Raw genomic sequence first — 57,671 nt, 5'->3', positions numbered from 1 at the left:
CACTAAATCCTTCCGAACGCAAATGTGTAAGCAGCTCCCTGGCACCTGGCAGGTAGTCCTCTTGGGTCATGCCATCCAGACTGTTGACATAGATGTCATTCTTTTTGGTGGCAAGTTCAACTATGGTGTTTTCATCCAAGGATACGCCATTATGGTCCATGATGGCCTTTATGGAATCCATTCTGGAAATACCCCTCAGTTTTTCGTTTACATCGCGGTCAAACTCCCAGCCCATTTCATCCGCTAACTTTTTCCAAGCATCATAATGTAGTTCAGCGGTATCTGTAATCACACCATCCAAATCAAAAATGAATCCCTTAATCATGGTCGGTTCAATTTAGACCACAAAGAAATAATGAAATCAATTAAGAAAAAAACTATATAAGAGAGAACGCTTATTAAAAATAGAATGAGGAGCAGTCCAAACAAATGAAGTTGTTAATAACCCGTTGGAATTACTTTTTGGAAAAACTTGGCATAAATATCCTTTAAAAGATACTTTTGCAACTAAAGCAAATTGCTATTTTTGCCCATGCATAACAACGTACTCATCCTAGACTTTGGTTCCCAGTATACTCAGCTGATCGCAAGACGCGTTAGGGAGCTCAACATTTATTCAGAAATTAAGCCATACAATAAATTGCCCGAGGATTTATCGGAGTATAAGGCCGTTATCCTTTCGGGGTCGCCATCTTCGGTACGTTCCGAACAGGCACCGCACCCTGATCTTTCAAAAATAAAGGGGAAGATGCCTTTATTGGGCATTTGCTACGGTGCGCAATACTTGTCCCACTTTCATGGTGGAAACGTGGCACCTTCGGCAACCCGTGAATATGGCCGAGCTAACCTTTCTTATGTAAAGGAAGGAGAGGATTTTTTGAATGGTATAGGAGAGGGAAGCCAAGTATGGATGAGCCACAGCGATACCATAAAAGAACTGCCCGAGGGAGCGGTTCGTTTGGCGAGTACCCATGATGTGGAGAATGCCGCCTATAAAATAGCAGGGGAAACTACCTATGGAATACAGTTCCACCCAGAAGTATACCACACCACCGACGGAAAAAAACTGTTGGAAAACTTTTTGGTGAATATTGCTGGATTGCAACAGGATTGGACCCCTGATGCTTTTGTGGAAACAACCGTTGAGGAGCTTAAGAAAGAAATCGGAGATGAAAAAGTAATACTCGGTCTCTCAGGTGGGGTGGATTCCAGTGTCGCGGCCATGTTGCTGCACAAGGCCATTGGCGATCACCTATACTGCATCTTTGTGAACAACGGGCTTTTACGGAAGAACGAGTTTGAAGATGTTCTGGATCAATATAAACACATGGGGCTCAATGTAAAGGGTGTTGATGCTTCGGCACGCTTTTTGGATGCCTTGAAAGGTGAATCGGACCCTGAAGGAAAAAGAAAGATTATCGGAAGGGTCTTTATCGAGGTTTTCGATGATGAGTCTCACAAAGTTGAAAATGCAAAATGGTTGGCACAAGGAACCATCTATCCAGATCGGATTGAATCCGTTTCAGCAAGTGGAGGTCCATCAGCAGTTATAAAAAGTCACCACAACGTTGGAGGATTACCCGACTACATGAAGTTGAAAATCGTAGAGCCCTTGAAGATGTTGTTCAAAGATGAGGTAAGGCGAGTTGGAGCAAGTATGGACATGTCCCCTGAAATTTTGGGAAGGCACCCCTTTCCAGGACCTGGTTTGGGAATCCGTATCTTGGGAGATATTACAGCGGAAAAAGTGGCTATTTTACAAGAAGTGGATGCCATTTTTATTGAAGGATTGAAAAAATGGGGACTTTATGACAAGGTCTGGCAGGCTGGAGCCATGCTTTTGCCCGTAGATAGTGTAGGGGTAATGGGAGATGAGCGTACCTACGAAAAATGTGTCGCGCTTAGAGCGGTCGAAAGTACCGATGGTATGACCGCCGATTGGGTGAATTTGCCCTACGAGTTCCTGCAAAAAACCTCTAATGATATAATAAATAAGGTTAAAGGCGTTAATAGAGTGGTGTATGACATTAGTTCAAAACCACCGGCAACTATAGAATGGGAATGAAAAAATATATGTTACAACTGGTTTTTACCATGGTGCTTTTTTTTGCCATGGTACCGGTTTCTGCGCAAAACTATGCAACACACGCTGTAAAGGAAGGGGAAACACTTAAGAGCATTTCCCAAAAATACAGGGTTACGCCCTACAGCATATTACAGGCAAATAAAGAGATCAAGAGTGCTTCCGATGTCAAGGAGAATACAATTCTTATAATTCCTTTGAATGGCAAGCCCGTAGAAACTAAAACCAAGACCAGGGTAGAGGAGGAGCAAGAGGAAGAAGTAAAGCCAATCCGTTTTATGCGCCACAGGGTAAAACGCAAGGAGACCATATTCGGCATCACAAAAAAATACAATATCACCCAAGATCAGTTAAAAAGGTACAATACCAATTTGTATTCAGAGACACTTGATCGTAAAATGATTCTTCAAATCCCGGTTTTCCCGGAAGTTGACCCCGATGAAGAAAAGGAACTGGATTTTGAAGTCTATACCGTGCAGCCGAAGGAAACACGTTGGAGTGTAGCGCACAAATATGGTATTAGCGTGGATAGCCTTTTGATTTTGAACCCCGAACTGGACAAGACCACCAATTATTTGGCAGCAGGTCAAGAATTGAAACTGCCCAGACCAAAGGGAGACAGCTTAAAAGAACAAAAAACAGATTTGTTTACTTCATACACCGTACCGCCCAAAATGACACTTTACAGCTTGGGAAGGGAATATGGTATTGCGACAGATTCCATAGTGAGGCTCAATCCTGAGATTATGAAACAGGGAGGTCTAAAGGAAGGTATGGTGGTAAGGCTCCCCAAAAAGAGAGATACCAAAGGAGAAGTAAATACGGAGAACTTTATTTTTTATGAAGTTAAACCCAAACAAAATATTTTCAGGATTACCCAAAACCTGAAAATCACGCGAGAAGAGCTATTCCGTTTGAACCCAGCGCTTGAAAATGGATTGAAGGCGGGAATGGTGCTAAAATTGCCCAAAGAAAAAGCCAAAGAGCTCGAAGTGAAGAATGCCTTGGTCCTGGATAAAATCAATTTGGTGGACAGTATCAATGTGGAGAATAGGCCCAAACTGGTCTTTATGCTTCCCTTTAGATTGGACAAAGTAAATGTGGCCGATACCGAAAAAGCAGAGGAGCTCATCAAAAACCGTAGGGATTTGGCACTAAGTCTTGGATTTTATACCGGTGCCATGGTGGCTTTGGATTCCATTAAAAAGCTAGGGGTGTCCGTAGATGTGAAAACTTACGACACACAATTGGACCAAGCTAAAGTGAAGGAAATTCTTTTCAGGGAAAATTTGAATGGAGTTGATGCTATTATCGGACCATTGGCCGCCGGGCCGTTGGACGAAGTTGCTGTGCAGGCCGCTGCAAAAAAAATTCCGGTGATTGCGCCAATCTCATCGGATAGTAAGTTGAGCCATAACAATGTGTTCTTCTCTGTGCCAAGAGATGCCGTGCTCAGGGATAAGCTACTGTCTTACATGGAAAAAATCCATAAGAACGAGAACGTGATCATTATTGCCGATTCTACCCATCAGGTGGCGCACGATTCTATTTTGAGCAAGTTTCCGGCAGCGCAAATTGCCAAGATCATTGACAATAAATCATTGCATTTGGATCGTTTTCTAATTCAACTTTCCAATGAGAAGGAAAACTGGGTTTTCCTGGAAACCGACCAGCCCAATATGGTGGCAAGCGTCACTTCTATATTGAACTCGGCCAACACTCGAACAGGAGAAACCGAAGAAGGAAAGCAAATAAAGGTGCGTATGTTTACTACCAGCTATAATGGGGCATTCGATGACGATGCCGTATCAAGAACGCATTTGTCAAACCTTAGGTTTACATATCCTTCATTTTATAAGGAAAATGGAAACGATGCCTTTGTAAGTGCATATACAAAGAAGTACGATGGACTCGTGCCGGACAGATATGCGGTAAGAGGGTTTGACGTAACAATGGATGTTCTCCTTAAGCTTGCCTACAAGAAGAATCTTTTTGAAACTTCCAAATATATCGGACTTACCGAATATGCAGGTAATGGTTTTGATTACTTGAATGATTGGACCTCTGGGTATTTTAACAGGGCATGCTATATAATGGAGTACGATAACTTAACCATAAAGGAAGTAGAGCAAAAAAATGACATCAAAAGTAACCTATAACGGAAACCTTCGCACCACATGCGTGCATCTGCGTTCGGGTAACGAATATATTACTGATGCCCCTGTGGATAACAACGGTAAAGGAGAAGCATTTTCGCCCACCGATACGGTCGCTACAGGTCTAGCCAATTGTATGATGACCATGATGGGAATCAAGGCCCGTGATATGGAGGTAGACTTGACCGGCTCAACAGCTGAGGTGACCAAGCACATGGCCGCCGACCCCAGACGGATTTCCAAGATTGAGGTTACATTTGAAATGCCTGCGGCCTTGTCCGAAAAACAAAGAAAAATATTGGTGCATACCGCCAACACATGCCCGGTGCATTATAGCCTGCATCCCGATATTGAAAAGGTAATCGAATTTAATTGGACAAAATAATTTCCATAGGATGTATTCTTCTACTTGGTTTTTTTGGATTGGCGCAAGAAATCGAGCAGGGAGTTCCATGGAGCGAAGATATAAGGCTTGCTTGGGCCGATTTTAAGGGGAAAGTGCCTCCTGCCGAAGAATCTGCGGCAACTACGGCAAGCGGTATCAGCTATTCCTATTCAGCAAATTTATTGCATCACGAGGTTCATTTGGATTTTGAGGTGAATGCCTATTTCTATCCGAACGAATCATGGTACAAGCCCGAACTGTGCAATACAAATACGTTGGCGCACGAGCAACTACATTTTGACATTACCGAAATTTTTGCCCGTAAAATGCGCGACAAGCTCCGAAGGACTTCTTTTTCCGATGATGTAAAGGCTGAGGTAAGGAAGATTTATAAAGATATTCTCAAAGAACTTCAAGAGTGCCAAGAGCGTTATGATTGGGAAACCAACTTTTCCCGAAACCGTGAAAAGCAGGCAGAGTGGAACCGAAAGATTGCTGAGACCTTAAAAGAATCGGAATAATTTCTACACCCATAGCTTGAATTTATTTTTTGTACGATAAATAGGGCTAGCTATCTGCAATCAAATGATGAACTTTGATTCTAGTGAATCTTAAATCATCAAAGGTTTGATTTCTTTAGAACAGAAGATTGAGTTGTTACAATTAATTTTTGATACTTATGGCACTCCTGAGGCTTTAGCGGAGCACTTGGATTTAGCCGTGGAAATGTTGTTCTATGTGGAAGAAGACACTTTTTCCAGAGACGAGTTACAGGAAGTGGCCACGGCAATCAGGGGAGTGGTCAGGGTTTTGAGAGCAGGGTAATTTTACACCACAAGAAATCTAGAACAGCTATCTTTTTAGCCCTATCCCTGCTGCGATCTACACGGCCAAATCTTCACTTTTCAATTTTAAATCTTGCTTTTTCATTCGCATCAACAAAGCAAAACCAAAAGTAAGTACCCCAACACGCCCCAAAAACATCAATAAGATGATAAGCGATTTTCCAACCTCTGAAAGGTCGGCGGTTATTCCTGTGCTTAAACCTACGGTTCCAAGTGCAGAGGCCACTTCAAAAAGGATTTTGTCAAAACTTGATTCCTCGGTAAAGGAAAGCAAAAAGCTGAATAGAAAAATCATCGAGGTATAGAGTATAAAGGTGGACGTCGCCACAAAAAGGCGTTCAAGAGGTATTGTCCTTTTCAAAAAAGTTATTTTTTTCTGACCGAGCAACCGACTTTTTAAAATGGCGACCATAGCGGTCAATGTGGTTATCTTCATCCCACCGGCGGTACCGGATGGCGACGCCCCGATGTACATCAAAAAAATGGTCAAAAGGAGGAGTGGCAATGAGAGCGAACCAATCGGCACGGTATTGAACCCAACGGTGGTCATGGAGGTCATCGACTGGAAAAAGGCTTCCATCAACCTGTGTTCGGATGCTTTTACAAGGGGTTCTGTAAAATAAAATAGCAACGAGCCAATCCCCAGTAGAATTATAAATCCATAAATTATAATTTTAGAGGTAAAGGTAATCGCCTTTGACTTTCCCCTAATCCTGTACCAAACATCGGTTATCACTATAAAACCAAGGGATCCCGCAATTGCTAAGATAGAAATGGTCCAATTGATGAGGGTGTTTTCAGAAAAGCTCTCAAAACTATCATTGAATAAGCTAGAACCGGCCGTGCAGAAGGAAGAAACGCTATGGAATAGGGAAAACCACATACCTTTTAGGCCCGTAATCCCTTCTTGATGAAAAGCTATGTAAAAGGAAATGGTCCCCAAAAACTCCATCACCAATGTAAAATAAACAACACTTTTTATAAAATCCTTGATTTGAATGGTAGCGGGCATGGTGAATTCCGCACCAATAATTTTTTGGTGCCATCTGGTAATGCGTTTGGTCGTGAAGAGCAGGTAATACGTGGTCAGGGTCATATAACCAATCCCGCCCAACTGAATAAGTATCATAATGATGAACTGCCCAAAAAAATTGTAAGAATCAAATATGCTTATCGTTACAAGTCCGGTGGTTGAGATGGCCGAAGTTGAAATAAATAGGTTGTCCAAAAAGGCGACATCGGTTCTGTGAAAAAGTGGAATCGATAGCAATAGAAACCCCATCAGGGTGTACAAAAAAAAGCCCCAGACTAAATTTAGTTGGGGCGACTTACTTATTTGGAATCTTTTGTATCTGGATTGAATTGCGCTGAACATTTCAATTTAGGTTTCAAATTTTCATGCAAAGCTAAGTCCGAATTTTGAAAAATGCACTACCTATTTATGGAATTCAATAAGAGTTTGAGTGTAATGTCCTATCAATGGATGGGTTGATTAAACATCACACCTTGTAAAAGCATCTTTTAACGCCCCGATTTTATCTTCCCAGGTAACGATAAACTCTTGTGCTACATACCCGGTAAAACCGGTTGCATGTATCGCTTTTATGATTGCCGGATAGTAAAGTTCTTGTGTCTCATCGATTTCATGTCTTCCTGGAACACCTGCTGTATGGTAGTGTCCAAAATAAGGGTGGTAGTTTTGAATACTTCGGATAATGTCGCCTTCTTGGATCTGCATGTGGTAGATATCGAACAATAGTTTAAAGTTGTCGCTCCCCAAGTGCTTACAAAGTTCCACGCCCCAAAGCGAGTTGTCGCACATATAATCCGGGTGGTTCACCTGGTTGAACAGTTCCATTTGGATGACCACACCATGTTTTTCCGCCAAGGGCATAATCTGCGAGAGTCCATCAACGCAATTTTGCAGCCCCACGTAGTCGTTCATACCATTACGGTTGCCGCTAAAACAGATAAGGTTGGTGTAACCGGCCTCGGCCACTTTAGGAATCATTTCAGTATAATTTTTTATAAGTTGCTCGTGGTATTTTGGATTGTTCCAGCCCTCGGTCAAACTAATTTCCGCACCATTGCACATGGAACAATGGATATCGTATTTCTTCAATATGGGCCATCTATCCGGCCCGACCAAATCAATGGCCTTTACTCCCAATTCGTTTAAGGTCTTTAAGAAATCCTCAAGGGGAATATCGTTAAAACACCATTCGCATACACTATGGTTAATATTGTTCTTGAGTTTGAATTCTTTGTTTTGGCCTTGGCCGTAAGCCATGGCAGAGGTTGAGGCCAGACCTGCAGACCCGACGGCGGCCGTGGCTATAAAATTTCTACGTTTCATTGTGTGGATTTGTTCTCGGAAAGATAGTATTTTAGACCTAGATATGGAAATACGCCCCGATTCAAAACAATTGTTGGAACTGGCACATTATAAGATGCCGTTCGGTAAATTCAAGGGCAGATACCTTGTGGACCTGCCATTGCCCTATTTGGTCTGGTTTCGCCAAAAAGGGTTTCCCGAAGGCAAATTGGGCGGTTACTTAAATACCATGTTGACAATCAAGGACAACAACCTGGAACCCATCATTAGAAAGTTGCAAAAAGATTTTCCTCGCGAATCTACCTGATTTTTGCCCAGCAATTAGTAATTTTACGCCCCGTAATAGAATGATCAATATGTCAGATACCAAGTACATTTTCGTTACGGGAGGCGTTACCTCTTCATTGGGTAAAGGAATTATCGCCGCATCCTTGGCTAAACTACTGCAGGCCAGGGGGTACCGAACCACCATCCAAAAGCTGGATCCATACATTAATGTTGACCCGGGAACACTTAATCCGTATGAGCATGGCGAATGTTATGTGACCGATGACGGTGCCGAAACCGACTTGGATCTTGGCCACTACGAACGTTTTTTGAACGTACGTACTTCACAGGCCAACAACGTAACCACAGGTAGAATTTATCAAAGTGTTATTGAAAAGGAACGCCGCGGTGAGTTTTTGGGCAAGACTGTACAGGTGGTTCCACATATCACCAACGAAATTAAGGAACGTATCCAAATTTTGGGAAAAAGTGGCGATTATGATATCGTTATTACCGAAATTGGTGGAACCGTAGGGGATATTGAATCACTACCTTATATAGAATCGGTTCGTCAATTGCTATGGGAATTGGGTGAGCATAACGGAATTGTGGTGCACCTTACCTTGGTGCCATTCCTTTCCGCTGCCGGTGAATTAAAGACCAAGCCGACCCAGCACTCCGTTAAGACTTTGATGGAAAGTGGAATCAAGGCCGATATATTGGTATGTAGGACCGAACACCATATCTCTGAGGATATAAAAGAAAAATTGGCACTTTTCTGCAATGTTAGGAAAGAGGCCGTAATTCAATCCATAGATGCATCTACCATTTATGATGTCCCTTTATTGATGCAAGAGGAGGGATTGGATACCGTGACCTTGGAAAAATTGGCGCTTCCGAATACCACCGAACCCAATTTGGACCAATGGAAAGAGTTTTTACAGCGTCATAAAAACCCTAAGGACAAGGTAGTCATTGGGTTGATAGGTAAGTATGTTGAACTGCCAGATTCATATAAGTCAATACAAGAGGCATTTATCCATGCCGGTGCGACGAACGAAGTTGAGGTTGAGGTAAAATCTATCCACTCCGAGCATTTGTCAGCTAAAAATATTGAAAAGAAATTGCAGGGACTGGACGGTATTTTGGTAGCTCCAGGTTTTGGTGAACGAGGTATTGAAGGCAAGGTAAATGCCGTCACCTACGCCCGTGAGAACAATATTCCATTCTTGGGCATCTGCTTGGGCATGCAAATGGCGGTAATCGAGTTTGCACGTACCGTTCTTGGCCTATCGCAAGCCAACTCTACCGAAATGAACAAGGATACCCCGGACCCGGTAATCAGCTTAATGGAGGAACAAAAAAATGTTACCGATAAGGGAGGCACCATGCGTTTGGGAAGTTGGGACTGCCACCTTAAAGAGGGAAGTTTGGTTCATGGCGTGTACGGTACTTCCGATATCGAGGAACGCCACAGGCACAGGTATGAGTTCAACAATAAATACAAGGATAAATTGGAGGAAGCCGGTTTGGTGGCTTCGGGGCTTAATCCAAAAACAGGTCTTGTAGAAGTTGTGGAAATTCCATCCCATCCTTGGTTTGTTGGGGTACAGTACCATCCCGAATATAAAAGTACGGTAGCAAATCCGCATCCTTTGTTCGTGGGCTTTGTAAAGGCGGTTTTGGACCATAAACAGAAACAAAACAATGCCAGTTTGGCATAAAACAGGCTTTTGGACATATATTTGTCAACTGAAATACCAAATACATATTTCTACTAAATAATATTCATGGAAGAAAAGAAGCTGGATATTAAATCCATTATTGGATTTGTACTGATTTTTGGGATACTCATTTTTATGTTTTTCCAAAATCAGCCAACGCCAGAAGAGCTTGAAGCTCAAAAAGCAGAGCAAGCACGAATAGAAGCTGAGGCCGCCAAGAAGGAGCAGGAGGTTAAAACCGCCCCTGTCAAGGAGACCAAGACCATAGATCTTAACGACTCCACGGCCGTGGCCAATTACAAGAGTACCGTTGGTGCATTTGGGTTCACCCAAACTACGGACGGAACCACGCTACTTGAAAATGAAGTGCTGAAACTGGAAATTTCCAATAAAGGAGGACAGATTGTAGAGGCAAAAATGAAGGAGTTCGTAACCTTCGATTCTATTCCCGTGTATTTGGTGAAGGACGGAAATGCCAACTTTGCATTGAACTTTACCACATCGGATAACCGAGTATTGAGCACTGCAGATTTATATTTTGAGCCATCCCTTACCCAAAGCGGTGATAATAAGGTGCTGTCCATGAAGGCAAAAGTTGCCAATGGCAAATTTTTGGAGTACCGCTACGAGATGAAACCTAATGAGTATTTGGTGGATTTTACCATTCGTTCCCAAGGGTTGAACGGAGTTTTTAACACCAGCAAACCTGTTACTTTGGAGTGGGATTTGAAAGGAATCCGGCACAACAAGAGTGTACAGTACGAAAATAGATATACCCGTTTAACGTACAACAACGATGATGGTGATATCAGTAAACTTTCGGAGAGCAGTGATTTTGACGAAGAGACCGAAGAGGATGTAAAATGGTTGTCTTACCGTCAACACTTCTTCAGCTCCATTCTGGCAACCGACGATCATTTCAAAACTGCTGATTTGACTTCTACCAATTTGGTTGAGGAAGAAAGCAAGGAACTTCGTTTTACCAAAGAATACAGTACAAAGGCTCCATTGGAATATCAGGGCGGGGAAATATCTCAAAATATGTACTGGTATTATGGGCCTACCGATGTTAAGGTCTTGGATAACTATACGGAATTGGGATTGGCGGATTCCATTCCATTTGGGTGGGGTATTTTCGGTTGGATCAACCGATATGTGTTCACACCGTTCTATACATTCTTAAGTTCGTTCTTGCCATACGGTATCGCCATTGTAATCATGACCATTTTGGTGCGATTGGCATTGTCGCCGGTGACCTATAAATCCTATTTGTCGCAGGCCAAGATGAAGGTGTTGAAACCTGAGATTTCGGAAATCAATGAAAAGTACAAGGACAACGCCATGAAAAAGCAGCAGGAGACCATGAAGGTCTACAATAAAGCTGGTGTAAGCCCTATGAGTGGATGTGTTCCCGCTTTATTGCAGTTGCCTATTTTCTATTCCCTGTTCATGTTTTTCCCAACGTCTTTTGCGTTGCGCCAGAAGCCTTTCTTATGGGCCGAGGATCTATCATCTTATGATACCATTTTTGAACTGCCGTTCACCATACCATTTTATGGAGACCACGTTTCACTGTTCCCGATTTTGGCTTCGATTGCCATTTTCTTCTACATGCAGATGACCACTGGTCAGAGCATGCAGATGCAGCAGCAGCCCGGTATGCCGAACATGAAGTTCATTATGTACCTATCCCCCATTATGATGTTGTTCTTCTTCAACAACTATGCGAGTGGGTTGAGTTTGTACTACTTTATCTCCAACTTGATTACCATCTTTATTATGTTGGCCATCAAGAATTATATCTTGGACGAGGATAAGATACATGCCCAGATTCAGGAGAACAAGAAAAAGCCTAAAAAGGAGAACAAGTTCCAGCGTAAGATGCGCGAAATGATGGAACAGGCCGAAGAGCAAAAGAAGTCAGGAAGAAGATAACCTGGAAGAAAATTACTTTTTGGACAAAATAAAAAAACTCCCTCAAGATTGCCTTGGGGGAGTTTCCATTTACAGGTATAGTTTGGAAAGATTTGGGACTCCAAAGATGCGGTATTACCTAGACTGAAAAAATTAATAGTTGTAAAACAGCCGCTTTTTGTGGGTAAATATTCCGATGTTGATGTGTCATCGATAAACGGTAACCTGTACACGATAAAAAGCCCCCTCAAAATTAATTGAGGGGGCTTTTTCACACTATCTATCAATCAAAAATCAGTTAGTTTGATGTATCCGGTATAAGAACGGTATCCACAACGTGAATCACACCGTTGATGGCCTGTACATCCACTGCATCTATACCAATACCTGTGTTTCCTGCACCATCAGTAATGTCTGCTATATTGTCTCCAGTGCCTGGCAGGTTTATGGTAATCATATCACCTTCCAAAGTTGTTGCCGTAGCGCCGTCGCTGAGATCGCCTGAGCGAACATTGGCTCCTGCCACTACATGATGCTGAAGTATCGGGGTCAAGTCAGCTTCACCAGGAATACTTGCAAGAGCAGCAAACGCATCATTTGTGGGGGCGAACACGGTAAATGGATCGCTACCTGCCCCATCTTGAGCGGACAATACACTTACAAAATCCGTACTTGGTGTCAACTCGGTCAATGCTTGTACCAAAGTAGAGAAGGTAGGGTCGGCTGTAGCAAAAGTCACTACGGTCGGCAAGTCGATTACGGCATCCACTGTATGGATTACTCCGTTGCTGGCTACGATATCCGCCATTACCACACTACTGGTTCCGTTCAATGTAACACCATCATCGATATTTACGTAGAGGCTTAAGTTTTCATCTGTTGCGAATTCTGCCTCAGTTGTGTAATAGGTACTGGTCAAATCCGAGCGGAAAGCAGCGGCGCCCATCACCACATGATTGGCCAAAATGGCATTGATATCATTTGAATTTGGATTTGTGAATGCGCTAAAGGCGTCGTTTCCTGGAGCAAATACGGTGAAAAGTTCTTCTTCGTTGGATAACAAATCGGTGAAAGTAGTGTTTCCGCCATCTGTCAAAGCAGCAACTAAAGACGAAAGCCCTGGGTTGGCAACTGCATGGTCCACAATGTTAGGGATATCTATTACGGCATCCACCACATGAACAATACCGTTCAAAGCTTTAACATCCGGAGTAATCACAGAAGACACACCGTTAAAAGTAACACCATCCGAAGTATCAAAGAACAAACTAACATTTTGTTCCCCAGCTCCGGTTGCTAGAGTGCGAGTATAACCCGAACCAAGTCCTGTTAAATCCTCTGAGGTGACTTCCCCGCTAATAACGTGATTGAGCAATACGTTTGTCAATACATCTGTTGGAATATCTGCTAAGGCAGCACCGTCCAAGAAGTTTTCAAAAGCTTCATCTGTAGGTGCCAATACGGTAAATGGTCCATCACCGCGCAACACGGTTGGTAAATCTCCGTCCGCTGCGGTTAGTGCAGCCACCAAGTTTTGTAGATTTTCATTTCCAATGGCCAAATCTGTAATGGGAACAAGGATAATGTCGGCCAATTCGTCCAAAATGGCTTGAGGTAATAACACTTTATCTATTATGTGAACCACTCCGTTGGAAACCTCGATGTCTGCATCAACCACTTGTGCCGGAACATCGGTAGCATCTTGTATAAAGACATCACCATCGATATCTACCTGGAGAGAAGAGCCTTGTAATGTGGTTAGGCTCATTCCATCACTTAAATCTGTGGAAAATGCAGCATCCGCCACTACGTGATAAGTAAGAATTACAGCAAGTAAATCTTGCAATTGTTGTGAACTAAAGTCATCGAGCGAATCAAAACCATCCAATTGGGCAAGCAAATCGTTGAATGCTTCGTTGGTCGGGGCAAATACGGTAAATGGTCCTTCACCGCTAAGAGCTGTGATCAAATCGTTGTTGGCACTTTCATCTGCCTTTTGAAGCGCAGCGACCAAAGTACTTAATTCAGAAGTTGCTTGGGCTGCCTCTACAATATTGGCATCCTCTTCCATAGGTGGTGTTGGGCCGTTGTCATCATTGGAGCAAGAGGTCAGCCCAATACATAAGAGCAATAATGTCAGTCGGCTTAAGTGTTTTAAAGTTTTCATGTTGTTTAAAGATGTTTGTTTAACTATTTAAAACTAACATTAAACAAAATAAAAACAATAATGTTTAACATTTTTACCGAAAACTTTAACAAAAATTATAGTTCTGACATTGTGTGGATTATAATTACCGTTTATACGCTTTAAGACAGATTTACAATTTTTAATAGATGTCAATTTGTATTTTTGTAGCCTTAATCAAATGCAATGAAAAAGGTTGTTGTTGGACTTTCGGGAGGAGTGGATTCCAGCGTCGCTGCTTATCTACTTAAAGAACAGGGATATGATGTGATTGGTCTTTTCATGAAGAATTGGCATGACGATTCCGTTACCATATCCGAAGAATGTCCTTGGCTGGAAGACAGCAACGATGCTTTGATTGTCGCGGAAAAATTGGGCATTCCTTTTCAGACTGTGGATTTGAGCGTAGAGTACAAAGAGCGTATCGTGGATTATATGTTCAATGAATATGAAAGAGGAAGAACACCTAATCCCGACGTACTGTGCAATCGCGAGATAAAATTTGATGTTTTCATGAAAATCGCACTGCAATTGGGTGCGGATTATGTGGCAACCGGTCATTACTGTAGAAAGGGAACCATCCAAAATGAAGATGAAACCTACCAGTTGTTATCTGGTAAGGACCCCAATAAGGACCAGAGCTATTTCCTTTGTCAATTATCGCAAGAGCAATTGTCCAAGACCTTATTTCCTGTTGGGGAATTATTAAAGCCGGAAGTACGAAAGATTGCAGCCGAAAATAATTTGATCACTGCCGATAAAAAAGATTCGCAGGGTTTGTGTTTTATAGGAAAAGTACATTTGCCAGAGTTTCTTCAACAAAAATTAAAGCCCAAAAAAGGGATTATTGTGGAAGTTCCAAGTAATGCAATACAATTTTCCGCAGTGGTTCCCGATTTTCAAAATGAAAGGGAGAAACTTACCTTCCGTGCGGAGAAACCTGTTTATAACGAATCGGATGGAAAGGTTGTTGGAGAGCATCAAGGCGCCCACTATTTTACCATTGGCCAGCGAAAAGGCCTAAATGTTGGCGGAACCAAGGAACCATTGTTCGTAATCGATACCGATGTGGATAAGAACATTATCTATACCGGTCAGGGAAAAGCACACCCCGGTCTGCTTAGAAATACATTGTTCATTAAAGAGGACGAACTCCATTGGGTACGCCCTGATCTAGCCTTGAAGGTAGATGAAACCATTGAGGTAATGGCACGTATCCGGTACCGGCAGCCCTTGCAACCAGCGACCCTTTATAAAGTAGAAAATGGTCTGTTCGTTGATTTCAAGGACAAGCAATCCGCTATAACCGAAGGTCAGTTTGCGGCTTGGTACCTTGATGACGAACTGGTAGGCTCTGGGGTAATCTCCTAAAGCGATTCCTTATTTATTTTCATTATTTTGGTGGAAACTAGAATCAAATTTCCATGCAGAATAAAATCACACAACTTTTCGGAATCGAATACCCCATAATTCAAGCAGGAATGGTCTGGGCCAGTGGTTGGCGTTTGGCCTCAGCGGTTTCAAATGCAGGTGGATTAGGGTTGTTGGGTGCGGGCAGCATGTATCCCGAGGTGCTGGAGGAGCATATCATCAAATGTAAAAAAGCTACGAATAAGCCTTTTGGGGTGAATGTTCCGATGTTATATCCCGATATTGAAAAGTTGATGGATATTATCGTGAAGCACGAGGTAAAGATAATGTTCACTTCAGCGGGAAACCCTAAAACCTGGACTTCATTTCTTCAAGAAAAAGGAATCACCGTTGTACATGTGGTGAGTAGTGTAAAGTTTGCCTTGAAAGCCCAAGAAGCAGGAGTGGATGCCGTTGTGGCAGAAGGTTTTGAAGCAGGTGGACATAACGGCCGTGATGAAACCACCACCATGGTATTGATTCCATCCGTAAAGGAAAAAATTGATATTCCATTGATTGCCGCGGGAGGTATCGCTACAGGAAGGGCTATGTTGGCCGCCATGGTTTTGGGTGCGGATGGTGTTCAGGTAGGGAGTAGGTTTGTAGCCTCACCAGAAGCATCTTCCCACGAATTGTTCAAAAAATGGGTGGTAGATGCCAAAGAGGGCGATACCCAATTGACTTTAAAGGAGCTTGCACCGGTTCGATTGCTTAAAAATAAATTCTTCAACGACATTCAAAAGGCTTATGCTAGCGGAGCAACAAAAGAAGAACTGATGAAACTATTGGGAAGGGCCAGGGCCAAAAAGGGCATGTTCGAAGGTGATATGGAGGAAGGCGAACTGGAAATCGGACAAGTTTCCGGTTTGATCCATAACATAACTCCAGCAGCAGAAATTGTTCGTGAACTTATGGATGAGTTTCATGAAGCAAAAGCTCAGATGCAAGAGTATTAGTGTATTGGCGGGAGTTTGGGAAACTTTTAATATATTTAGAGGACAATGAGAACACTCATCCCCATACTGTTCCTTTTTGTGCTCGCCACTAATTGTTATGGGCAAATAGGGGGGGACAAGGTCCTCCATTTTGTTGGTGGGAGTCTTTTTGGGCTTGCAGGGGCCGGAGTTGCCAAGCATGCAACCAACGGAAATCGGGTCTGGACTTTTGTAGGGGCCGTAACGGGCAGTGCTTTGGCCGGTGTGGCAAAAGAAGCGATTGATGCCGGACAGCGGGACAATGGATGGGACAATGAAGACTTGGCAGCTACCATTCTAGGCGGTATTACTGTAGGTATCGCCATAGATTTATTTTCCAAGAAGGATAGCAACGGACGTTTGCGTGGTCGATATTCGACATTTAATTTCAACAAGAAACACTATCCAGCCCTACAAACATCAAAATTGGTGGTTTTCGATGGCGTGCCTCCATCCTTAAATACTTTGGGACTTTCCAACTACGAGCTTACCGCTAAATAATTCCCCTAGCTTTTATCTCCAAATATTTATTGATCGTATTTACCGTTAGTTCCTCAGGTTTGGTCAAGATGGTCTGTATGCCATATTTTTGGAGTTCTTTTTGCATGAGTCTTTTCTCCAATGAAAACTTTTCGGCAATCGTCTTATGGTAAATGGATTGTAAATCCTCGGCATCCGTTGCAATCAAGGATTCCAATTCTGTGTTCTCAAAGAAAATAACGACCAACACATGTTTTTTTGCCATTGCCAAAATAAAGGGCAATTGTCGTTTAAGGCCCGATATATGCTCAAAATTGGTGTAGAGCAATAAAAGACTGCGCTGGTTTACTTTTCGTTTCACGTGGGCGTACAACAGTCCAAAGTCCGAATCGGAATAATCCGTGGAAATGTTGTACAGACTCTCCATTATGGTGTTGAGGTGCGTAATTTTTTGCACGGCGGGAACAAAAGTCTCAATCTTTTTGGAGAAGGTCAATAATCCCGTTTTGTCGTTTCTTTTTAGGGCAACATTGGAAAACGCCAAGGCGGAGTTGATAGCGTAGTCCAATAAGCTCAATCCGTCAAAAGGCATTTTCATCACCCTGCCCGTATCAATAATCGAGTAAATAGGTTGGGATTTTTCGTCCTGATATTGGTTTACCATTAATTGGCTCCTTTTTGCGGTAGCTTTCCAGTTGATGGTGCGCACATCATCCCCCTTAATATATTCCTTGATCTGTTCAAATTCTTGGGTATGCCCGATACGTCGTATTTTCTTCAATCCAAATTCTGTTAAACGATTGCTTGTGGCCAAAAAATCATATTGCTGCATTTGTATGATGGATGGGTAAACGGGTACCATTTGGTCCTTCTGGAACACATACTTCCTTTTAATGATGCAAAGTGGCGAAGAGGCAAAAACGATCAAATTGCCGAAAACATACTCCCCACGTTCTACGGGACGCACGGAGTACTCGAAAAAATGGGGCTCTCCTTTTTGTAATTGGGTCTTGTGTTGAAAATCCCTTTTTTGAAATTGCACGGGCAATTCATCGATAACCATGACCCCTGTTTTAAAAGGATATTTCGAATTGAGATGTACCGATAAGATATTTTCGTCGCTGTTGGACAGTTTTTGCGGTGGATTTCGGTGGGCTTGAATACCATTTTTCGTGGCGTACATCAAGTAGAGGTCCAGAAAGAAAAAGGCCAATAGCAGGTAGACCAATAACCACGCGATGGGATACAGCATCGGCACCCAATAGGAAATCACAAAGCATGCGGACAGTGCGGCAATGTACCGAAAGAAGATGTTGTGTATGTACAGTGACCGAAGAAATTTCATGCCTATCTGGGGATTTCAACGGATTCCATGATCATGGTGACCACATTTTCGGTGGTCATGCCTTCCATTTCACGCTCTGGTGTCAAGATTACGCGGTGGTTGAGTACCGGGACCAATGCTTTCTTTACATCTTCGGGAATTACAAAATCCCTTCCGGAAATAGCGGCAAATGCCTTGGAGGCCGTTAAAGTGGCGATGGATGCCCTAGGTGATGCCCCCAAGTATAAATGTGGATGATTTCGGGTCTGTGTGATGATATTGGCGATGTAATCCAATATTTTTTGTTCCACCACCACTTCATGAATGTTCTTTTTGAACTCCGCTAGTTTTTTCGGGGTCAGTACCGCTTTTATTTTGTCCTGTGGTTTTTCACCTTTTCGTTCGTGATGGTTCTGAAGAATGATCACCTCTTCTTCGACAGAGGGGTAATCCACCTTAATTTTAAAAAGGAAACGATCCAACTGAGCTTCGGGAAGGGCGTAAGTCCCTTCTTGCTCAATGGGATTTTGGGTGGCCAAGACCATAAATGGCTCTCCCATTTTGTAAGTGGTGCCGTCCACGGTGGCTTGTCTTTCTTCCATGGTCTCAAAAAGAGCGGACTGTGTTTTGGCAGGGGCACGGTTGATTTCGTCTATCAAAATAATGTTGGAAAATATCGGCCCTTTTTTAAACTCAAACTCGGTCGTTTTGGAATTGAAGACCGAGGTTCCCAAAATATCGCTCGGCATAAGGTCCGGCGTAAATTGGATACGATTGAACTCCGTTTTGAGGGTTTTGGCAAAAAGTTTGGCGGTCACTGTTTTTGCTATTCCAGGGACCCCCTCGATCAAGGCATGCCCATCGGCCAAAATGGAAATGATCAAAAGTTCTATAAAATCCTTTTGCCCCACGATTATGGTGGACAGTTCTTTTTTTACCTGTTCCACGGTGTCCCTTAATTCTTCCAAAGGAACCCTGCTATCAAAGTTCAAGTCATTATTTTCCATCAACGTTTGCTTTAAATGCTTCTATTTTTTTATTGAGATGCTTCAGTTCTTCTTCTGTAATATGTTGTTTTACCTTTAGTTTGGATATCGTTCCCATCAAATTTTTTACCTCTTCCAATGTTGAGTTGCTGCGCATGGATAGGTTTCTCAAAAATGTTTCGTCGTCCAAATCTTGCGTTGTGATATGCAATTTGGATCTGAGATATTCCAAAAAGTAGTCAATTTTATGTTTGGTAATGAGATGCAGTTCCCTTTTTTCAAAGTACATGTCCGCTATGGTACGGGTAAAGGCCAAGGTCTGGTTTTTGACAGGGGGCACTACGGGGATGGCGCGTTGTTTTCGCTTTCCTTCAAAAATAATGTAAACAATGGCTCCGATGAGAATAAGGTAGTAGGCCCACTTAAACTCTTCGGTATTCAGGAACAAGTACATGGGCGAAGTGTAAAACGATTTTCCGGATTTATGGAAATTGTCCATATAGATGGTTTCGCTTCGGTCCAAATAGGACAAAAGCCCTGCTGTGTACTCGCTGTTATTCTCTTTGAGTATAAAGTAGTTGGTGAAAGCTTTTGGGAAGCTGGACAATATAATTTCCCCATCGCCAAAGGGTTGCTTTATGATATTCGCATGTTTTGTCAAGGTTCCCGTGCTATCCGCACTGGTATAAACTTGACCGAGAACGGTTGTCCGAAGGGTATCCAACCGGTCGAAGCTCGGGGTATAATAATCCTTGGTGAACTTGACCTTTTTATTTTTGAATGCCGGATTGACCAATTCAAAATAGAAAATGGGTTCCAATTGGCCGTCATTGTAAACAAATCGCTGTCCTAAGTTTAGGGTGTCCAATAATTTTGTTTCAAAGGAACTTGATGCTACAAATAGTTGGTTCCCTTGGTTTACCCATTCCAAGATTGTATTGAGCTCAGCTTCTTCAAAAGAAACGGTTTCGTTTACAAAAAAATAGGTGCCCTCGATAGAATCCGTTCGACTGAGGAACTCAAAAGGAGGTTTTTGAATCTGTTGGATGGCATCTGGAAAATGTTTCTCCATTACATCGTTGAGCACATAAGTTCCGTAAGGTATTTTATGATGGGAAACATAGGATGGGAACCAGTTGATTTTTTTTGGCTTGTTGTATTCCAAGGCGAACATGGCCGCCAAGGTCAAAATACCTATTGCTATGTAAATCCATCCTTTTCTAGACATCTGCTATCGATTTTTTTAAGGATGCAAATACAAGTTCGGCCTTTTGGTAGCGCTCGTGATTCAGCTCAAATTCTCCATACCAAACATAATCGTACAGGAGAGTGGCTTTTCCGAAATCATTTTTAAAGGAACTATCGGATAGTTCGACCATGTAGTCATCGTTCGTCTTCTGTTGTTGCCAATCTATCAATTCCCGTTCCGATAGCAATTGAAGGATGTAGAGGTAGTAATATCGAATGGCCAGTCTATAGTTTTCATTGGCCAGTGCCTTTTTTATCAGTTCCTGAATGTCCTCGTTTTTGATGATATGTTCATCTTCGGATAAGGTAACCACATTGGGATTTTTCTTTTGATTTCCCATCCCCAAAATGTTGGACTTTACAAAAAACCGTATCACCAGATAAAGGAACAGGGCAAGCAGCAGGTAGGGCAATATTTTTAAAAAAGCCGCCAAATAGCCTTCTGCGTTTCCGACTCCAAAGATCCATTCAAAAAATCGACGGAGAATGTTGTAGAACCAATTAACGATATCCGTCCACCAGCTGCTTTCGGTTTTTACCTCTTCGTAGTTGAAGTCACGGTCATTTCTATAGGTATCAAGGTCTTCAGAACTCAGTTCAATAGGTTGCAGTTCAGATTCATCATACTTGACCACGGAATCGTTCTGGGCAAAAAGGATTGTCCACGAAAGCAGCAGGTATAGCGAAATGAGTTTTTTGAGCATCTATTCCTCTGTGGATTTTCCGAGACTTTCAATACGCTCAAAAGTTCCGGTGAAATTTTTCTTCTCATTCAGATTGAAGAAAATCAACGATGTGGCCACCAAAAAGATAATGTTCATCAGAAATTGCACCAGTGTGCTCAATATATTTAGAAGCAAATAGATGGGGTCATTGAACACGTTGAAGTTCTCGGCGTCCATTTCACCCGAAAACACTCCCATTTTTATCCAACTGTAAATAATGGTAGGTAAGCTAAAGGCATAAGATGCGATGGCTACAATTATATAGATAACAAATAAAGTGGCGAAGGTAATCCACCAATTTTCTTTGATCAAGGTGAAACTGTATTGGTAAGATTCCATGGTATCCTTTTTAAGAAAAACCAGAATGGCAAAGGAAACCGATAAGGGAACCGCCAAATAAATGCCTGGTATCAAACAGAACATTGCCCCGATAAATACCGACAACCCCACAATAATGCCCAGACCTATCAAGGACCAAAAGGAGCCGTAAACACCACTTCGGATTTCATCATAATTTGTAGTGCCCCTGTTGTCGATGTATGATTTTATATAATGTAACACCGTTCCTTGCGCCAACACGTATGCGGCTATCGAGCTCAAGAGCAGAGTAACCACGGCCAAAACCATGATCAATGGGGAATATGTGGAAATAGAGGTGTTTCCAATGGCCGTAAGGTTAAAAATATCGCCAATGGTGTACATATAGAACCCCATGGAAATCAGCATCACCAAGATATATGGGCCAACGATTTTTAGAATGGTGCCCAAAAAGGGTTTGAATTCGTTTCGGATAAATACAAAGGAATCGGAGAGGATCTCTCCCAGTTCACGCTGTTTTTTAAACTCGATATAGTTATTGGATGTTTGCATGAGTGGTTTTTCTATGGATTTGGTATGGATAAATGATGTAATAAAAAACAATTAAGGACAACGAGGCCAAAATGATGAAAATGGCCAGCCAGTCGGGCATTTCGGTATGTCTTGTAACAAAACCTTCCAAAAAACCGGCAATAATAAAAAAGGGAACCGTGCTCACCATTATTTTAAGCCCGTTTTTTACACCCTGTTTAAAAGATTCCAAACGGGTGTATGTGCCAGGGAATAGAATACCATTGGCCAATACCAGCCCCGCACAACCCGCAATGATGATTACGGAAATCTCTATAGTGCCATGGATCCAGATGGTTCTGGCGGATTCCCATAACAACCCTTTTTCATAAAAGAAGTACTGGAAGCTTCCCAACATAATACCATTCTGCAACATGATATAAAGTGTTCCCACACCCAAAAAAATACCAAAAGCAAAGGCATAAATGGCCACTTTGATATTGTTTATGGTAATGCCCAGAAACATATTGAAGGCACCTTGCTCTTTATATACGGCCATAGGGTCTCCCTTTTCGATGTTTTCCAAGGTCATGTTAACATAACCGTTGCCCAAAATGGAACGGACAAAGTCACCTTCGTTGGCCGAGGAGAACGCTCCCACGATAACAAAAAAGGAGAACACCAGAAAGGAAATCAACAATTCACGGTGATGGCCTTTGAACATGGTAGGGAACTCTGTTTTCCAAAAATGAACAATACGGTTTCTTGATTCCCGTTTGGTCTTATATATTTTTTGGTGCGCTTGGGAGGCGAGTGTGTTCAGGTAAACATGGGTATTGCTGCCCGGGTAAAAGGTCTTTGCGTAACTTAGGTGATCGGTAATCTCAATATAAAGATCCGAAAGCTCATCGGGATGAAGTTGGCCCTTATTGGTCAGGGCATTTTCAAAAGCGGCCCATTTATCCTTATTTTGCCTTACAAAAGCGGCCTCGCGCATTCAATTAATGGTTTGTAGTAAAGAAACTAAAATATGGAACAATTTCAAATAGAAACGGCCCAAAATATAACCATAAACCAAAATACGTCCCATCTTGGTGAACGTATGTTGGCTTACATCATTGATACCTTTATCATTGTGGTCTACACCATTTTGATGTTTGTTTTTTTGGCGTCCCTTGATATTGATATGGGGGATCAATGGGCGTTCTACCTGATTCTTTCCCTACCGGCATTTTTATATTATCTGCTTTTTGAAACCTTGATGGATGGAAAAACCATAGGTAAGGGGGCTATGAACCTTCGTGTGGTGAAATTGGACGGTTCCAAACCCAATTTTGGCAATTATTTTGTTCGGTGGGCGCTTAGGATCATTGATGTGGGAATTACCTCGGGGGGAGCTGCCGTCCTAACCATTTTGGTCCGAGGCAAAGGACAACGTATCGGTGATATTGCAGCAGGTACCACGGTCATCAGTGAAAAAAAACGGGTATCCTTAAAAGATACCTTGCTCAGGGAGCTGCCCGATGATTACAAACCTACCTTTCCGCAGGTTACGGTCTTTAAAGATCAGGAAATGCGCACCATCAAAGAGTTGTACGACAAGGCCAGGCTTAATGGAAACCATAACGTAATTGTTTCGTTGGATAAGCGTATCAAGGAGGTATTGGGCGTGCAGACCACATTAAAACCCATGGAGTTTGTGGACGTGATCATCAACGATTACAACTATTACACCCAAAAAATGTAGGTATGCTTTACCAGACCATAGATATTTTAGGTACTATTGCCTTTGCCATTTCAGGGGTTTTGGTTGCCATGGAAAAGCGTTTGGATTTGTTCGGTGTGCTCATTATTGCATTCGTAACAGCCATCGGCGGGGGTACCCTGCGCGATCTATTGATAGGGAATACGCCAGTGGGTTGGATGCACGACCTGACCTATGTGATCACCATTTTTATTTCTGTAGTTTTTGCCATCCTTTTTGTGAACAAACTCAAATACCTTAGAAAATCTTTGTTCCTGTTCGATACGATAGGAATAGGACTTTATACCATGGTAGGTGTGGAGAAGGGGCTAGAAGCTGAACTTTTACCTGTTATCTGTATCTTTTTGGGTACCATGACGGCCTGTTTTGGAGGTGTCATACGCGATATTCTATGTAATGAGATTCCCGTCATCTTCCATAAAGAAATCTATGCAACGGCATGTATATTGGGTGCCCTGAGCTACTTTTTGATCATACAGTTCCCCGTTAAGGATGAGTATGCCTATATCGCTGCTATTTTGGTGGTGATCTTGTTGAGGTTATTGGCCGTTCGCTTTAAGATAACCCTTCCCAGTATCTACGGTAAACAAATGCCGTAACCTATTTCCTAAGCTTTTTACAACTGTGGTTAGTTGTTGTTTAGTACCATTAACCTATCGTTAATATATTTTACTTTTTCGTTAACCGAAACCCCTCTGCTATGCGGCTACATTGCTCGTTAATCATAAAATTAACTTTTCAGGGAGTTGGTTATCATCATCAATTTCCCCAAACCAATCATTCAATCAGGTATGAGAACATCACGATCATTAATTTTTACATTTTTGGGATTGATTTCCTTTTTCGGAATCGATCGGGCAAATGCACAAGGATGCGTGGCCATCAGACATTTTTCCTCTTGTGTAGGGAACACTTTGGAAAACAATCTCCTGGGGCCGGGAGATATCCAAATAGGTAGTAATTACAGATACTTTAAATCTTTCCGTCATTTTAGGGGTACCCATGAGGAACCCGACCGTGTTTCCAATGAAACCGAGGTAATCAATCATTCACATTCATGGGATTTCTTTTTGACCTACGGAATTTCGGAAAGGTGGTACGCAAGTATCACTATCCCGACCGTCATCAACACACGTTCATCACTTTACGAGCATGGGCGTGATGAGCGGAACACGACCTTTTCCCGTGGCCTGGCAGATATAAGGGCAGGAGTCGGTTATTGGCTCTTCGACCTTGAAAAACACCAGAACGGAAATGTGGCATTGGGATTAGGGGTAAAACTTCCAACGGGTAGTTATAATGCTTCTGATATATTTTACAATGTGGGTCCTGAGGGCGGACCGGAGGTCAGGCCGGTGGACCAGAGCATACAGCCGGGTGACGGTGGCTTCGGAATCACGTTGGATTTTCAGTTTTATCAAAAGATTGCAGAGCGGTTTTTTGCGTATGGAGGAGGTTTCTATTTGATCAATCCAAGGGAGGTCAATGGAACGCGGACCTTTAGGGAAACTTTGAGTCCAATTCTTCAGAACGAGGCAATTATGGCCGTTCCCGACCAGTTTTCGGTGAGAGCGGGAGTAAGCCATAGTTTGGGCAATACCATTTCTGCTTCTTTGGGAGCTCGGTACGAAGGAGTGCCCGTCAAAGACCTAATCGGAGGCAATGATGGTTTTAGAAGACCGGGCAATGTACTTTCCATAGATCCCGGAATCGCTTTTATGAAAGGTAATTTTTCTTTGAACCTCAATGTGCCTTTTGCGGTAAGAAGGGAGCGTCCGCAGAGTGTTACAGATTTGCAGACCGAACAAGCGACAGGAGAGCCTAGAATGGGGGATGCCGCTTTTGCCGATTACTTGATCAATGTGGGAGTGTCCTACCGGTTTACCAACAACAAGGTCAAGGTGAATCCGGAACTCATGAACGAATTCAATAATTAAGCCGTCAACATAAATGAACTTTACGATTGCCCAACAAATAAAAAAGCTATCATCCATATGTGTTTTACTTCTTGGACTTCACGCAACGAGTCAGGAAAATATCAAAGGAAAAGTGGTCGATGCCTCAAATGGACAGCCCTTGGTTGGGGCACAAATAGTGCTCAACCCAAGTCAAAAGGGAACCTTGACCGATGAGTTTGGATACTTCCAAATAGATGCGGGTAGTGATGATAATTCTCTTATTGTAAGGTATTTGGGGTATGAAGAACAGGAGGTTTCCATATCAAATACCAATGACTTGGGTACTCTGGCATTAAAAAGGTCCAACACCACATTGAGCGAGGTAATCGTAAGTGCATCCCCAAAAAGTTTTAAAAGTGAATTTAAAGGGAGCAATTTTAGGATTAATCCTGTTTCATTAAAAAATAGTAATCCGTTGAGTACCGAAGAGGTATTGCGCACCATTCCAGGGGTCAATATTGTTGGGGATATGGGATTGTCCAACCGACCTAACATCAGTATTCGGGGTTCGTGGGGCAGGCGCTCCAAAAAGGTGCTTTTGATGGAAGACGGGACACCAGCAGCACCGGCACCCTACATAGCTCCAGGGGCTTACTATAATCCGGTGAGCGATCGTATCACCTCTGTCGAAGTATATAAAGGGGCAGATTTGCTGCGATACGGCCCCAACAATATGTATGGTGCTGTCAACTACATTACAGCGCTACCTCCCCAAAAACCCACTTTAAGGCTTAAATTGACAGGAGGTCAGCGAAACTATACCTCCGGCCTGTTTTCCTATGGCGGAACCTGGAACGATATCGGTGGTTTGGTAGAAGGTGTTTACAAGAAGTTTGATGGATTTACCGATAACTCTTCGGTGGAGATCTTGAACCTGAACGCAAAGATATTTGCCAAACTCTCCGATAATCAATCACTTTATTTTAAGGTGAGCGGGCAATTTGAGGATAATCAGGCCTCTTTAAGCTCGCAGACACCGTTCACATTTGAAGCTGACCCGACCCAAAATCCCTTGGATGCGGACCAATTTACCATGAGGCGCTATGGTGTCGATATTATCCACAAATGGTTGCCCAATGATGATTTGAGCTTCACTACAAAAGTATATGCTTCGGATTTTGAACGGGATTGGTGGCGTCAGGTAACTGCAAAGGTCAGGGCATCGGAAGTCCAGGATTATGTGGGCGATAAAATTTTTAATGATAGATATGGTTATTTGGCTGGAAGAACATTTGATGACGAAGACTATGTGATTGTTGGGCGTGTGGAGAATGGACTGGAGAGCACTACAGACAGTCGGTGGATCTATCGAGTTTCCGGAATCAAGGAAACGGTCAACGCGGCATGGGACGCCTTTGGGGCTCCAAGTGCTTTCGAAGGTAGTATCAATCTGCACCGTGAAACATTTAAAGATGTTTTCTTGGAAGCCGACAACTCCAGATGGGCCAGATATGGAACCGCTACCAAAGATTTGTGGTACGGGTTGTGGTCTGCCAATGGTTATGTTCGCAATGAGTTCAATTTTGGAAAAGTTGGAGTAACTCCCATTCTCCGTTTTGAACATGTGGATATGTTTCGACAAGACCTCTTGGCATTGGCCCAAAATTCTGATTTGGAAAGTACCGTAGAAGGCAGGGAACCCAATGTGTATAATCAGTTTTTGCCTGGACTTACGGTGGATTATGGTTATGGAAAGGGTGAATTTTACGGTAGTTTGTACCAAGGTATGATCGCTCCATCCAAAGTTTTCGGGTTTTTAGTGGAACAAAATGGTGTTGTTACCAACCCTTTGGTGGGACAGAGCATCAATATTGATCCAGAGCTAAGTTGGAACAAGGAAATTGGTTGGCGAGGGGGCTTGTTGGATAATTTTATCCAAGGGCAATTGACCTATTTTCACAATGCGAGCAGAAATTTTTATGCCGGCGGTCGCAACGAAGTGTTCACCGAGTTGGGAGAAATCAATGTCCAAGGAGTAGAAATGGCCATTAATTTAGAGCTTTTGAACACCAATGGCCATCAATTGCACTTTTTGGGCAATGTTACCTATATGAAATCCAAAGTTAAATCGGGCAAGTTGGAGGATAGGGACCTTTTTTCTCAGGTTATACACGGTACCGCTACACAGAATGAGTATGTGTCCATGGTAAATACAAATCGGAATGCCTATCAGGTATACGTGGACAATGGGGGAGGGGAAACCTTGCTGACCGACCCGACCATTGATGCTTCCCAATTTGGTAGTATTACCCGTAGCGTAGTCACCTTTGGTGATGAAGGATTGTCAGGTACAGAAGCTCCTTATACACCAAATATTACTATGAGCTTGGGTCTCAATTACGATTGGAAAGAGTTATCCAGTGGTTTTAATGTGCATCATGTGGGCAAGCAGTACACGGAATTCCACAATTTTGTAAATGAATCAGCTGACGGTGCCATTGGTCAGCTACCTTCCTATACTACGATAGATGCATTCGTGAACTACGATTTGACCATTGGTGAAAAAATCGATGCCACCATTTTTATAAATGGCAAGAACATTACAAACAATATAAATAGGGCTTCACGTTTGAACAGGGCCACTTCGGGATTGTTCGGGGGTGGTTTCCGACAGATTATATTCGGAATCAATATGAAAATTTAAATCTGGGAATCTTATTTTTTTACGGTTCGGGAAACTGATTTATCCCGAACCGTTTTACTAAAAATGGCTTCAAAACGTTGATGCCCTAACATCAATTTTGTTTTCAATCAGCGAAGATTTCCTGAAAAAAGTTGGTCATTCTTGTCCAAGAACGGTCTGTGGCCAATGGGTTGTATATCATTCCATCGTCTGGAGCATTGGCATTGGGGTTGGTAAAGGCATGTCCTGTTCCGCCAAAAACATCCATTTCCCATATGGCATTTCTATCGGTAAGTTCATACCCTAAGGAGACAACATCCTTGGGAAACGCCATTGGGTCTTCCCAACCATGCAGTACCAATACTTTTGCTTTGATTTCCTCTTCTTGCTCCAATCCGTTTGGGTCCAAAAGTCCATGGAAGGAGACAGCGCCCTTAAAATCGGCTCCGGAACGGGCAAGGTCCAAGGCGCATTTACCTCCAAAACAGAATCCGATGATGCCTACTTTTTCCGGGTCGGCCAAATCGTGACCCTTAATACTGTTGAATGCGAGCATTATTCGGTCGAGCAATTTTTGGCGATCGGTGGCCACTTCGTTCATAAGCTCTTCCGCTTCGGTGTTGTCTTTCGCTCTTTTTCCTTCGCCATAAACATCTATGGCCAATGCCAAGTAACCAAGTTTGGCAAGCTCGATGGCCTTGTCCGTTTCAAATTGGGATTGTCCGGCCCATGTGTGGGCCACCAAAACCACTGGTCGCTTTCCTTGAATGCTATCATCATGGGCAACAACCCCCAAATAGGATTGTCCATCATCCGCATAGCTAAAATTGTTAGTTTGAATCATGCTGAGTTTAGTTATGTATTGAGCGCCATTAAATTATATTATTTTTTGATTCCTTTACAAAACTTCAGCCTTTAGTATGTATATATTTTGCCATGGCCAATCACCATCCCCAACACGCACATTATTTATAGCATCCACTATGTCCATACCTTCAATTACCCGACCAAAAGGGGTGTAAGACCCATCCAAGTGATAGGACCCTGGATTGGCGACAACAATGAAAAATTCGTAAGGGGAGGCCAATTTATGTGGATTGTCCCTTTCGCTGCTAGGCATGGATATGGTGCCTCTGTGATGCTTATGTCCCTTATTTCCGTCGGGAGGTAATAGATATCGCCCAATGTCGCCCCGTTTACGGGCCGTTCTTCGGTCATCAGAGTTTCCTCCTTGAATAATAAAGTCCTTGACAACCCTGTGGAATTGGGTACTGTCAAAATATTTTTGTCTGGTCAGATAAATAAAATTGGCTTTGTGATAGGGGACATTATCATAAAGTTGTACGGTAAAACTCCCCATGGTCGTTGTAATTTTCACCTTGTCCTTTTTAAGTTTTTTGGAATAATTAAAAAAGAAGTCGATGGCATTTTCCTCGGTAAGTTTGAAAGGTTCTTCCTCTTCTTCCTCGATTGCGGTGGAATCCAATTCGGTTTTTGGAACAGTGTCCGAGTTTGCAATATTTTCCTGAACTTTGTCCTTCTCCTTTTTGGGGGATTCTCCGCAGGAAGCCAATAATAGAAATAATATATACGTAGTAGCTAAAGCCGATTGTCTCAACAGTATGGATTTTAATGAATTTTACGAACTAGCTTTAAAATTAAAAAATCTTCCACTTCCCGGGGAGGATTCCCATAATAAAATGTCACCGCAGTTGCGTATCCAGTGGTTGAAGGATAACAAGGTTAAGGATGCCAATCCTAAAAGAGCAGGGGTAATGGCATTGTTTTATCCTGACGTTGAACAGGAAACCAGACTGCTTTTGATTCTAAGAAAGGTATATCAAGGCGTTCATTCCAATCAGATCGGGTTTCCCGGGGGGAAGGTGGAAAAAATAGATAAAAATTTAATGGAAACCGCTCTGCGTGAAACCCATGAAGAGGTCGGTGTGACACCAAGCGAAGTTGAGGTGATCAAAGAGTTGAGCGAGGTCTACATTCCGCCAAGTAATTTTTTGGTTAAACCTTATATAGGACTTTATCCGAGTCCGCGCCCATTTGTGAAAGAAGATTTTGAAGTAGAAAGCCTTGTAGAGGTTTATCTCAAGGATTTTTTGGACGATTCCAACCATATCAATGAGGTTTTGACAACTTCTTATGCAAAAAATATAGATGTACCTGCCTTTAAACTAAATGGTTACACGGTGTGGGGGGCTACTGCAATGGTATTGAGCGAGATCAAGGAGCTTTTACGTCAAGTGCTTTAAGTGCTATTTTGTAAATTTGTCGTCAACAATCAACACATTACATGGGTCTGTTCAAAAAAAATCCCTTTGGTCATATTTTGTTCTTAAAACGGTGGCTGATTCGCATTGCAGGTATGATGACGCACCAACGCTACAAAGGATTTAATACTTTAGAGATAGAGGGTTCGCAGATAATCCGTGACCTTCCGGAGAGCAATGTACTTTTTGTAAGCAACCATCAAACCTATTTCGCCGATGTGGTGGCAATGTTCCATGTGTTCAATGCCAGTCTAAAAGGGCGGGACGATAATATCAAGAATTTGGGCTATCTATGGAATCCCAAGCTCAACATCTACTATGTTGCTGCCAAAGAGACCATGGGAAAGAGTTTGCTGACCAAGGTTTTGGCCTATGCCGGTTCCATAAGTATAGAAAGGACTTGGAGGGCCGATGGCCAGAATGTGAACAGACAGGTAAAGTTCAGTGATATATCCAATATTGGAAAAGCCTTGGACGATGGTTGGGTAATTACCTTTCCACAGGGGACAACAACCCCTTGGAAGCCGTTGCGAAAAGGTACTGCGCATATCATCAAAAAATACAAACCTGTTGTGGTTCCTGTCGTCATCGATGGTTTCCGACGTTCTTTTGATAAAAAAGGTCTTCGCGTAAAGAAGAAAGGAATCCTTCAATCGATGCAAATAAAAGAGCCCTTGGACATTGATTACGATAACGAATCCATTGATGCAATTTTGGAAAAACTGGAATATGCCATTGAGCAACATCCATCATTCCTTAAGGTGATTTCGGAAAAGGAACTTCTAGCCTATGAAGAGGAAAACCAGAAAAGGCGTTATAGTTACAAGGGCAAAATAGATGGTTAGACTTCCAATCGTTTGAGTTCGTTGTAGTTCTTCCGTAATTTTTTTAGCAGAATGCCGTAAAGCAATTTATAGAACAACCAAATAACAACCAATACGGCAGTGGTAATCGCAATCGAAACGATGATTATCAACGCCCAAAACTCCGTACTGTCGCCATCTTGGGCGGCGGCATTGACCAATTCTTGGCCCTCAGGTGAATATAATAGTACCCCATAGGCATAAATGATTGCGCTAATGGTGAAGATAATTAGATTGAACCATACATATTGGGTCACTGTTCGTTTTACCTTTAGAATGGTCCGCATCAAATTTTTGGAGGAATCGGTAAAGGATATTTTTCTATAATTGATATAAAACCTATATATAAAGTAAAATATAATGGCGTAGTTGATCACATTAAGTGCCATCACTACCTTATATATGTGCATATCCTTAAGTTCCTGCATGGTATCGGGGCCACTAAAAATAATATTGATGCCTGCCCAGAAAACAAATTCTATAATGCTTATATAAAAAATCCACTTTACTATGGACGATGACTTCTTCTTGGTCATCGGGTATATTTGCTCGTAGGACAGCTTGGGGAGGTTTGCTTCCCGCTTCTGCCAATCCTTCTTCAAGAGCTCCAGTTCATCCAGCATAATCACGGATTTAATATAGTTCTTAATTTATTTTTCACCCTACTCATCTTCACTCTTGCATTTACTTCGGAAATTCCCAAAGTTTCGGCTATTTCTGTATAATCTTTGTCTTCCAAATAAAGAAAGACCAAGGCCTTATCAATATCGCCAAGTTGTTTTACCGCGTCGTACATCAACTTTAATTGCCGTTCCTCGGTATCATCATAATCGGTGGCTTTTATTTTATAAAGTACCGAATCAAAATCCTGGGTCTTCACCCTTTTCTTGGATTTTCTGTACAATGTAATGGCCGTATTCAATGCAACACGGTACATCCATGTGCTAAACTTGGCATCTCCCCGAAACTTTGGGTATGCTTTCCACAACTGAATAGTGATTTCTTGGAACAGGTCGTTATGCGAATCCTTGTCGTTGGTATATAGACTACACACCTTATGGACAATGTTCTGATTGTCCTCAAGTTCCGTCACAAATTGATGTTCCAGTTCTTTGTTCACTAAACGGTTGGTAAAGTTTGCTTTATCTATTGGTATCTATAAAGCAGCTTTTGTTACAATGATTGGATAAAAATTCTATTTTCGGTAATCCAATGCAGGTGGTCTGTTGCCCAACATGGGAACATATTTAAAGTCCTTGCCTCGTCTTTCTTCCAGTTCTTTTTTGGCAGCTTCGATTGTTTTTGGACTTTCAAAAATATCCATGGCGGTAAGTGCCAATGTCTTTGCAGCGACCATCATTCCCTTGGAACCGATGCTCATACCGCCAGCGGCTACAGCTTGCCAGCTATGCGCGGGAGTTCCTGGAACCCAAGTGGCGGTGCCCAGACCTGCTGTGGGAACGGTATAACTTACATCACCGACGTCCGTAGATCCATAGGCTTGAGCGGTCTCTTTGTAGGGCTGTACAATCTGTGCGGTGGAAATGTCCGGAGATCCCTTGCCCAAGGTCCCGGATATTTTTTCGGCAAATGCTTTTTCTTCATCAGTATAGGTAACTCCTCCAACCTTTACCAAATTATCGTACATAATTTTCTGAACGGTAAGGTTGGGCAAAAGTTCGTGGGTACCTCCAATCATTTCATAATCCATAGTGGTTCCCGTGCCTAGCGCAGCACCCTCTGCAGCTTTCACTATTCTGTCGAAAATATCGACAACGACATCTCTTGTATTATGTCTTGCATAATAATATACCTCCGCGAAATCGGGTACTACGTTTGGTGCTTTTCCACCATTTGTGATTACATAATGTATCCTTGCATCTTCTGGGACATGCTCTCTCATCATGTTGACCATAGCGTTCATGGCTTCTACACCATCCAAAGCAGAACGACCTTTTTCTGGAGCTCCTGCTGCATGGGCGGAAATTCCATGGAATCTGAATTTGGCGGATTTATTGGCCAATGCGGCACCAGCGCTGGCAGCATTTCCAGAACCGGGGTGCCAGTGCAACGCAACGTCCACATCGTTAAAAACACCTTCTCGGACCATATAAACTTTTCCTGAACCACCTTCCTCTGCAGGACATCCATAAAATCGAATGGTTCCTTTGATGTTGTTATTTTCCATCCATTCCTTTACCGAAATAGCGGCTGCCGTGGATGCTGTGCCGAACAGGTGATGGCCACAAGCATGTCCAGCGGCCCCGCCAGCGGATTTTTTTTCGGGGATAGCCTCTTGTGAAAGGCCTGGAAGTGCATCGTACTCACCTAAAATGGCGATTACCGGGGACCCTGAGCCATATTCGGCCTTAAAAGCCGTTGGAATACCGGCAATACCTTTGTCAATACTAAAACCGGCATCGGAAAGAGTTTTCTGCAAAAGAGCGGAGCTTTGTTCCTCTAGATAACCCATTTCAGCAAGACCCCAAATTTCGTGTGCGATTTCACTGTATTTTTCAGATTTGGATTCGAGGTCTTTAATGACATTGTCCTTCTTTTTTTGGGCTTGCAGGCCCATGGAACACAATAGTAGAATTGCGCCCATTGGGAGAAATTTTCTCATGGGTTGATTATTTTGAGTTAGGCTCTAAAGATATGAAAAAACTATACTTAGCGACTATCGCAATGCTTCGGAATGATTAAATTTGTTGATATGTCGAGCATGAACATTCCTCAATCCAGTAATCCAAGAGTCGTCATCATAGGAGGCGGTTTTGGAGGCATAGCACTAGCCAAAAAATTAAGTAAGAAAGATGTCCAAGTAGTTCTACTGGACAAGCATAACTACCATAATTTTCAACCCTTGTTATATCAAGTGTCAACGGGTGGTCTGGAACCTGATTCTATTGCCTATCCCATTAGAAAAGTGCTTCAAGGGTATCCCAATTTCTTTTTTCGATTGGCGCAGGTCCAAGAAGTGAAAACGGATACCAAAAGAATCAAGACCAATATTGGTGAAATTTTTTATGATTATTTGGTGGTAGCAACAGGTTCGGAGACCAATTTCTTTGGAAACAAAGGAATCGAGACCAAGGGAATGGCCATGAAAACCATCCCGCAATCTTTGAACTTACGTAGTCTGATTCTCGAAAATTTTGAACAGGCTCTTTTAACGGACGACCTCCATGAACGCGATGCCCTAATGAATTTTGTGATCGTGGGCGGGGGACCAACAGGTGTGGAGCTTGCGGGTGCATTGGCCGAAATAAAAAAGGGAATCCTTCCCAAGGATTACCCGGATTTGGATACGCGGAGGGCGCAGATCAATTTGATTCAAAGTGGTGATAGACTTCTGCCGGCAATGAGCAAAAAGGCATCGGAAAAAGCAGAAAAATTTTTAGAAGAATTGGGAGTGAACGTTTGGAAGAACATTCGCGTTACCGATTATGATGGCAAACGGGTGACAACAAATGCCAAAACTATTTTTGAAGCGGAGACCTTGGTATGGGCAGCTGGGGTAAAGGCTGTTGGGTTAAAAGGTTTGGATGCCGAGCAGTTGCTCTCAAGGGGAAACAGATTAAGGGTGAACGAGTTTCACCAAGTTATAGGTTTGGACGGTGTTTTTGCCATTGGGGATGTAGCGCAGATGGAGACAGAAAAATTTCCCGAAGGGCATCCCATGATGGCCCAGCCTGCCATGCAGCAAGGAAGAAGCCTTGGGGAAAACTTGGTTCGAATGATAGAAGAAAAACCCATGAAGCCTTTTGTTTATAAGGATAAAGGCAGTATGGCCACAGTGGGGCGGAACAAAGCGGTCGTTGATTTGCCAAAGTTTAAATTTCAGGGAGTTTTTGCATGGTTTGTCTGGATGTTCGTTCACTTATATTTTCTCATTGGTTTCAGGAACAGGCTGGTTGTATTCATCAATTGGGTGTACAATTATGTCCGTTTTGACCGGGAGGCACGACTTATTATCAGACCTTTTAAAAAGCAAAACAAAGTAGAACGGCATAATTTAATGCGGGATTAGTTTTCCGATTTTCTAGGGTGGAACTCTTTCAGTATGTTCGCCAGATGTGAGCGGTTAACGTGCATATACACCTCGGTGGTTGTTATACTCTCATGACCCAACATTTGTTGTATGGCCCGTAAATCGGCCCCGTTTTCCAACAGATGCGTCGCAAAGGAATGCCTAAAAGTGTGTGGACTGATACTCTTTTTTAGTCCGATTGCTTCTGCCAGTCGTTTAACTATGGTGAAAATCATGGCACGGGTCAGTTGTTTGCCCCGACGATTTAGAAAAACAAAATCTTCATGTTCTTTTTGAATGTGCAAATGTACCCTAACTTCCTTCCGGTAAATGTTGATGTATTTCTGGTTGATTTCACTGATGGGTACAAAACGCTGTTTGTTTCCCTTCCCGGTAACCATAATAAAATCTTCATCAAAATAAAGGTCGGATAGTTTTAGGTTAATAAGTTCCGACACACGGAGACCACAACCGTACAAGGTTTCCAAAATGGCCCTGTTCCTTTCACCTTCGGGTTTGGATAGGTCAATGGCGGTTATCAATTGGTTTATTTCATCTTCCGAAAGGGTATCGGGTAACTTTCTGCCGATTTTTGGGGTTTCAATAAGGTCCATGGGATTGTCATCTCGGTAGTCCTCAAACACCAAATAATTAAAAAAACCTTTCAGCCCAGAAATAATGCGGGCCTGTGTCCTAGGATTTACCGTTTTGGCGATATCGTAAATAAACTGTTGTACCGTGTTTCTCCCTATTCCAGTGGGCCTATCATCTATGGCGTGCTCTTCCAAGTAACCGGCAAGTTTTTGAAGGTCCATGGTATAATTGGAGATGGAGTTTTGGGAAAGTCCCCGTTCTATCTTCAAATAATTCTGATAATCTTTTATTGCTTGCTGCCAATTCATACACTCAAATATAATGACATAATCACATCACGGTTGCTTAAAAATAGCCATCGGTCAATTCAAAATACCGTTTGGTCAATTGGTGTGGTAAAAAAACAATTGGATTCAATAATTTTCTATCCCAATTATAAGATTTGAATGAACGAAAATCATTTTTGTAAGAAATTTATTTCATCAAGGCACTTTTTTAATGATCATCACGTTTTCTCTTAGTAAAATTTTAACAATGAAGAAAAAGACATTTGTATTGGTGATCATAGCATTGGTTACCGTAAGTTTTTCGTCCATGGCGCAGCAGGTGGACCGAACAAGTTTTAAGGCAGGAGTGCACGCGGGACTTCCCGTTGGTGATGCTTCCGATTATTCAAGTTTTAGCCTTGGGGTAGACCTAGGTTATCACTGGGGAGTATCCGAGCTTATCGATGCTGGTATTGCGACTGGATTTATCAACGCTTTTGGAGACACATCGACCATTGACGTTGGACCTTTGGGCCAAGATGTGGATTTTCCGGATATCCAGTTCATCCCAGTGGCTGGGGCTTTTCGACTTTACCCTACCTATGATTTTAAGTTGGGTGCCGATGTAGGTTACGCAGTTGGCGTTAATGAAGGAAATGATGGAGGGTTTTATGTTCGCCCAATGATCGGATATAATATATCCGGTAACACGGAACTTAATGTTTCCTATATCAATGTCAGCAATGACGGTAGCTTCTCTGTAGCTGCCTTGGGATTGTTGTTTTTGTTCTAAAAAAAAGAAAACTGTAATTATAGCCCCAAATCTTACAGTTGAAAACCATAAATATTAACCGTTAATTAAACTTTTAAATGAAAAAATTACTTTTTGTTATTGCAATTGTTATGTTGGGCAACCTTGCGGCAAAAGCACAGACCAGTTACAAGGCCGCTCTTGGATTGGGCATAGACCTTTATGACGAGGCCACCTTTTTTGGAGCTACCGGAAAATATTTTTTCTCGGATAGGCATGTTGGTCAAGCAGATTTAGGTTTTGAGGACAATGCGACCATGGCCACATTCCTATATTCCTACCATAAAGGATTTTATGGGGCACCGGGCCTACGTTGGTATGCAGGAGTTGGTCCAAGTATTATTTTCATAAAAGACTTTGATAATATTTTTGCCTTGCGTCCGCATTTGGGGCTTGATTTTAAAATTGACGGAGTGCCTTTTGTGCTCAATTTTGATTGGCGTCCCTCTGTTGTATTGAGCGATGTAGGTGATAATCAGGTTGCGGCTTTTGGCTTTGGCCTTCAGTTTGCCATCAATTAGAAGACACTATTTTTTATATGTAGGGCGGGATATTCCCGCCCTTTTCTTTTTGTTGTATTTTTGACGGTATGAAACTAATGATCATCAACGGACCCAACTTGAACCTATTGGGAAAACGTGAGCCCGAAGTGTATGGGAGCACCACTTTTGAAGACTATTTTAAAACGCTGCAGCAAAAGTTTCCCGATGTGGAACTGGAATACTATCAATCCAATATCGAGGGAGAGCTCATTGGTAAAATACAGGAGGTTGGATTTGATTACGATGGCATTATTCTAAATGCAGCGGCCTACACACATACATCAGTTGGCATTGGTGATGCCGTAAAGGCAGTGGAAACACCAGTAATCGAGGTGCATATTTCCAATACGCATCAACGTGAGGAGTACCGCCATGTTTCCTTTATTTCGCCAGGGGCCAAAGGGGTCATTCTTGGCTTTGGACTCCAAAGCTACGATTTGGCCATCCAGAGCTTTTTAGGCTAAATCTTTCAAGTATTTTTTATCGGCATAAAAAGTGCCAAAGGGGAGAAGGGATGCGACAAAAAGGATAATAAACCTTTTGAGCTTCCACTTGCGTTCCCAACAAAAAACTATGGCCACTACTACATATAGAATAAACAATATGCCATGAGCCATACCAACAACTTGGTTTGGTTCAGGAATATCTGCCCAATGCTTCAACGGCATGGTCATTCCGAAAAGGAGTAGATAGGAAATACCTTCTAAAATAGCAGTGGCCCTAAAAATTTTAAGCATACCTTATAGGTGGATTACTTCATCATACGCATCGGCAACGGCTTCCATAACCGCTTCGCTCATCGTTGGGTGAGGATGCACAGCTTTTAGCACTTCGTGACCTGTGGTCTCCAATTTTCTGGCAACTACGGCCTCCGCGATCATATCGGTAACACCGACACCGATCATATGGCAACCTAGCCACTCACCATATTTGGCATCAAAAATTACTTTTACAAAACCATCTGGCGTTCCTGCGGCCTTGGCCTTACCACTGGCAGAGAATGGGAATTTACCTATTTTAAGGTCATACCCTTTTTCTTTGGCTGCCTTTTCGGTCAATCCAATAGAAGCTACCTCCGGGATACAGTAAGTACATCCTGGGATGTTGCCATAATCCAAGGGTTCCACGTGCATGCCGGCCAATTTCTCCACACAAAGAATTCCTTCCGCAGAAGCTACGTGGGCCAATGCTTGTCCAGGGGTAATATCCCCAATGGCAAAGTAGCCAGGAATATTGGTCTGATAGTAATCGTTCACCAATACTTTATCTCTGTCCGTGGCGATTCCAACATCTTCCAATCCGATGTTTTCGATGTTTGTTTTGATTCCCACAGCGGATAGTACGATATCGGCTTCCAAAACCTCTTCGCCTTTTTGTGTTTTTACGGTGGCTTTTACACCATCACCAGAGGTGTCAACTTTAGTGACCTCGGCAGAAGTCTTGATTTTTACTCCAGCTTTTTTGAAGCTGCGCTCCAACTGCTTGGAGATATCTTCATCTTCAACCGGAACAATGTTTGGCATGTATTCCACTACGGTCACTTCGGTTCCCATGGAGTGGTAGAAATAGGCGAACTCCATTCCAATGGCGCCACTACCTACCACGATCATTTTCTTGGGTTGTTTTTCCAAGGACATGGCCTCACGATAACCGATCACCTTTTTTCCATCTTGCGGAAGGCTTGGCAACTCACGGCTACGTGCTCCTGTTGCAATAATGATATTGTCTGCGGAATACTCGGTAGTTTCACCGTTTTCCGCTTTTACTTCAACTTTTTTGCCCGGTTTTACCTTTCCAAATCCATTGATGACCTCGATTTTGTTCTTTTTCATCAAGAATTGGACACCTTTGCTCATTCCCTCGGCAACACCACGGCTTCTTTTAACAACGGCACCAAAATCATGATCTACATCCTTGGCGCTCAAACCGTAATCTTCGGCATGCTTTAAATATTCAAAAACCTGAGCAGATTTAAGAAGGGCCTTGGTAGGGATACAACCCCAGTTAAGACATACACCTCCCAAACTTTCTTTTTCTATAATGGCTGTCTTGAAACCTAATTGTGATGCCCTTATGGCGGTAACATATCCACCTGGACCACTTCCCAAAACAATTATATCGAACTTGCTCATTAGATTTTGATTTTTGTTGTTAGATTGAAAAATATGCCAGCATTCGGCAGGTGCAAAAGTACGGAAATCCATCTCCATTTCCCAAGACGAAAAAACTCAAATATGGGTTTGTTTGTGAAATCAGGCTTTGCCCGTGTCGAACATCTTTTTGTTGAAGGCTTTGGACTCGCCTTTTGGTATGGATAGTGAGTCCCAGTCCGACCCTTTGATCATTCTTCCGATAAAGACAATCTGTCCTACGTGGCTGGCGTAGTGTGCCAGTTGACGGTTGATGGCCTCAACAATGCTATGCTCCTGGTTTCGAATCTTGATCTTATTTTCAAAATTGGTGCTGTTGATACTGTCCAGAGCACCAAATAGGCATTGCCATCCTTTTTCCCATGCAGCGATCATTTCCGCTTTTTCGGAATAGGGATTTTCGAACTCCAAGTCCCGTTCCCGCCATGGTTTTTCTCCATCTTCCGTTAAAAAATTGGTCCAACGGCTCAGCATGTTCCCTACCATATGCTTTACAATGATGGCAATGGAATTATCGGAATCCGAGTATTTCCAATGAATGTCGGCATCAAGAATTTGAGCAAAGGTCTTATCTCCCATGGTTTTGTAGCGTTGGAACTCGAATTGAACATTGCTCAAATAATCTTCTTGGAAGTCCATTTATTCTTCAGGATCAAAATCAATGCTCACCGAATTGATGCAATAGCGTTGCCCCGTAGTTTCTTTTGGGCCATCATTGAACACGTGCCCAAGGTGACTACCACAATTGGCACAAACGGTTTCTGTGCGAATCATGCCGTGACTGGAGTCGCGAATATATTCAATGGCACCTTCAACGGCCTGATCGAACGATGGCCACCCGCAACCACTTTCAAATTTATGTTCACTTTCGAACAACTTGGCGTTGCAGGCCTTGCAATTATAATCACCATTTTCAAAATGAAGGTCGAACTTTCCGGTGTAGGGTCGTTCGGTCCCCTTTTGGCGCAATACATAGTATTCCTCGGCGGAAAGTTCTTGTTTCCACTCTTCCTCGGATTTGTTCACACTGTATTTTTTGTCCATAAACTTTAGTGTCGATTTATTTATTATCGGGAATAAAATCAAGGGCCACACCATTGATGCAGTGTCTTTTTCCTGTTGTGTTACGGGGCCCGTCGTTAAAAACATGACCTAAATGTCCGCCGCAAACTGCACAATGCTCTTCGGTACGGGCCACACCGATTTTATAATCCGTATCAAAAGCGACGTTTCCTTCGATTTCTCGATCAAAACTGGGCCATCCGGTTCCCGAATCAAATTTGTGTTCACTTTTAAATACTGGGGTGCCGCAGCCGGCACAAACGTAGGTGCCCTTTTCCTTGATGTCCAGTAAATCACTTGAAAAGGCATTTTCTGTGGCCTCTTTTCGCAATACGTAATATTCCATCTCGGTAAGTTCCGCACGCCATTCGGCATCGGTTTTGTTTACTTTAAAAGTAGTTTCCGTAGCATCTTCTTTTTTTTCTTCCTGTGATGTTCCCTTGCATCCGGCAAAGACGACAAGAACAATCAATAGCAATCTTTTTCCCATGAATCGTTTTTTAGGTATTTGGACGTAATTTGATTCCGTTCCTTTCAAAATAAATCAAAAAAAAAGTCCCATTGGCAGCCAATGGGACTTAATATACTGTTTTTTGTTGGAACTAGTTGATGTCCAATTTCATGACTTCCCCTTCATCGATTTGGAGTTTGGACATTACACTATTTATGTTGGCGGCATCAAAATCCGGAGATTCTGCAAACTCGCTGGGCACAAAAACTATTCGGAACAATTGATCGTCCGTGAATTCGGTGCTAATAGTGGATAGGTCAAAATTTCCATCGATAAAGAGTTCAACGTCCACAAATGTGTGCGCGAAAACGTATTGCATGGTACCTTCCGGCAAGAAATAATTTTGAGGCAGTTGTGTCCAGGCATCGGCGGTGGACCCATCGCTAAGGTCTATAACACCATCATGTCTGTATACCAAAACGGCGTCAGATTCAAAAACTTCAAAGTTGGTCACATCCGAAAAAGTAATCAAGGCGGAAAAAAGATTGTCTTCGGCAAAATAATCGAAGTTTACGCCCTCGACCTCTACCACCTGCCCTTGAATGCCTGGTGCTCCTTGAGGTCCTTGCGCCCCATCAAGTCCATCGAAACCCGGGGGGCCTTGTGGTCCTTCGCAAGCTGCGAAGACAAAAACGATTACTGCGCCTAAAATTGTACTAAATTTATTCATGATTTTGGATTTTGAATTTGTGTTCATTTAACTCTTGTTGCAAGGAAATCAAAAAGCGTTCCATTTTTAAAAAAATGTTGTTTCTAATATCAAACCTGTTGTCATAATCGTATTCTTACTTAAAGATGCTTATTATTGTATAGTACTAAACCCGCAAATATGTCCAAGGTAGTTCCACACAGTTTTTTTACAGAGTTTGACATCAATCTTTTTAAGGGCGGCAAACATTTTCGGCTCTACAACAAGTTAGGTTCTCACTTAACAGAGGTCGATGGTGTCAAAGGTACGTACTTTGCCGTATGGGCGCCTTCGGCAAAATCGGTCAGTGTGGTCGGCGATTTTAATTATTGGAATGCAAACGAACATCAATTAAATGTGCGTTGGGACAGCAGCGGTATCTGGGAAGGATTTATTCCCGGAGTGGACAAGGGAACCAAATATAAGTACAAAATACACTCCAACAATAATGATATTTGGACGGAGAAAGCGGACCCGTTTGCCCGCTTTTGCGAACAACCCCCAAACACTGCTTCCGTGGTATGGGAGGATAACCACAAATGGAAGGATAATGATTGGATGGAGACCCGAGAGGAAAAAAATGCATTGGACAAACCTTATTCCGTTTATGAGGTGCATTTGGGGTCTTGGAAGAAGAAAAATGGTTGGGAATCGCTTAGCTATCTGGAGATGGCGCAGCAGTTGGCGGATTATGTGGAGGAAATGGGTTTTACCCATGTGGAGTTTATGCCCGTAATGGAATATCCGTACGATCCTTCTTGGGGATATCAAATCACAGGATATTTTGCCCCGACCTCGAGGTTCGGGAAGCCTTCGGACTTTAAAGTTTTAGTTGATGCCCTCCACCAAAGGGGCATAGGTGTGATCTTGGATTGGGTGCCTTCCCATTTTCCGGAAGATGCGCATGGACTTGGATTTTTTGATGGTTCGCATCTCTATGAGCATCCGGATAGGAGGAGAGGGTACCATCCCGATTGGAAGAGCCTTATTTTTAACTACGGAAGAAACGAGGTCCGTGCGTTTTTGATCAGTAATGCCGTTTTTTGGCTGGACCAATACCATGTGGATGGATTAAGGGTCGATGCCGTGGCATCCATGCTTTATCTCGATTATTCACGAGAAGATGGTGAGTGGGAACCCAATATGTATGGAAACAACGAGAACCTTGAGGCAATGTCCTTTTTAAGGGAAATGAACCAAGAGGTCTACGCTAGCTTCAAGGGTATCCAAACAATTGCCGAAGAGTCCACGGCCTTTACCGGTGTCACAAAACCGGTGCATTATGGTGGCCTCGGCTTTGGAATGAAATGGATGATGGGCTGGATGCACGATACATTGGAGTTCTTTAAAAGGGACCCGATACACCGTTCTTATGATTTGAACATGGTCAGTTTTGGTTTGACTTATGCCTTTACTGAGAACTTTATGCTGCCATTTTCGCATGATGAGGTAGTGTACGGAAAGCAGTCCCTACTATATAGAATGCCAGGTGATGAATGGCAGCGCTTTGCGAACTTAAGGCTGCTCTTTGGTTATATGTTCACGCATCCGGGAGGCAACCTATTGTTTATGGGGGGCGAGTTTGGACAATCATCCGAGTGGAACTTTCAGGAAAGCTTGGAGTGGCATCTGACCCAGTATGATTTTCATTCGGGCATACAAGAAGCTATTAAGGACCTGAACAAGATGTACAAGTCAAACCCAGCATTGTATCAAAAACAATTCAAACCCGATGGTTTTCAATGGATAGAGTACAATGATCAAGAGAACACAGTGATATCGTTCATCAGAAAGGGCAACGACCCCAAGGACGATTTGATCGTTGTTTGCAACTTTACCCCTATGCCACGTGAGAATTACAGATTGGGAGTACCAAAAAATTCAACATTGAAACTGCTATTTAACAGTGATGATAAAAAATACTCGGGCAGTGGTGTTGGCAAAAAAACAGTGAAGCCCTCTAAAACATCATGGAATGGGCACGAGCAGTCCGTTTTATTGAACCTACCTCCCTTAGGAGTGGTAGTTTATAAGTGAACAGGCAACTAAAACGTTATAGTTAATTGCTTTTCAAAACATATTTTTAATTATTCAGGCTTTTGTATTTCTTTTGTGAGCCTCAACTGATTACAGATGATAACCAATACGGAAATTGCAACTAGAGGGAATCAGTCCCCCAACCATATCGTAGACTTTAAGCAAGAAAACGATAAAATATATTTTACCACCCAAAACGGTGTTATCCTTCAAGTTACTATTTTAAGGGATAGTGTGGTCCGTTTTAGGTACGCCACCGAGTATGTATTTGAGCCTGATTTTTCCTATGCCATTAGTGAAGATGTCAACCTTGGGTACAATGAGTTGACCATAGAGGACGAGATACCGGAATATGTGATCACCACTTCCAAGATCAAGATTTATATCAACAAGGCAAACCTGAAGGTACAGATTGCCGATTTGGATAATGTTATCCTCGTTGAAGATGAACTTGGGTTCCATTGGGAAGAGAACTTCGACTATGGAGGGAATGTGGTGAAAATGAGCAAGGTTTGCCATTCCGGTGAGAGCTATTATGGCATGGGCGACAAAGCATCGCATACCAACCTCAAAGGAAAACGTATCAACAATTGGGTCACGGATTCCTATGCTTACGGAAAGGACCAAGAGCCATTGTACAAGTCCATACCTTTTTACATAGGACTTAAGGAAAGCAAGGCCTACGGTATTTTTTTCGATAATTCCTTTAGCACTTATTTTGATTTTGCCGCAGAAAAACGGAACGTAACCAGTTTTTGGGCAGATGGGGGAGAAATGAACTATTATTTTTTCTACGGTCCAGAAATGAAAGAGGTAGTGGAGTCCTACACCGACCTAACCGGTGTTCCCGAACTTCCACCACTTTGGGCGTTGGGATTCCATCAATCCAAATGGAGTTATTTCCCGGAACAAAAGGTGAGGGATATTGCCTCAAAGTTCAGGGAATTGAACATACCCTGTGATGCCATTTATCTGGATATAGATTATATGGAGGGGTTCCGTTGTTTTACTTGGAACAACCAATATTTCCCCAATCCCAAGAAGATGATCGAGGAAATGGAGGATGAGGGATTCAAGGTAATTACCATGATTGATCCCGGAATTAAAATCGACCGTGATTATTGGGTATATCAACAGGCCATGGACAATGGTTTTTTCTGCCGTAGGGCCGATGGACCACATTTTAAGGGAAAAGTATGGCCGGGAGAATGTAAGTTTCCAGACTTTACCAACCCCGAAGTACGGGAATGGTGGGCTGGACTGTACAAAGAAATGATAGCCGATATGGGCGTTAGCGGTGTTTGGAACGATATGAACGAACCCGCCGTGATGGAAGTGCCTACCAAAACCGCAAATCTTGATGTGCGGCACGATTATGACGGTCATCCCTGCAGTCACAGAAAGGCACACAATGTTTACGGTATGCAAATGGTAAGGGCGACCTATGAGGGAGTCAAAAAATTCATGTTTCCGCGCAGGCCATTTGTACTCACGAGGGCGGCATATTCCGGTACGCAGCGTTATTGTGCTACTTGGACCGGCGACAATGTCGCTACTTGGGAACATTTATGGATTGCCAATGTACAGATGCAACGTATGTGCATGAGCGGATATTCCTTTGTAGGTTCCGATATCGGTGGATTTGCCGAACAACCCAACGGCGAACTCTTTGCCCGTTGGATGCAGTTGGCCGTTTTTCATCCGTTCTGTAGGGTACACTCCAGTGGAGATCACGGGGACCAAGAACCTTGGTCGTTCGGGGAGGAAATTACCGACATAGTGAGGGAGTTCATCAATTTAAGGTATCAATTGCTACCTTACTTGTATACCATGTTCTATAATTACATCAAAGAAGGGTTCCCGATGCTTCAATCCTTGGTGTTCTATGACCAAGAGGACCATCAAACGCATTTCCGTACGGACGAGTTCATCTTTGGTAAGCAAATGTTGGTATGTCCCGTACAGGAGCCAAACTCCCAGGGAAGAAGAATGTATTTTCCAAAAGGAAACTGGTACAATTACTGGACGGACGAATTGACCGAAGGAGGTGTCGAAAGATGGGTTTCAGCAGAGATTCACCGAATTCCCCTCTTTGTCAAGGAAGGAGCCATGATTCCAAAGTATCCTGTTCAACAATATGTAGGGGAGAAGGAAATCGAAAAATTGAACATTGACGTCTACTACAAGGCAGGGACCGAGAACTCACAGGTATACGAGGACCAGCAAGAAGGATATGATTATAAAAAGGGTAGGTATAGTCTTAGACGTTTCAAATTGACAGGAAAAGAGAACGAATTGATTATCCAACAGTTCAAGGATGGCAATTTTATAACCCCGTACGATAATTTTAAAATGTCGTTCCACGGATTGCCCTTTACCATCGATACTGTTGAGGTAGATAATGAGGAAGTCGATTTGAAGGACATCAAACTAAACGGCAATAATTCGATTGAGGTGGGTAAGGATTTCACGGAACTCCATATTTTTGGAAAATAAAATTTCGTAAATTCCATTACACAAAACACGATTTACCATATGAAAAAGATAATTTTAACTGGATTGGTTTTTTTGGCGGTTGCCGCGTGCAAAACCAATCCCTTTACAGGAAAAAGCACACTGAATTTTTATCCCAACAGTCAGGTATTCCCTACCGCATTTGCGCAGTACGACCAGTTTTTGGAGTCCAACAAAGTGGTCACGGGCACATCCGATGCGCAGATGATTACCAAAGTAGGGCAGCGTATAGCCTCTGCCGCGGAGCGTTGGCTAAGTGCCAATGGCTATCCAGGTTATCTGAAAGATTACAAATGGGAGTATAACCTAGTACAAGATGAAACAGTTAACGCTTGGTGTATGCCAGGTGGGAAAATTGTTTTTTATACCGGGATTTTACCAATTACCCAGAACGAAACAGGAGTTGCCGTGGTTATGGGGCACGAGGTGGCCCACGCCTTGGCCGATCATGGAGCACAGCGTATGAGCGCGGGTACGTTACAACAACTCGGAGCCGTTGCGGGAAATGTGGCCATACAGGACGAAAAAACTCTTGGGTTGTTCAATCAAGCCTATGGAATTGGTTCGCAAATTGGAGTGATGCTCCCTTTTAGCCGAAGCCACGAGACCGAAGCGGACAGAATAGGTCTTCAAATTATGGCCATTGCAGGTTATGACCCCAGTGAGGCCGCAGAACTTTGGAAGCGTATGAAGGCCCAATCCGGAGGACAGGCACCACCGGAGTTTTTGAGCACGCACCCATCCAACGATACAAGGATAAGTAATCTGACCGCTTGGGCACCTGCGGCCAAACAAGAAGCTCGTAAGTTTGGGGTAACGTCCTTCAAATAGATTTATAAAGAACGAACTGTAAATGTCACTTCGAAACAGGCGAAAAATCCAACTGACACCAAAAAGGGTTTTTCACAAAGGTTCGAAGTGACATTTTTTTGTAATAAAAGTTATGGTACAGACATTGGCATTAAAGGGAAGTAAAAAACTGTTGAATGCTTGGGCCTTTTATGATTGGGCCAATTCGGTTTATAGTTTGGTAATATCCTCCGCCATTTTCCCTCTTTTTTATGGACTGCTGTTCAGAACCGCGGGCATTGAGCAGGTCACGATTTTTGGCGGTGAGATAGCAAGGGCCCCCTTGATCAGTTATGTGACCTCATTGGCCTTTGTGTTTATTGCCATAGTAACGCCATTGGTATCTGGAGTGGCAGATTATTTAGGGAACAAAAAAGTGTTCCTCAAATTCTTTTGCTATCTGGGGGCGGCATCGTGCATAGGCCTGTACTGGTTCTCTTTGGAACATATTTATTTTGGACTGGCCTGTTACTTCTTTGGTCTAGTTGGTTTTTGGGTCAGTTTTGCCATCAACAATTCCTATTTGCCCGACATCGCTTTTCCGGAACAACAGGATAGCATAAGTGCCAAAGGTTTTTCATTGGGTTATATTGGTAGTGTGATTTTATTGGTTTTCAATCTGTTTATGGTGATGGAGCCCGATTTCTTTGGTATTACGGACAGTGGCGGAGAAGTTGCAGAGATAAAGGCTATGAAGTATTCCTTCATCTCAGTTGGAATTTGGTGGATACTTTTTAGCCAGTATACCTTTGCCCATCTGCCCAAGGGATACAAAAGGGAAGGAGAGCGGAAGCATATCATTTTAAATGGGTTTAAGGAGTTGAGGTTGGTATGGCACCAACTTGGCGAGAATAGAAAGCTGAAGCGATACCTAGGAGCGTTCTTCACGTATAGTATGGCGGTACAGACCATTATGTTGATCGCGACTTATTTCGGGGAGGAAGAGATCATTTGGGGTTCGGACGATGAGCGTACCATGGGACTGATTGTAAGTATTCTGTTGATACAGCTCGTTGCCATTTTAGGGGCTACTGTTACAGCTCGTGCCTCTAAAGCCTATGGAAATATAAAGACACTTATCGTTATCAATGTAATTTGGGGACTGCTATGTGTTTATGCCTATTTTTTACAGACCCCAATGGATTTTTACATTGCAGCAGGTTTGGTCGGTATTGTAATGGGAGGCATTCAGGCACTGTCCCGTTCTACCTATTCCAAATTTTTGCCCGAGACCACCGATACCACTTCGTTTTTCAGTTTTTATGATGTCGCCGAAAAAATAGGTATCATCATAGGTACCCTGATGTATGGCATTGTGGCCCAACTTACCGGTAGTATGCGAAACAGCACTATATTTTTGGGACTCTTCTTCTTGATAGGAATTTTTCTGCTCCTTCGGGTAAACAAGGTCAAAACACCCAATTAAAAGCATAAAAAAGCCCTGAGAATTTCAGGGCTTTTTCAGTCTTTGATTGATGATAAACTCGAATTTATACCTTGGTAATATCCCCAGAACCTGAAGATTTGGAATTTACCTTTTTAGGATTTCCCTTGTATTGAATGTCCCCGGAACCAGAAACCCTGGCCTCAAGGGATTGATTGGCGGTGACCTTGATGTCCGCAGACCCAGATACCGTAGCTGTTACAAAATCAGCCTCCAAATCAAAAGCCTTGATGTCGCCGGAACCTGAAACTGAAACCGTGAAATCCGTTGCCCTTCCAGATAGATTGATGTCACCGGAACCTGAAAGAGAGGCTTCAATCTCTTCCGCTTCCACAGTAAGGGTAACATCACCAGAACCGGACATTGCGGTGCTGAACTGTCTTGCCCTAATGGTAGTTTTGCCAACCAAATCTCCTGAACCCGATAGGCTCACGGCATCAATGGACTCTATGGGCACGGTAACATAAATCCCACTTTTCCAGTTGGAAGGTCTAAGGTTAAGCCCCTTTTCTACCTTAATGGTCAGTTTGCCATTCTTTACCTCGGTAACAATATGTTCCAATAAATTGGATTCTCCCTTTAGGGTCAATTCGCCCTCGCTACCGGATACCAGTTCTACATCGAACCAACCGGCCATGGCCACTTCGTCATAATCCCCTACAGAGCGTTCAATGGTAACAACATCGCCATTTCCCTGTATTTTTCTGCCCCATTGGGCATTGGTTACCGCTACCATTCCCAATGCCAGCGTAAGTGTGATAAATTTTTTCATGATCTTGTGTTTAGTTTAAAGTTTTTGAATTGATGTTAATTTCTATAAAATGATATTCCTCCGTAGTCACTGGTAATGCTCACCTTATTTCCAGAGTTTGGACTTCCGTAGTAACCACTATAATATTTTTCGGTGGATTTCTCTTTACTGATATTGATTTCGAAGTCATCTTTTCCACTTACCCCAGCGTATTCGGTAGAAATTTCGAAATCGAAATTATAGCCTGAATCGTAACCTATTTTAATGCCTGTGTAATCTGTTCGGATTTGAACATTACCGGCGTCAGGGGCCAACCTATCTATTTTGATGGAGCCGTAATCGCTGGTGATGGACACATTGCCGTGTACGTTCCCCAGTTTAACTCCGATATAATCTCCATTGCCATCTACATTCTTCACGTTTCTTACATCAATAGAGCCATAGTCACTGGAGTATTGCAGGTTGTCCATTTCTTCCACTACGCCGTTGGTATAATCGGCCTTAATGGTAAGGTTTCCGGCCTTGTCGATAGTAAATCCCGAGTAGTCCGCAATGATTTCCGCACTGTTGATATATCCAAAGGTAGAACGTGAGGTATAATCGAACCGTAGCTCATTATTGCGGCCGTGTAGCTCACCAATGTCCATTTTACCATAGTCACAACTGATCTTGGCATGACCATCAATCCTGTCCAACATAATATTGCCATAGTCGTTGCTAAGGTTCACGCTGTTTTTTACCGGAAGTTTTATGGTGTAGTTGACTTGTACGCTCACACTTTTTCTTTTGCCCCAGCCCCAATTCCAACCACTGTTCCTGTTGCCAAAATCCGTAATAGCGGATACCATGCTGGCACTGTTGTCAAAATCTACATTGATTTCTTCCAAACGTTCCCGTACACGGTCCTCATCATTTCCATTGGTTTTAATGTGTACCTCGATCATCACTTTGTTTTGGTTCCAAGAGGTGATGTTCAGGTTTCCATAACTGTTGCTTACCTTCAAAAGGGCGTCCGAATTAACGTTAAACTCCTTCTTAATAGTTTTTTCCTTGGTGTACTTTCCGTTCAATTTGTCATTGTCCATATTGGCGCTGACCACCAGGGGAATAAAAGCCAAGGCGAAAAAGATGTGTTTAAATTGTAAAGCTCTCATCATTTTGTGTTTTTAAATTCTTAATATTTTCTATTTGGCTCAAAACTTCTTTTAAAAGGTCGATACGCGTTTGGAAATTGGTGATCATCGCGCTCAATATGATTTTGCTATCACCTCCATCGACCAAATCTTGCTCTAGGGTTTGGTAGTCTTTGTCCAACTTGGCCAATTGTGCCAAGGTGTCATCCACCAATTGAGCTGTTTCCGGTGTTTTCTCCTCCTTCATTTCCTCTACCTGTTCCTCTATCAAATTCGCAAAGTAAAACTCTGTCTGGGAAACCTCCGGAGCAATTTTTGTTACCTGTTGCTTTATGCTTGGCTGAGGTCCAAAGGCTTGGTACCCTAAAAGCGCTACCAAGGCAATGGATGCTGCGATGGACAATGGTTTCCACCAGGATGCTTTCTTCTTGTGTAGGGCAATTGTACCGTTGCCCCGGTTCAATTTTTCCAAAAACCGCTCCTGGTGCCCACCTTGGGGTTCCTCTACATCAAACTCGCCGTGGAGTCTCTCGAACAGGTTATCTAAATTATCCTTCTTCATAACTAAACATTTACGGTCAATTTTTTTCTAAGGCTCTCTTTGGCCCTCGAGATCATGGTTCTACAATTAGCATAGCTAATGTTCATTATTTCACTTATTTCTTCGTAATCGTACCCTTCAATTAAATGTAAGGTCAAAGAAACTCTGTAATTGTCTTTCAAACTTTTCATGGTTTCCATCACTTTTTGAGCCTTCAGTTCTGTGTAACCATTTTGATCTGAAGCAACTCCTTCGTTATCTTCGACCTTGTACATGACATCATCCAAATCATCAGCACGTTTTTTCTGCTGCTTTTTGTAATGATAGATACTGTTATTGATCACGATCCGCTTTAACCAAGCTCCAAAGGCGACGTCTCCTTTAAAGGTGTGCAGTTTGGTGAATGCGCTCAGGAACGATTCCTGCATTACATCCTCGGCCTCCGCAGTATGCTTTACAATCCTAAAAGCAGTGTTGTACATCGCCTTGTAGTACCGATTGTAAATTTCTAGCTGCGCGCTTTGTTTGCCCTGCATGCACAACTGGAGCAGTGTGTCAATATGTTCATTTTGTTGGCTCAAAAAATGATTGGTTTGTCTTATAGATGAACCAATTTACCATTTGTTACACTTTTTTCTTAAAATTTGATTTTTAATGGCACAGGAATTGCCAATTAATGGGTGATAAGAAGCTCAAGACTCGCTATGAACATTGATTTTTAGGGGTTTGACGAAGCTTTAACGTAGAATAAAAATGTGGGTCGATTGTTTTTTATGACAAAATGACCGAAAAGTTGATATGGGAGAGATGAAAATAACCAAATTTGACAATATAGATCTGCAAGGGCTGGATGAAGATGCAGAATTGATACCGTTGTTGACCCCGGAAGATGAAGAGCAGATGAGCAGAGAGCGCTTGCCGGAAACCTTGCCGGTATTGCCCCTTAGGAATACAGTGTTATTTCCGGGCGTAGTGATTCCGATTACGGCCGGCAGGGATAAGTCCATCAATTTGATCAGGGATGCCAACAATGGGTCCAAAACCATTGGGGTAGTGTCCCAAAAGGATGAATCCGTAGAGAACCCAGGTCCAGAGGACATCAATACCGTTGGGACGGTAGCACGTATCTTACGGGTGCTTCAAATGCCGGATGGCAATACCACAGTGATCATTCAAGGTAAAAAAAGGTTCAAAATCGATGCGGTGCTTACCGAAAAGCCGTATTTAACGGCCAAGGTGAGCGAAGCAGCAGAGGAGCGTCCCGATGAAAAAGGAAGTGAGTTTGAGGCTATCATCGATTCAATAAAGGAATTGGCGTTCAAAATTATCAAGGATAACCCAAACATTCCAAGTGAGGCAACTTTCGCCATCAAGAATATTCAGAGCAATTCGTTCTTGATCAATTTTGTGTCCTCCAACCTTAATCTGGATGTAAAGGATAAGCAACAGCTTTTGGAAATTGCCAATCTTCAGGAAAGAGCATTGGCCACTTTGAAGTATATGAACATGGAGCTTCAAAAACTGGAGCTTCGTAACGATATCCAAAGCAAGGTCCGTAGCGATATGGACCAACAACAGCGCGAATATTTTCTTCATCAGCAAATGAAGACCATCCAAGAGGAACTTGGCGGGCTGTCCTATGAAGAAGAGGTGGACGAGATGGCGGAAAAGGCCAAGAAGAAAAAATGGAGCAAAAAAGTGCAAGAACATTTTGAGAAAGAACTCTCCAAAATGCAACGCATGAACCCACAGGTGGCCGAGTATTCCATTCAACGGAACTATTTGGACCTGTTGTTGGATTTGCCATGGAACGAATTTTCCAAGGACAAGTTCGACCTGAAAAGGGCCCAAAAGATTTTGGACAGAGACCATTACGGACTGGAGGATGTAAAGCGTCGGATCATCGAGTATTTGGCCGTTTTGAAGCTGCGAAACGATATGAAGTCACCTATACTTTGCTTGTACGGACCTCCCGGAGTGGGTAAAACCTCTTTGGGGAAATCCGTAGCTGAAGCATTGGGCCGAGAATATGTTCGGATGTCATTGGGTGGGCTTCGGGATGAGGCAGAAATCCGTGGGCACCGAAAAACCTACATCGGCGCCATGCCCGGCAGGATCATTCAGAGCCTGAAGAAAGCGGGAACCTCCAATCCGGTATTTATTCTGGACGAAATCGATAAATTATCGAACAGTCATCAAGGAGACCCATCTTCGGCCATGTTGGAGGTGCTGGACCCTGAACAGAACAGTGAGTTCCATGACAACTTCTTGGAAATGGGCTATGATCTGTCCAAAGTGATGTTTATTGCCACGGCAAACAATCTATCAACTATTCAGCCTGCTTTGCGGGATCGTATGGAAATCATCAACGTGACGGGTTATACCATTGAAGAGAAGGTAGAGATAGCCAAGCGTCACTTATTGCCCAAGCAGCTGGAGGAACACGGACTGTCCAAAAAAGATCTGAAAATCGGCAAACGCCAATTGGAAAAAATTGTTGAGGGCTATACCCGTGAATCCGGAGTACGAAGCTTGGAAAAACAGATAGCCAAGGTGGTTCGCTACGCGGCAAAATCCATTGCTATGGAAGAGGATTACAACGTTACGGTGAACAATGCCGTGGTGGAAAAAATTCTGGGTCCCGCCCGTTTGGAGCGCGACAAGTACGAAAACAACGATGTCGCCGGGGTGGTCACAGGATTGGCATGGACCAGTGTAGGGGGAGATATTCTTTTTATCGAGTCCATACTTTCCAAAGGAAAAGGTACATTGAACGTTACGGGCAACTTGGGTAAAGTGATGAAAGAATCCGCTACCATCGCCATGGAATATATCAAGTCCAATGCGGATGAATATGGCATCGATTCCAGTGTGTTCGATAAGTACAATGTTCATATTCACGTTCCCGAAGGTGCCACGCCAAAAGATGGCCCAAGTGCAGGTATTACCATGTTGACTTCTTTAATTTCCCTGTTTACCCAGCGTAAGGTGAAGAAAAGTTTGGCCATGACCGGCGAAATCACCCTTCGCGGCAAGGTGTTGCCAGTAGGCGGAATCAAGGAAAAGATCTTGGCAGCGAAAAGGGCAAGAATCAAAGAAATTATTTTGTGTGCCGATAATAAAAAGGATATCGAGGAAATCAAGGAGGATTATCTAAAAGGCTTGACGTTCCATTACGTAACCGATATGAGCGAAGTGATAGATTTGGCCATTACCAAACAAAAAGTGAAGAATGCCAAGGACCTTTAGATGATACTTGTCATGTAATCATCATGATATTTCTGCCTATTTTTGGCGTATGGGAAAAATTACGATAGCTATTGATGGGTATTCCTCCACTGGAAAAAGTACCATCGCCAAACGATTGGCCGCTGCCTTGAATTATATTTATGTGGATACAGGTGCCATGTACCGTGCAGTGACTCTTTTTGCATTGAATAGCGGACTTGTATCTGACAAAGGTGATGTGGATGTCGAGGCATTGATCGATAAACTTTCCGGAATACATCTAAAGTTTGTGCCGAACAAGAAAACCGGTCGTTCCGATATGTTTTTGAACGATGAAAATGTGGAGCAGGAAATCCGTTCCATGCGGGTGTCCGCTTTTGTGAGTCCAGTGGCTGCCATTAAGGAAGTCCGGGAAAAGTTGGTTAAGATTCAACAGGAGATGGGCAAGGACAAAGGTATTGTAATGGACGGCCGTGATATTGGCACCGTAGTCTTCCCCGATGCCGAATTAAAATTGTTTATGACGGCTTCTCCGGAGACCCGTGCCGCCCGACGCTATAAAGAACTGTTGGAAAAAGGGGAGGAGGTTACCTATGCCGAAGTATTGAAAAATGTTGAGGAACGCGACCGTATCGACTCTACCCGGACGATTTCCCCACTCACCAAGGCAAAGGATGCCATTGAGTTTGATAACAGCGATATGGGACTGGAAGAACAGTTTGAGCGTATTTATGACTTTTCGCAGCGGGTGATTGCGAAGTATGTTTGAGAAGTAAAGGAATTTTGAGTTGCACTTATCGGTCTCGTATATGAGCCGTAGCGGATTTCATGCACTTAACTTTCGGTTTAATACAGACCTTAAATATACAAGCCATAGACAAAGTATAACTTTGCTATGGCTTTTCATAGGATACATTGTTGTGCGTTCGTACTTTTATTCAGCGTGATATAGTTTATAAAACATTTCTGCTAACTTTTTCGGGTCTTCTTTCCAAGCATTAAACATTCCAAGCCCAATATCCTCTGGGATTATATCCAATTCTCCATTTTCTACTTTGTCTAGAATTACTTTGGCTACACTATCAGGTGATGGCATATCCCAATCGCTTCCTTTGTTCATATCTGTATCTATTGCACCTGGATTTACCGCGTGAACCGTAACACCTTTTTTAGCCAGTTCAATTCGTACAGAATAGGTAGCGGAAAGAAGTGCGGCTTTTGAAGCAGAATAACCTGCTATTGAGGGTAAAGGGGAATATGCCACAATTGATGTGATATTGACTATTCTTGAAGGTGAATTACTTTCTAAAACTGATGCAAAAGATCTCATAATTTTTAAAGTTCCATAATAGTTCACATTCATGTCTTTTTCTATATCCGCAATTTTCCCATTTAGAATAGAACCAGCACTTAATACACCTGCATTGTTTATTAAAACCTCTGTGTCCAATGCTTGTTTTACTACCTGTTCTATTTCGTGGTTATTGGTTATATCAAGTTCGAGAATAACTACCCTATTATCTTCAAACTCTGGCATTTTGCTTAAATCTCGACAAGTAGCGTAAACTTTTTTAGCTCCTTTATTCAATGATTCTTTGACTAGTGATTTCCCTATTCCTCTGTTAGCACCTGTAACAAGGATAACTTTGTCTTTTAATGTTTGCATAGTTTCGTTTAAATTTATTGATGCAAAATTAAATTGAAGATAGGCTAGTTAAAACCCGTTTCTTGCTCTCTTACTATCTACCACACATTATTTTGAGATACTTCCCAACCTATAATTGCAGTTTTTCGAGTTGTTCCCCACTTATAACCTCCAAACACTCCTGTTGATTGAATTACTCTATGGCAAGGAATTAAAAAAGCGATAGGATTATTTCCAATTGCAGTGCCAACTGCTCTTGAAGCATTTGGTTTTTTGATAGATTTAGCAATATTACCGTAAGTGGCTAAATTTCCTGTTGGAATTTTCAAAAGGGCTTCCCAAACTTTTAGTTGAAAATCCGTTCCTTTTAGGTGTAGTTTTATTTCGTTGATTTTGCTCCAGTCTTGTGCATAGATTTGCAGAGCATTTTGTTGAATTTCATCCGTTTGCTGGATAAAGCTGGCTTTTGAAAAACGTTTTTGCAATGCTGAAAATGCAATTTCTTTATTGTCCGAAAAGCCCATATAACAAATACCTTTGTGAGTTGAAGCGACTAAAACTTCACCAAACTTACTTTCTGCGAAGCTATAATTTATAGTTAAGTTTCCCCCTTTATTTTTGTATTCTCCGGGCGTCATTCCTTCAATTTTCACGAATAAATCGTGTAATCTACCTGTCCCCGAGAGTCCTGTTTTGTGTGCTGTTTCAAATAAAGTGGTTTGTGAATTTTTTAGAATTTGTTTTGCGTGTTGAATACTTATGAATTGTAAGAATTTTTTAGGGCTAACGCCTGCCCATTCAGTAAACATTTTTTGAAAATGAAAAGGACTTAAATGTACTTTTTTAGCAATTTCCTCAAGAGTTGGTTGTTCTGCGTAGTTCTGATTGATGTATTCAATAGCTTCGGCTATTCGTATATAATTTATGTACTCTTGTTCGTTCATTAAATTCAGGTTTTATAACAGCAAAACTAGAATTGACTTCACTCCTGTAAAACCCGAAACTTGCTGAATTGCACGGACGTTTTTTCGTATGACGCACAACCGTTAGCTAAATATCGTTTCAATGATTTTTAGCGTACGATATGTGAAGTTAATTATTTTCTGGTTAAAGTTCCAATAGGAATTTACGAACAAACCTTCTGGGTGTATGGATGCCAGTTTTAAATTGATATGGAAACCCCTTCAAACAAAAAAAACGCCCAAGGGCGTTCTTTAATGTCAAGAGAAATAAAAATAGGATTGACCCATTCGGTCGGGAAAGTGGTCGATGGCACTTCCAAAGGAATATGGGTTGTGTTAGAGGACGGCTTCCAATTGCTGTAGCGCAGCGGTAAAACCTTCTTTGAACCCCATTTCAATCATTTGTTCCAAACGTTCCAATGAATCGTTAACTATGTAGATACCCCAAAAATTAGGGCAGTAAGTTTAATCATTAAATTTACTGAATATGACACGAAGAAAGTTTACCCCGAAGTTCAAGACCAAAGTGGTATTGGAAGCCTTGAAAGAGCGG

56 protein-coding genes (1 of these 56 running past the window's edge) are annotated in these 57,671 nt (G+C 42.6%); 28 read left to right on the top strand and 28 right to left on the bottom strand.

Features of this window, described 5'->3' with window-relative positions:
• Window positions 1–325: the 5' end (the start) of a beta-phosphoglucomutase gene (gene pgmB, locus J0656_RS18320; protein WP_207036504.1), read on the bottom strand. The gene continues 335 nt to the left of window position 1, outside the view; 325 of the gene's 660 nt are visible here — the first part of the coding sequence; it begins with the start codon at window positions 323–325; its stop codon lies off the left edge, out of view.
• Window positions 326–532: 207 nt separating this feature from the next.
• Here pgmB and guaA point away from each other — a divergent pair, with 207 nt between their 5' ends.
• The 5 genes from guaA (at window position 533) to J0656_RS18295 (ending at window position 5,449) form a co-directional block, all read left to right on the top strand.
• On the top strand, window positions 533–2,065 hold the full coding sequence (gene guaA / locus J0656_RS18315; protein ID WP_207036501.1) for a glutamine-hydrolyzing GMP synthase: 1,533 nt from the start codon (window positions 533–535) through the stop codon (window positions 2,063–2,065).
• On the top strand, window positions 2,062–4,242 hold the full coding sequence (locus J0656_RS18310; RefSeq protein ID WP_207036499.1) for a LysM peptidoglycan-binding domain-containing protein: 2,181 nt from the start codon (window positions 2,062–2,064) through the stop codon (window positions 4,240–4,242). The genes guaA and J0656_RS18310 overlap by 4 nt, the downstream gene beginning before the upstream one ends.
• On the top strand, window positions 4,220–4,624 hold the full coding sequence (locus J0656_RS18305; RefSeq protein WP_207036497.1) for an OsmC family protein: 405 nt from the start codon (window positions 4,220–4,222) through the stop codon (window positions 4,622–4,624). Before J0656_RS18310 ends, J0656_RS18305 begins: the two co-directional genes overlap by 23 nt.
• Complete coding sequence (locus J0656_RS18300; RefSeq protein ID WP_207036495.1) at window positions 4,612–5,145, top strand: DUF922 domain-containing protein; 534 nt, start codon at window positions 4,612–4,614, stop codon at window positions 5,143–5,145. Before J0656_RS18305 ends, J0656_RS18300 begins: the two co-directional genes overlap by 13 nt.
• Before the next feature lie 106 nt (window positions 5,146–5,251).
• Window positions 5,252–5,449 (top strand): hypothetical protein, encoded by a 198-nt coding sequence (locus J0656_RS18295; RefSeq protein ID WP_207036493.1) that lies wholly within the window; start codon window positions 5,252–5,254, stop codon window positions 5,447–5,449.
• Between the two features lie 57 nt (window positions 5,450–5,506).
• Here J0656_RS18295 and J0656_RS18290 read toward each other — a convergent pair whose 3' ends face one another.
• The gene (locus J0656_RS18290) at window positions 5,507–6,844 is read right to left on the bottom strand and encodes a TrkH family potassium uptake protein (RefSeq protein ID WP_207036491.1); all 1,338 of its coding nucleotides are present in this window, start codon (window positions 6,842–6,844) and stop codon (window positions 5,507–5,509) included.
• Window positions 6,845–6,961: 117 nt separating this feature from the next.
• Window positions 6,962–7,825 carry a hydroxypyruvate isomerase family protein gene (locus tag J0656_RS18285; RefSeq protein WP_207036489.1) on the bottom strand — a complete coding sequence of 288 codons (864 nt, stop codon included), beginning with the start codon at window positions 7,823–7,825 and terminating at the stop codon, window positions 6,962–6,964.
• A gap of 43 nt (window positions 7,826–7,868) precedes the next feature.
• Between J0656_RS18285 and J0656_RS18280 the strand changes: the two genes are divergently transcribed.
• The 3 genes from J0656_RS18280 to yidC all read left to right on the top strand — a co-directional run bounded on the left by J0656_RS18280 (window position 7,869) and on the right by yidC (window position 11,730).
• Window positions 7,869–8,111: a DUF3820 family protein gene (locus J0656_RS18280; protein ID WP_207036487.1), complete on the top strand. Its 243-nt coding sequence runs from the start codon at window positions 7,869–7,871 to the stop codon at window positions 8,109–8,111.
• A gap of 49 nt (window positions 8,112–8,160) precedes the next feature.
• Window positions 8,161–9,795 carry a CTP synthase gene (locus J0656_RS18275; protein ID WP_207036485.1) on the top strand — a complete coding sequence of 545 codons (1,635 nt, stop codon included), beginning with the start codon at window positions 8,161–8,163 and terminating at the stop codon, window positions 9,793–9,795.
• A 66-nt stretch (window positions 9,796–9,861) separates the two neighbouring features.
• Window positions 9,862–11,730: a membrane protein insertase YidC gene (gene yidC, locus J0656_RS18270; protein WP_207036483.1), complete on the top strand. Its 1,869-nt coding sequence runs from the start codon at window positions 9,862–9,864 to the stop codon at window positions 11,728–11,730.
• A gap of 277 nt (window positions 11,731–12,007) precedes the next feature.
• Here yidC and J0656_RS18265 read toward each other — a convergent pair whose 3' ends face one another.
• The gene (locus J0656_RS18265; RefSeq protein ID WP_207036481.1) at window positions 12,008–13,876 is read right to left on the bottom strand and encodes a fasciclin domain-containing protein; all 1,869 of its coding nucleotides are present in this window, start codon (window positions 13,874–13,876) and stop codon (window positions 12,008–12,010) included.
• A 204-nt stretch (window positions 13,877–14,080) separates the two neighbouring features.
• Between J0656_RS18265 and mnmA the strand changes: the two genes are divergently transcribed.
• Genes mnmA through J0656_RS18250 form a run of 3 tightly spaced genes read left to right on the top strand, consistent with a single transcriptional unit; the run spans window position 14,081 to window position 16,779 of the window.
• The gene (gene mnmA, locus J0656_RS18260) at window positions 14,081–15,265 is read left to right on the top strand and encodes a tRNA 2-thiouridine(34) synthase MnmA (protein ID WP_207036479.1); all 1,185 of its coding nucleotides are present in this window, start codon (window positions 14,081–14,083) and stop codon (window positions 15,263–15,265) included.
• A 53-nt stretch (window positions 15,266–15,318) separates the two neighbouring features.
• Entirely contained in the window at window positions 15,319–16,260 is a 942-nt protein-coding gene (locus J0656_RS18255; RefSeq protein WP_207036477.1) for an NAD(P)H-dependent flavin oxidoreductase, read from the top strand.
• A gap of 45 nt (window positions 16,261–16,305) precedes the next feature.
• Window positions 16,306–16,779 (top strand): YfiM family lipoprotein, encoded by a 474-nt coding sequence (locus J0656_RS18250; RefSeq protein WP_207036471.1) that lies wholly within the window; start codon window positions 16,306–16,308, stop codon window positions 16,777–16,779.
• On the opposite strand, the gene J0656_RS18245 is transcribed toward J0656_RS18250, so the two are convergent.
• Genes J0656_RS18245 through J0656_RS18220 form a run of 6 tightly spaced genes read right to left on the bottom strand, consistent with a single transcriptional unit; the run spans window position 16,772 to window position 22,866 of the window.
• On the bottom strand, window positions 16,772–18,103 hold the full coding sequence (locus J0656_RS18245) for a DUF58 domain-containing protein (protein WP_207036470.1): 1,332 nt from the start codon (window positions 18,101–18,103) through the stop codon (window positions 16,772–16,774). The two genes, J0656_RS18250 and J0656_RS18245, sit on opposite strands and share 8 nt — an antisense overlap.
• A 2-nt stretch (window positions 18,104–18,105) precedes the next feature.
• The gene (locus J0656_RS18240; protein ID WP_207036468.1) at window positions 18,106–19,089 is read right to left on the bottom strand and encodes an AAA family ATPase; all 984 of its coding nucleotides are present in this window, start codon (window positions 19,087–19,089) and stop codon (window positions 18,106–18,108) included.
• The gene (locus tag J0656_RS18235; RefSeq protein WP_207036466.1) at window positions 19,079–20,296 is read right to left on the bottom strand and encodes a DUF4350 domain-containing protein; all 1,218 of its coding nucleotides are present in this window, start codon (window positions 20,294–20,296) and stop codon (window positions 19,079–19,081) included. Before J0656_RS18235 ends, J0656_RS18240 begins: the two co-directional genes overlap by 11 nt.
• Complete coding sequence (locus tag J0656_RS18230; RefSeq protein WP_207036464.1) at window positions 20,289–21,020, bottom strand: DUF4129 domain-containing protein; 732 nt, start codon at window positions 21,018–21,020, stop codon at window positions 20,289–20,291. Before J0656_RS18230 ends, J0656_RS18235 begins: the two co-directional genes overlap by 8 nt.
• Window positions 21,021–21,911, bottom strand: coding sequence for a hypothetical protein (locus tag J0656_RS18225; protein WP_207036462.1), 891 nt, complete (start codon window positions 21,909–21,911; stop codon window positions 21,021–21,023). It lies immediately after the preceding gene.
• Entirely contained in the window at window positions 21,895–22,866 is a 972-nt protein-coding gene (locus J0656_RS18220; protein WP_207036459.1) for a stage II sporulation protein M, read from the bottom strand. The genes J0656_RS18225 and J0656_RS18220 overlap by 17 nt, the downstream gene beginning before the upstream one ends.
• Window positions 22,867–22,899: 33 nt before the next feature.
• On the opposite strand from J0656_RS18220, the gene J0656_RS18215 reads away from it, so the two are divergent.
• The 4 genes from J0656_RS18215 (at window position 22,900) to J0656_RS18200 (ending at window position 28,236) form a co-directional block, all read left to right on the top strand.
• Window positions 22,900–23,616: an RDD family protein gene (locus J0656_RS18215; RefSeq protein WP_207036457.1), complete on the top strand. Its 717-nt coding sequence runs from the start codon at window positions 22,900–22,902 to the stop codon at window positions 23,614–23,616.
• Between the two features lie 2 nt (window positions 23,617–23,618).
• Complete coding sequence (locus J0656_RS18210) at window positions 23,619–24,233, top strand: trimeric intracellular cation channel family protein (RefSeq protein ID WP_207036456.1); 615 nt, start codon at window positions 23,619–23,621, stop codon at window positions 24,231–24,233.
• Between the two features lie 192 nt (window positions 24,234–24,425).
• Window positions 24,426–25,571 carry a hypothetical protein gene (locus J0656_RS18205; RefSeq protein WP_207036454.1) on the top strand — a complete coding sequence of 382 codons (1,146 nt, stop codon included), beginning with the start codon at window positions 24,426–24,428 and terminating at the stop codon, window positions 25,569–25,571.
• 13 nt (window positions 25,572–25,584) lie between these two features.
• Window positions 25,585–28,236, top strand: a complete 2,652-nt coding sequence (locus J0656_RS18200; protein ID WP_207036452.1) for a TonB-dependent receptor — start codon at window positions 25,585–25,587, stop codon at window positions 28,234–28,236.
• Window positions 28,237–28,339: 103 nt separating this feature from the next.
• On the opposite strand, the gene J0656_RS18195 is transcribed toward J0656_RS18200, so the two are convergent.
• Window positions 28,340–29,059 (bottom strand): dienelactone hydrolase family protein, encoded by a 720-nt coding sequence (locus tag J0656_RS18195; protein WP_207036450.1) that lies wholly within the window; start codon window positions 29,057–29,059, stop codon window positions 28,340–28,342.
• A gap of 54 nt (window positions 29,060–29,113) precedes the next feature.
• On the bottom strand, window positions 29,114–29,833 hold the full coding sequence (locus tag J0656_RS18190) for a peptidylprolyl isomerase (protein WP_207036448.1): 720 nt from the start codon (window positions 29,831–29,833) through the stop codon (window positions 29,114–29,116).
• A gap of 4 nt (window positions 29,834–29,837) precedes the next feature.
• On the opposite strand from J0656_RS18190, the gene J0656_RS18185 reads away from it, so the two are divergent.
• A complete protein-coding gene (locus tag J0656_RS18185; RefSeq protein WP_207036447.1) occupies window positions 29,838–30,479 on the top strand; it encodes an NUDIX hydrolase in 642 nt (213 codons plus the stop codon).
• 41 nt (window positions 30,480–30,520) lie between these two features.
• The gene (locus J0656_RS18180) at window positions 30,521–31,342 is read left to right on the top strand and encodes a lysophospholipid acyltransferase family protein (RefSeq protein ID WP_176621406.1); all 822 of its coding nucleotides are present in this window, start codon (window positions 30,521–30,523) and stop codon (window positions 31,340–31,342) included.
• Here J0656_RS18180 and J0656_RS18175 read toward each other — a convergent pair.
• The 3 genes from J0656_RS18175 to J0656_RS18165 all read right to left on the bottom strand — a co-directional run bounded on the left by J0656_RS18175 (window position 31,339) and on the right by J0656_RS18165 (window position 33,983).
• Window positions 31,339–31,983 carry a DUF8845 family protein gene (locus tag J0656_RS18175; RefSeq protein WP_207036445.1) on the bottom strand — a complete coding sequence of 215 codons (645 nt, stop codon included), beginning with the start codon at window positions 31,981–31,983 and terminating at the stop codon, window positions 31,339–31,341. The genes J0656_RS18180 and J0656_RS18175 overlap by 4 nt on opposite strands.
• Window positions 31,984–31,985: 2 nt before the next feature.
• Window positions 31,986–32,480 carry an RNA polymerase sigma factor gene (locus tag J0656_RS18170; protein ID WP_207036443.1) on the bottom strand — a complete coding sequence of 165 codons (495 nt, stop codon included), beginning with the start codon at window positions 32,478–32,480 and terminating at the stop codon, window positions 31,986–31,988.
• A gap of 75 nt (window positions 32,481–32,555) precedes the next feature.
• The gene (locus J0656_RS18165; protein WP_207036441.1) at window positions 32,556–33,983 is read right to left on the bottom strand and encodes an amidohydrolase; all 1,428 of its coding nucleotides are present in this window, start codon (window positions 33,981–33,983) and stop codon (window positions 32,556–32,558) included.
• A 99-nt stretch (window positions 33,984–34,082) separates the two neighbouring features.
• Here J0656_RS18165 and J0656_RS18160 point away from each other — a divergent pair, with 99 nt between their 5' ends.
• A complete protein-coding gene (locus tag J0656_RS18160; RefSeq protein WP_207036560.1) occupies window positions 34,083–35,390 on the top strand; it encodes an NAD(P)/FAD-dependent oxidoreductase in 1,308 nt (435 codons plus the stop codon).
• On the opposite strand, the gene xerD is transcribed toward J0656_RS18160, so the two are convergent.
• A complete protein-coding gene (gene xerD / locus J0656_RS18155) occupies window positions 35,387–36,292 on the bottom strand; it encodes a site-specific tyrosine recombinase XerD (RefSeq protein ID WP_207036439.1) in 906 nt (301 codons plus the stop codon). The genes J0656_RS18160 and xerD overlap by 4 nt on opposite strands.
• A 226-nt stretch (window positions 36,293–36,518) precedes the next feature.
• Between xerD and J0656_RS18150 the strand changes: the two genes are divergently transcribed.
• From J0656_RS18150 to aroQ, 3 genes are all read left to right on the top strand, one after another.
• Window positions 36,519–37,043, top strand: coding sequence for a hypothetical protein (locus J0656_RS18150; RefSeq protein ID WP_207036437.1), 525 nt, complete (start codon window positions 36,519–36,521; stop codon window positions 37,041–37,043).
• A gap of 77 nt (window positions 37,044–37,120) precedes the next feature.
• The gene (locus J0656_RS18145) at window positions 37,121–37,582 is read left to right on the top strand and encodes a hypothetical protein (protein ID WP_207036435.1); all 462 of its coding nucleotides are present in this window, start codon (window positions 37,121–37,123) and stop codon (window positions 37,580–37,582) included.
• 68 nt (window positions 37,583–37,650) lie between these two features.
• Window positions 37,651–38,067 carry a type II 3-dehydroquinate dehydratase gene (aroQ, locus tag J0656_RS18140; RefSeq protein ID WP_207036433.1) on the top strand — a complete coding sequence of 139 codons (417 nt, stop codon included), beginning with the start codon at window positions 37,651–37,653 and terminating at the stop codon, window positions 38,065–38,067.
• On the opposite strand, the gene J0656_RS18135 is transcribed toward aroQ, so the two are convergent.
• From J0656_RS18135 to J0656_RS18110, 6 genes are all read right to left on the bottom strand, one after another.
• Window positions 38,059–38,340, bottom strand: coding sequence for a DUF3817 domain-containing protein (locus J0656_RS18135; RefSeq protein ID WP_176621399.1), 282 nt, complete (start codon window positions 38,338–38,340; stop codon window positions 38,059–38,061). The two genes, aroQ and J0656_RS18135, sit on opposite strands and share 9 nt — an antisense overlap.
• A 3-nt stretch (window positions 38,341–38,343) precedes the next feature.
• Entirely contained in the window at window positions 38,344–39,735 is a 1,392-nt protein-coding gene (gene lpdA, locus J0656_RS18130; RefSeq protein WP_207036430.1) for a dihydrolipoyl dehydrogenase, read from the bottom strand.
• A gap of 120 nt (window positions 39,736–39,855) precedes the next feature.
• Window positions 39,856–40,392, bottom strand: a complete 537-nt coding sequence (locus tag J0656_RS18125) for a DUF1572 family protein (RefSeq protein WP_207036428.1) — start codon at window positions 40,390–40,392, stop codon at window positions 39,856–39,858.
• A complete protein-coding gene (msrB, locus tag J0656_RS18120; protein WP_207036426.1) occupies window positions 40,393–40,797 on the bottom strand; it encodes a peptide-methionine (R)-S-oxide reductase MsrB in 405 nt (134 codons plus the stop codon).
• Window positions 40,798–40,813: 16 nt separating this feature from the next.
• Entirely contained in the window at window positions 40,814–41,305 is a 492-nt protein-coding gene (gene msrB, locus J0656_RS18115) for a peptide-methionine (R)-S-oxide reductase MsrB (protein WP_207036424.1), read from the bottom strand.
• Between the two features lie 112 nt (window positions 41,306–41,417).
• A complete protein-coding gene (locus J0656_RS18110) occupies window positions 41,418–41,996 on the bottom strand; it encodes a collagen-like triple helix repeat-containing protein (RefSeq protein WP_207036422.1) in 579 nt (192 codons plus the stop codon).
• Between the two features lie 159 nt (window positions 41,997–42,155).
• Here J0656_RS18110 and glgB point away from each other — a divergent pair, with 159 nt between their 5' ends.
• The 4 genes from glgB (at window position 42,156) to J0656_RS18090 (ending at window position 48,840) form a co-directional block, all read left to right on the top strand.
• A complete protein-coding gene (gene glgB, locus J0656_RS18105) occupies window positions 42,156–44,051 on the top strand; it encodes a 1,4-alpha-glucan branching protein GlgB (RefSeq protein ID WP_207036420.1) in 1,896 nt (631 codons plus the stop codon).
• A 96-nt stretch (window positions 44,052–44,147) separates the two neighbouring features.
• Window positions 44,148–46,547: a glycoside hydrolase family 31 protein gene (locus tag J0656_RS18100; protein ID WP_207036417.1), complete on the top strand. Its 2,400-nt coding sequence runs from the start codon at window positions 44,148–44,150 to the stop codon at window positions 46,545–46,547.
• Between the two features lie 39 nt (window positions 46,548–46,586).
• Window positions 46,587–47,396 (top strand): M48 family metallopeptidase, encoded by an 810-nt coding sequence (locus tag J0656_RS18095; protein ID WP_207036416.1) that lies wholly within the window; start codon window positions 46,587–46,589, stop codon window positions 47,394–47,396.
• Window positions 47,397–47,508: 112 nt separating this feature from the next.
• Entirely contained in the window at window positions 47,509–48,840 is a 1,332-nt protein-coding gene (locus J0656_RS18090) for an MFS transporter (protein ID WP_207036413.1), read from the top strand.
• A 64-nt stretch (window positions 48,841–48,904) separates the two neighbouring features.
• On the opposite strand, the gene J0656_RS18085 is transcribed toward J0656_RS18090, so the two are convergent.
• Genes J0656_RS18085 through J0656_RS18070 form a run of 4 tightly spaced genes read right to left on the bottom strand, consistent with a single transcriptional unit; the run spans window position 48,905 to window position 51,864 of the window.
• Window positions 48,905–49,630, bottom strand: a complete 726-nt coding sequence (locus tag J0656_RS18085) for a head GIN domain-containing protein (protein ID WP_207036412.1) — start codon at window positions 49,628–49,630, stop codon at window positions 48,905–48,907.
• Between the two features lie 35 nt (window positions 49,631–49,665).
• Window positions 49,666–50,763: a DUF4097 family beta strand repeat-containing protein gene (locus J0656_RS18080; RefSeq protein ID WP_207036410.1), complete on the bottom strand. Its 1,098-nt coding sequence runs from the start codon at window positions 50,761–50,763 to the stop codon at window positions 49,666–49,668.
• Window positions 50,744–51,304, bottom strand: a complete 561-nt coding sequence (locus J0656_RS18075) for a hypothetical protein (RefSeq protein WP_207036408.1) — start codon at window positions 51,302–51,304, stop codon at window positions 50,744–50,746. Before J0656_RS18075 ends, J0656_RS18080 begins: the two co-directional genes overlap by 20 nt.
• Before the next feature lie 2 nt (window positions 51,305–51,306).
• Window positions 51,307–51,864, bottom strand: a complete 558-nt coding sequence (locus J0656_RS18070; RefSeq protein ID WP_207036406.1) for an RNA polymerase sigma factor — start codon at window positions 51,862–51,864, stop codon at window positions 51,307–51,309.
• 217 nt (window positions 51,865–52,081) lie between these two features.
• Here J0656_RS18070 and lon point away from each other — a divergent pair, with 217 nt between their 5' ends.
• Both lon and cmk read left to right on the top strand, forming a co-directional pair.
• On the top strand, window positions 52,082–54,532 hold the full coding sequence (gene lon / locus J0656_RS18065; protein WP_207036404.1) for an endopeptidase La: 2,451 nt from the start codon (window positions 52,082–52,084) through the stop codon (window positions 54,530–54,532).
• 49 nt (window positions 54,533–54,581) lie between these two features.
• Window positions 54,582–55,280 (top strand): (d)CMP kinase, encoded by a 699-nt coding sequence (cmk, locus tag J0656_RS18060; RefSeq protein ID WP_207036402.1) that lies wholly within the window; start codon window positions 54,582–54,584, stop codon window positions 55,278–55,280.
• Window positions 55,281–55,445: 165 nt separating this feature from the next.
• On the opposite strand, the gene J0656_RS18055 is transcribed toward cmk, so the two are convergent.
• Window positions 55,446–56,177, bottom strand: a complete 732-nt coding sequence (locus J0656_RS18055; RefSeq protein ID WP_207036400.1) for an SDR family NAD(P)-dependent oxidoreductase — start codon at window positions 56,175–56,177, stop codon at window positions 55,446–55,448.
• 77 nt (window positions 56,178–56,254) lie between these two features.
• Window positions 56,255–57,100, bottom strand: a complete 846-nt coding sequence (locus J0656_RS18050; RefSeq protein ID WP_207036398.1) for a bifunctional helix-turn-helix domain-containing protein/methylated-DNA--[protein]-cysteine S-methyltransferase — start codon at window positions 57,098–57,100, stop codon at window positions 56,255–56,257.
• Between the two features lie 228 nt (window positions 57,101–57,328).
• Between J0656_RS18050 and J0656_RS18045 the strand changes: the two genes are divergently transcribed.
• Window positions 57,329–57,481 (top strand): hypothetical protein, encoded by a 153-nt coding sequence (locus J0656_RS18045; RefSeq protein ID WP_207036396.1) that lies wholly within the window; start codon window positions 57,329–57,331, stop codon window positions 57,479–57,481.
• Window positions 57,482–57,671 lie beyond the last annotated feature (190 nt).

This window comes from Flagellimonas aurea (genome assembly GCF_017313785.1).
GTDB classification, from domain to species: domain Bacteria; phylum Bacteroidota; class Bacteroidia; order Flavobacteriales; family Flavobacteriaceae; genus Flagellimonas; species Flagellimonas aurea.
The sequence above is the reverse complement of the archived record's forward strand: the minus strand, read 5'-3'. Positions and strand labels throughout refer to the sequence as shown.

Bases quoted from the DNA above. Each gene is read 5' to 3' on its own strand.
- guaA (WP_207036501.1), top strand. From the start codon at position 533: ATGCATAACAACGTACTCATCCTAGACTTTGGTTCCCAGTATACTCAG.
- J0656_RS18310 (WP_207036499.1), top strand. From the start codon at position 2,062: ATGAAAAAATATATGTTACAACTGGTTTTTACCATGGTGCTTTTTTTT.
- J0656_RS18305 (WP_207036497.1), top strand. From the start codon at position 4,220: ATGACATCAAAAGTAACCTATAACGGAAACCTTCGCACCACATGCGTG.
- J0656_RS18290 (WP_207036491.1), bottom strand. From the start codon at position 6,844: ATGTTCAGCGCAATTCAATCCAGATACAAAAGATTCCAAATAAGTAAG.
- J0656_RS18285 (WP_207036489.1), bottom strand. From the start codon at position 7,825: ATGAAACGTAGAAATTTTATAGCCACGGCCGCCGTCGGGTCTGCAGGT.
- J0656_RS18280 (WP_207036487.1), top strand. From the start codon at position 7,869: ATGGAAATACGCCCCGATTCAAAACAATTGTTGGAACTGGCACATTAT.
- J0656_RS18275 (WP_207036485.1), top strand. From the start codon at position 8,161: ATGTCAGATACCAAGTACATTTTCGTTACGGGAGGCGTTACCTCTTCA.
- yidC (WP_207036483.1), top strand. From the start codon at position 9,862: ATGGAAGAAAAGAAGCTGGATATTAAATCCATTATTGGATTTGTACTG.
- J0656_RS18265 (WP_207036481.1), bottom strand. From the start codon at position 13,876: ATGAAAACTTTAAAACACTTAAGCCGACTGACATTATTGCTCTTATGT.
- mnmA (WP_207036479.1), top strand. From the start codon at position 14,081: ATGAAAAAGGTTGTTGTTGGACTTTCGGGAGGAGTGGATTCCAGCGTC.
- J0656_RS18255 (WP_207036477.1), top strand. From the start codon at position 15,319: ATGCAGAATAAAATCACACAACTTTTCGGAATCGAATACCCCATAATT.
- J0656_RS18250 (WP_207036471.1), top strand. From the start codon at position 16,306: ATGAGAACACTCATCCCCATACTGTTCCTTTTTGTGCTCGCCACTAAT.
- J0656_RS18245 (WP_207036470.1), bottom strand. From the start codon at position 18,103: ATGAAATTTCTTCGGTCACTGTACATACACAACATCTTCTTTCGGTAC.
- J0656_RS18240 (WP_207036468.1), bottom strand. From the start codon at position 19,089: ATGGAAAATAATGACTTGAACTTTGATAGCAGGGTTCCTTTGGAAGAA.
- J0656_RS18235 (WP_207036466.1), bottom strand. From the start codon at position 20,296: ATGTCTAGAAAAGGATGGATTTACATAGCAATAGGTATTTTGACCTTG.
- J0656_RS18230 (WP_207036464.1), bottom strand. From the start codon at position 21,020: ATGCTCAAAAAACTCATTTCGCTATACCTGCTGCTTTCGTGGACAATC.
- J0656_RS18225 (WP_207036462.1), bottom strand. From the start codon at position 21,911: ATGCAAACATCCAATAACTATATCGAGTTTAAAAAACAGCGTGAACTG.
- J0656_RS18220 (WP_207036459.1), bottom strand. From the start codon at position 22,866: ATGCGCGAGGCCGCTTTTGTAAGGCAAAATAAGGATAAATGGGCCGCT.
- J0656_RS18215 (WP_207036457.1), top strand. From the start codon at position 22,900: ATGGAACAATTTCAAATAGAAACGGCCCAAAATATAACCATAAACCAA.
- J0656_RS18210 (WP_207036456.1), top strand. From the start codon at position 23,619: ATGCTTTACCAGACCATAGATATTTTAGGTACTATTGCCTTTGCCATT.
- J0656_RS18205 (WP_207036454.1), top strand. From the start codon at position 24,426: ATGAGAACATCACGATCATTAATTTTTACATTTTTGGGATTGATTTCC.
- J0656_RS18200 (WP_207036452.1), top strand. From the start codon at position 25,585: ATGAACTTTACGATTGCCCAACAAATAAAAAAGCTATCATCCATATGT.
- J0656_RS18195 (WP_207036450.1), bottom strand. From the start codon at position 29,059: ATGATTCAAACTAACAATTTTAGCTATGCGGATGATGGACAATCCTAT.
- J0656_RS18185 (WP_207036447.1), top strand. From the start codon at position 29,838: ATGGATTTTAATGAATTTTACGAACTAGCTTTAAAATTAAAAAATCTT.
- J0656_RS18180 (WP_176621406.1), top strand. From the start codon at position 30,521: ATGGGTCTGTTCAAAAAAAATCCCTTTGGTCATATTTTGTTCTTAAAA.
- J0656_RS18175 (WP_207036445.1), bottom strand. From the start codon at position 31,983: ATGCTGGATGAACTGGAGCTCTTGAAGAAGGATTGGCAGAAGCGGGAA.
- J0656_RS18165 (WP_207036441.1), bottom strand. From the start codon at position 33,983: ATGAGAAAATTTCTCCCAATGGGCGCAATTCTACTATTGTGTTCCATG.
- J0656_RS18160 (WP_207036560.1), top strand. From the start codon at position 34,083: ATGAACATTCCTCAATCCAGTAATCCAAGAGTCGTCATCATAGGAGGC.
- xerD (WP_207036439.1), bottom strand. From the start codon at position 36,292: ATGAATTGGCAGCAAGCAATAAAAGATTATCAGAATTATTTGAAGATA.
- J0656_RS18150 (WP_207036437.1), top strand. From the start codon at position 36,519: ATGAAGAAAAAGACATTTGTATTGGTGATCATAGCATTGGTTACCGTA.
- J0656_RS18145 (WP_207036435.1), top strand. From the start codon at position 37,121: ATGAAAAAATTACTTTTTGTTATTGCAATTGTTATGTTGGGCAACCTT.
- aroQ (WP_207036433.1), top strand. From the start codon at position 37,651: ATGAAACTAATGATCATCAACGGACCCAACTTGAACCTATTGGGAAAA.
- J0656_RS18135 (WP_176621399.1), bottom strand. From the start codon at position 38,340: ATGCTTAAAATTTTTAGGGCCACTGCTATTTTAGAAGGTATTTCCTAT.
- lpdA (WP_207036430.1), bottom strand. From the start codon at position 39,735: ATGAGCAAGTTCGATATAATTGTTTTGGGAAGTGGTCCAGGTGGATAT.
- J0656_RS18125 (WP_207036428.1), bottom strand. From the start codon at position 40,392: ATGGACTTCCAAGAAGATTATTTGAGCAATGTTCAATTCGAGTTCCAA.
- msrB (WP_207036426.1), bottom strand. From the start codon at position 40,797: ATGGACAAAAAATACAGTGTGAACAAATCCGAGGAAGAGTGGAAACAA.
- msrB (WP_207036424.1), bottom strand. From the start codon at position 41,305: ATGGGAAAAAGATTGCTATTGATTGTTCTTGTCGTCTTTGCCGGATGC.
- J0656_RS18110 (WP_207036422.1), bottom strand. From the start codon at position 41,996: ATGAATAAATTTAGTACAATTTTAGGCGCAGTAATCGTTTTTGTCTTC.
- glgB (WP_207036420.1), top strand. From the start codon at position 42,156: ATGTCCAAGGTAGTTCCACACAGTTTTTTTACAGAGTTTGACATCAAT.
- J0656_RS18100 (WP_207036417.1), top strand. From the start codon at position 44,148: ATGATAACCAATACGGAAATTGCAACTAGAGGGAATCAGTCCCCCAAC.
- J0656_RS18095 (WP_207036416.1), top strand. From the start codon at position 46,587: ATGAAAAAGATAATTTTAACTGGATTGGTTTTTTTGGCGGTTGCCGCG.
- J0656_RS18090 (WP_207036413.1), top strand. From the start codon at position 47,509: ATGGTACAGACATTGGCATTAAAGGGAAGTAAAAAACTGTTGAATGCT.
- J0656_RS18085 (WP_207036412.1), bottom strand. From the start codon at position 49,630: ATGAAAAAATTTATCACACTTACGCTGGCATTGGGAATGGTAGCGGTA.
- J0656_RS18080 (WP_207036410.1), bottom strand. From the start codon at position 50,763: ATGAGAGCTTTACAATTTAAACACATCTTTTTCGCCTTGGCTTTTATT.
- J0656_RS18075 (WP_207036408.1), bottom strand. From the start codon at position 51,304: ATGAAGAAGGATAATTTAGATAACCTGTTCGAGAGACTCCACGGCGAG.
- lon (WP_207036404.1), top strand. From the start codon at position 52,082: ATGGGAGAGATGAAAATAACCAAATTTGACAATATAGATCTGCAAGGG.
- cmk (WP_207036402.1), top strand. From the start codon at position 54,582: ATGGGAAAAATTACGATAGCTATTGATGGGTATTCCTCCACTGGAAAA.
- J0656_RS18055 (WP_207036400.1), bottom strand. From the start codon at position 56,177: ATGCAAACATTAAAAGACAAAGTTATCCTTGTTACAGGTGCTAACAGA.
- J0656_RS18050 (WP_207036398.1), bottom strand. From the start codon at position 57,100: ATGAACGAACAAGAGTACATAAATTATATACGAATAGCCGAAGCTATT.
- J0656_RS18045 (WP_207036396.1), top strand. From the start codon at position 57,329: ATGGAAACCCCTTCAAACAAAAAAAACGCCCAAGGGCGTTCTTTAATG.